This window comes from Cellulomonas cellasea (genome assembly GCF_030372105.1).
GTDB lineage: Bacteria > Actinomycetota > Actinomycetes > Actinomycetales > Cellulomonadaceae > Cellulomonas_A > Cellulomonas_A cellasea_A.
The window spans coordinates 1-42,642 of sequence record NZ_JAUDBQ010000023.1 but is presented as its reverse complement, the minus strand read 5'-3'; the positions used below and the strand labels follow the sequence as shown (position 1 = coordinate 42,642).

General features: G+C 70.1%; 37 protein-coding genes. 19 read left to right on the top strand and 18 right to left on the bottom strand.

The features are described 5' to 3' along the window. On the bottom strand, positions 1 to 1,114 hold a 1,114-nt coding region (locus QUV83_RS16910; protein WP_289566097.1), incomplete at its 3' end, for a sensor histidine kinase. A 171-nt stretch (positions 1,115 to 1,285) separates the two neighbouring features. On the opposite strand from QUV83_RS16910, the gene QUV83_RS16905 reads away from it, so the two are divergent. The 4 genes from QUV83_RS16905 to QUV83_RS16890 all read left to right on the top strand — a co-directional run bounded on the left by QUV83_RS16905 (position 1,286) and on the right by QUV83_RS16890 (position 8,700). After that, on the top strand, positions 1,286 to 1,555 hold the full coding sequence (locus QUV83_RS16905; protein ID WP_289566096.1) for a hypothetical protein: 270 nt from the start codon (positions 1,286 to 1,288) through the stop codon (positions 1,553 to 1,555). Between the two features lie 8 nt (positions 1,556 to 1,563). Further along, entirely contained in the window at positions 1,564 to 2,340 is a 777-nt protein-coding gene (locus QUV83_RS16900) for an ABC transporter ATP-binding protein (protein WP_289566095.1), read from the top strand. 1 nt (position 2,341) lies between these two features. Then, positions 2,342 to 4,903 carry an FtsX-like permease family protein gene (locus QUV83_RS16895; protein ID WP_289566094.1) on the top strand — a complete coding sequence of 854 codons (2,562 nt, stop codon included), beginning with the start codon at positions 2,342 to 2,344 and terminating at the stop codon, positions 4,901 to 4,903. A gap of 194 nt (positions 4,904 to 5,097) precedes the next feature. Next, positions 5,098 to 8,700, top strand: a complete 3,603-nt coding sequence (locus QUV83_RS16890; protein WP_289566093.1) for an endo-1,4-beta-xylanase — start codon at positions 5,098 to 5,100, stop codon at positions 8,698 to 8,700. Positions 8,701 to 8,813: 113 nt separating this feature from the next. Here QUV83_RS16890 and QUV83_RS16885 read toward each other — a convergent pair whose 3' ends face one another. The 4 genes from QUV83_RS16885 to QUV83_RS16870 form a co-directional block, all read right to left on the bottom strand. After that, positions 8,814 to 9,434, bottom strand: coding sequence for a dihydrofolate reductase family protein (locus tag QUV83_RS16885; RefSeq protein ID WP_289566092.1), 621 nt, complete (start codon positions 9,432 to 9,434; stop codon positions 8,814 to 8,816). 91 nt (positions 9,435 to 9,525) lie between these two features. Next, on the bottom strand, positions 9,526 to 10,344 hold the full coding sequence (locus tag QUV83_RS16880; protein ID WP_066583972.1) for a carbohydrate ABC transporter permease: 819 nt from the start codon (positions 10,342 to 10,344) through the stop codon (positions 9,526 to 9,528). 8 nt (positions 10,345 to 10,352) lie between these two features. Next, positions 10,353 to 11,303, bottom strand: coding sequence for a carbohydrate ABC transporter permease (locus tag QUV83_RS16875; protein WP_289566091.1), 951 nt, complete (start codon positions 11,301 to 11,303; stop codon positions 10,353 to 10,355). 53 nt (positions 11,304 to 11,356) lie between these two features. Further along, entirely contained in the window at positions 11,357 to 12,568 is a 1,212-nt protein-coding gene (locus QUV83_RS16870) for a sugar ABC transporter substrate-binding protein (RefSeq protein WP_289566090.1), read from the bottom strand. A 259-nt stretch (positions 12,569 to 12,827) separates the two neighbouring features. Between QUV83_RS16870 and QUV83_RS16865 the strand changes: the two genes are divergently transcribed. The 4 genes from QUV83_RS16865 to QUV83_RS16850 all read left to right on the top strand — a co-directional run bounded on the left by QUV83_RS16865 (position 12,828) and on the right by QUV83_RS16850 (position 18,701). Then, on the top strand, positions 12,828 to 13,892 hold the full coding sequence (locus QUV83_RS16865) for a LacI family DNA-binding transcriptional regulator (protein WP_289566089.1): 1,065 nt from the start codon (positions 12,828 to 12,830) through the stop codon (positions 13,890 to 13,892). Continuing rightward, a complete protein-coding gene (gene yicI, locus QUV83_RS16860; protein WP_289566088.1) occupies positions 13,889 to 16,210 on the top strand; it encodes an alpha-xylosidase in 2,322 nt (773 codons plus the stop codon). The genes QUV83_RS16865 and yicI overlap by 4 nt, the downstream gene beginning before the upstream one ends. A 137-nt stretch (positions 16,211 to 16,347) precedes the next feature. Next, complete coding sequence (locus QUV83_RS16855; RefSeq protein WP_289566087.1) at positions 16,348 to 17,082, top strand: NYN domain-containing protein; 735 nt, start codon at positions 16,348 to 16,350, stop codon at positions 17,080 to 17,082. A gap of 317 nt (positions 17,083 to 17,399) precedes the next feature. Next, positions 17,400 to 18,701, top strand: coding sequence for an alkaline phosphatase (locus QUV83_RS16850; protein WP_289566086.1), 1,302 nt, complete (start codon positions 17,400 to 17,402; stop codon positions 18,699 to 18,701). A gap of 32 nt (positions 18,702 to 18,733) precedes the next feature. Here QUV83_RS16850 and QUV83_RS16845 read toward each other — a convergent pair whose 3' ends face one another. Further along, positions 18,734 to 19,354: a GyrI-like domain-containing protein gene (locus QUV83_RS16845; protein ID WP_289566085.1), complete on the bottom strand. Its 621-nt coding sequence runs from the start codon at positions 19,352 to 19,354 to the stop codon at positions 18,734 to 18,736. A gap of 87 nt (positions 19,355 to 19,441) precedes the next feature. Here QUV83_RS16845 and QUV83_RS16840 point away from each other — a divergent pair, with 87 nt between their 5' ends. Then, positions 19,442 to 19,912 carry a nitroreductase family deazaflavin-dependent oxidoreductase gene (locus tag QUV83_RS16840; protein WP_289566084.1) on the top strand — a complete coding sequence of 157 codons (471 nt, stop codon included), beginning with the start codon at positions 19,442 to 19,444 and terminating at the stop codon, positions 19,910 to 19,912. A gap of 17 nt (positions 19,913 to 19,929) precedes the next feature. Here QUV83_RS16840 and QUV83_RS16835 read toward each other — a convergent pair whose 3' ends face one another. Next, positions 19,930 to 20,514, bottom strand: a complete 585-nt coding sequence (locus QUV83_RS16835) for a hypothetical protein (protein WP_289566083.1) — start codon at positions 20,512 to 20,514, stop codon at positions 19,930 to 19,932. A gap of 76 nt (positions 20,515 to 20,590) precedes the next feature. After that, on the bottom strand, positions 20,591 to 21,343 hold the full coding sequence (locus QUV83_RS16830; RefSeq protein WP_289566082.1) for a LysE family translocator: 753 nt from the start codon (positions 21,341 to 21,343) through the stop codon (positions 20,591 to 20,593). 142 nt (positions 21,344 to 21,485) lie between these two features. On the opposite strand from QUV83_RS16830, the gene QUV83_RS16825 reads away from it, so the two are divergent. Beyond that, the gene (locus QUV83_RS16825; protein ID WP_289566081.1) at positions 21,486 to 22,094 is read left to right on the top strand and encodes an acetyltransferase; all 609 of its coding nucleotides are present in this window, start codon (positions 21,486 to 21,488) and stop codon (positions 22,092 to 22,094) included. 2 nt (positions 22,095 to 22,096) lie between these two features. Here the strand turns inward: QUV83_RS16825 and QUV83_RS16820 are convergent, their stop codons facing one another. Further along, positions 22,097 to 22,900, bottom strand: coding sequence for an alpha/beta fold hydrolase (locus QUV83_RS16820; protein WP_289566080.1), 804 nt, complete (start codon positions 22,898 to 22,900; stop codon positions 22,097 to 22,099). A gap of 156 nt (positions 22,901 to 23,056) precedes the next feature. On the opposite strand from QUV83_RS16820, the gene QUV83_RS16815 reads away from it, so the two are divergent. From QUV83_RS16815 to QUV83_RS16805, 3 genes are read left to right on the top strand one after another with little or no spacing between them, the layout of a single operon-like run. Then, complete coding sequence (locus tag QUV83_RS16815) at positions 23,057 to 23,821, top strand: phosphatase PAP2 family protein (protein ID WP_289566079.1); 765 nt, start codon at positions 23,057 to 23,059, stop codon at positions 23,819 to 23,821. Further along, a complete protein-coding gene (locus QUV83_RS16810) occupies positions 23,818 to 24,552 on the top strand; it encodes a phosphatase PAP2 family protein (RefSeq protein WP_289566078.1) in 735 nt (244 codons plus the stop codon). The genes QUV83_RS16815 and QUV83_RS16810 overlap by 4 nt, the downstream gene beginning before the upstream one ends. Then, positions 24,549 to 25,457: a diacylglycerol/lipid kinase family protein gene (locus tag QUV83_RS16805; protein WP_289566077.1), complete on the top strand. Its 909-nt coding sequence runs from the start codon at positions 24,549 to 24,551 to the stop codon at positions 25,455 to 25,457. The genes QUV83_RS16810 and QUV83_RS16805 overlap by 4 nt, the downstream gene beginning before the upstream one ends. Before the next feature lie 53 nt (positions 25,458 to 25,510). On the opposite strand, the gene QUV83_RS16800 is transcribed toward QUV83_RS16805, so the two are convergent. The 3 genes from QUV83_RS16800 to QUV83_RS16790 all read right to left on the bottom strand — a co-directional run bounded on the left by QUV83_RS16800 (position 25,511) and on the right by QUV83_RS16790 (position 27,276). Beyond that, positions 25,511 to 26,020: a hypothetical protein gene (locus QUV83_RS16800; protein WP_289566076.1), complete on the bottom strand. Its 510-nt coding sequence runs from the start codon at positions 26,018 to 26,020 to the stop codon at positions 25,511 to 25,513. 66 nt (positions 26,021 to 26,086) lie between these two features. Beyond that, positions 26,087 to 26,665 carry a signal peptidase I gene (locus QUV83_RS16795; RefSeq protein ID WP_289566075.1) on the bottom strand — a complete coding sequence of 193 codons (579 nt, stop codon included), beginning with the start codon at positions 26,663 to 26,665 and terminating at the stop codon, positions 26,087 to 26,089. A 53-nt stretch (positions 26,666 to 26,718) separates the two neighbouring features. Beyond that, complete coding sequence (locus QUV83_RS16790; RefSeq protein WP_289566074.1) at positions 26,719 to 27,276, bottom strand: hypothetical protein; 558 nt, start codon at positions 27,274 to 27,276, stop codon at positions 26,719 to 26,721. 454 nt (positions 27,277 to 27,730) lie between these two features. Here QUV83_RS16790 and QUV83_RS16785 point away from each other — a divergent pair, with 454 nt between their 5' ends. The 4 genes from QUV83_RS16785 to QUV83_RS16770 all read left to right on the top strand — a co-directional run bounded on the left by QUV83_RS16785 (position 27,731) and on the right by QUV83_RS16770 (position 30,294). After that, positions 27,731 to 28,210: a hypothetical protein gene (locus QUV83_RS16785; protein ID WP_289566073.1), complete on the top strand. Its 480-nt coding sequence runs from the start codon at positions 27,731 to 27,733 to the stop codon at positions 28,208 to 28,210. Positions 28,211 to 28,525: 315 nt separating this feature from the next. Continuing rightward, a complete protein-coding gene (locus QUV83_RS16780; protein ID WP_289566072.1) occupies positions 28,526 to 29,209 on the top strand; it encodes an HAD-IA family hydrolase in 684 nt (227 codons plus the stop codon). Between the two features lie 185 nt (positions 29,210 to 29,394). Further along, positions 29,395 to 29,907: a GNAT family N-acetyltransferase gene (locus QUV83_RS16775; RefSeq protein ID WP_289566071.1), complete on the top strand. Its 513-nt coding sequence runs from the start codon at positions 29,395 to 29,397 to the stop codon at positions 29,905 to 29,907. A 78-nt stretch (positions 29,908 to 29,985) separates the two neighbouring features. Continuing rightward, positions 29,986 to 30,294 (top strand): DUF1778 domain-containing protein, encoded by a 309-nt coding sequence (locus QUV83_RS16770; RefSeq protein ID WP_289566070.1) that lies wholly within the window; start codon positions 29,986 to 29,988, stop codon positions 30,292 to 30,294. 75 nt (positions 30,295 to 30,369) lie between these two features. Here QUV83_RS16770 and QUV83_RS16765 read toward each other — a convergent pair whose 3' ends face one another. The 6 genes from QUV83_RS16765 to QUV83_RS16740 form a co-directional block, all read right to left on the bottom strand. Then, a complete protein-coding gene (locus QUV83_RS16765) occupies positions 30,370 to 32,370 on the bottom strand; it encodes a hypothetical protein (RefSeq protein WP_289566069.1) in 2,001 nt (666 codons plus the stop codon). 177 nt (positions 32,371 to 32,547) lie between these two features. Next, complete coding sequence (locus QUV83_RS16760) at positions 32,548 to 35,976, bottom strand: DEAD/DEAH box helicase family protein (protein WP_289566068.1); 3,429 nt, start codon at positions 35,974 to 35,976, stop codon at positions 32,548 to 32,550. Positions 35,977 to 36,067: 91 nt separating this feature from the next. Then, positions 36,068 to 37,000 (bottom strand): restriction endonuclease, encoded by a 933-nt coding sequence (locus tag QUV83_RS16755; RefSeq protein ID WP_289566067.1) that lies wholly within the window; start codon positions 36,998 to 37,000, stop codon positions 36,068 to 36,070. Positions 37,001 to 37,002: 2 nt separating this feature from the next. Next, positions 37,003 to 38,181, bottom strand: coding sequence for a restriction endonuclease subunit S (locus QUV83_RS16750; RefSeq protein ID WP_289566066.1), 1,179 nt, complete (start codon positions 38,179 to 38,181; stop codon positions 37,003 to 37,005). Continuing rightward, positions 38,181 to 39,662, bottom strand: coding sequence for a type I restriction-modification system subunit M (locus QUV83_RS16745; protein WP_289566065.1), 1,482 nt, complete (start codon positions 39,660 to 39,662; stop codon positions 38,181 to 38,183). The genes QUV83_RS16750 and QUV83_RS16745 overlap by 1 nt, the downstream gene beginning before the upstream one ends. A 454-nt stretch (positions 39,663 to 40,116) precedes the next feature. Continuing rightward, on the bottom strand, positions 40,117 to 40,797 hold the full coding sequence (locus tag QUV83_RS16740; protein WP_354003958.1) for a hypothetical protein: 681 nt from the start codon (positions 40,795 to 40,797) through the stop codon (positions 40,117 to 40,119). A gap of 280 nt (positions 40,798 to 41,077) precedes the next feature. On the opposite strand from QUV83_RS16740, the gene QUV83_RS16735 reads away from it, so the two are divergent. Both QUV83_RS16735 and QUV83_RS16730 read left to right on the top strand, forming a co-directional pair. Beyond that, on the top strand, positions 41,078 to 42,073 hold the full coding sequence (locus tag QUV83_RS16735; RefSeq protein WP_289566063.1) for a hypothetical protein: 996 nt from the start codon (positions 41,078 to 41,080) through the stop codon (positions 42,071 to 42,073). Continuing rightward, positions 42,070 to 42,492: a hypothetical protein gene (locus QUV83_RS16730; RefSeq protein ID WP_289566062.1), complete on the top strand. Its 423-nt coding sequence runs from the start codon at positions 42,070 to 42,072 to the stop codon at positions 42,490 to 42,492. The genes QUV83_RS16735 and QUV83_RS16730 overlap by 4 nt, the downstream gene beginning before the upstream one ends. Positions 42,493 to 42,642: the final 150 nt, after the last annotated feature.

Here is a 42,642-nt window from a genome sequence, read left to right as displayed (position 1 = left end):
CGTCCTGCACCGCGAGCTCCAACCTGTCGTCGATGCGCCGCACCGTCACCACGGAGCTCTGCGCCTGGCTGTGCCGCACCACGTTGGTCAGCGCCTCGGCGACCACGAAGTACGCGGTGGCCTCCACGGACGCGGCGCATCGCCCGATGTCCGCGGCGTCGAGCCGGCACGGCACCGGGCTGGTCGCGGCGAGCCCGGACAGCGCGTCGGACAACGACCGGTGCTCCAACACCGCCGGCAGGATGCTGCGCGCGACGGCTCGCAGCTCCACGAGCGCCTGCTCCGCGGCGTCCTGCGCGCGGGCGAGCAGCGGCCCCGCCTCGGCCGGGTCACGGGCGAGGGCGCGTTGCGCGGCGCCCAGCAGCAGGCTGACCGCGACGATGCGGTTCTGCGTCCCGTCGTGCAGCGACCGCTCGATGCGCCGCAACTCCGCCGCGTGGGCGTCGAGGGCGCCGGCCCGGGTGGCGGTGAGCTCCTGGACGCGCATCGCCAGGTCCGTCCCCCGGTCGGGGCTCAGCAGCCGGCGCCCGGGCCACGCCTGCAGGCGGGCCATCCACGGCGCCACCCCCACCGCGATGGCCACCCAGGCGAAGCCGGCGAGCGTGACGGCGACGGCGCCCGCCCAGCCCTCCACGATCCACGGGCCGAAGGACGGCGAGCGGTACTCCTCGGCGACTGACCGCCACCACAGCACGAACGTGGCGTCCCGCGCGGCGTTCAACGGCAGCGTCAACCCGAGCAGGCCCAGCAGCAGGCCCAGGGTCGAGGCGCACGCCAGCCAGCCCAGCTCGCGGCGCACGGCCGTGTCCGCGAGCGCGGCGCCCAGCCTGTCCGGCACAGGGTGCGGGCCGATGACCTCGCGCCCGCTGCGGGTGAGCCGTGCGCGCTCCCGGTCGCTGACGGCCCGTGCCGCGCGGAGCGCCCCCGGCAGCAGCCAGAACCCGACGCCGACCACGCAGGCGACGGCGCACACCACCACCCACAGCAGGGCGACCACGGCGAGCACGGCGGTCGCCAGGCCGCCCGCGAGCTGCTCGAACGCGTCGAGGGCGCGGCCCGCCACCGCGCCGCCCCGGCGGGCGGCGGTCGCGTCGCGCTGAGCCCGGGCCTCCACGTCGAGGACCCTAGGCGACCCGCGCGCGCCGCGGCAGGCCCCCGGGGAAGAAGTACAGCCTGCTGCACCTGGGGTCGGGCGCTGGCGGGATCGTCCCGGGGCGGCGAGGTTCCTAGCGTCGGTGGGGTCCGAAAGCCACGAGGTCCGAAAGCCACGACCAGGGAGCCCGCCATGTCCGACCCGTACCGCCTCGCCCACGACCACGCCCCCTCCGCTGACACGCCCCCTGCCGACGCCGGTCCCCAGCGCGCCACCTCCGACGAGGCCGCGCGTCGGGACGGCCAGCGCGCCGTGCTGTGGGCGCTGCTCGTGCTGAGCGCCGTGGCGAACTCCGTGACGTCGGCCATGCCCGTCCCGTTGGCGATCAGCCTGGCGCTGGGCGGCCTGACACTGGCGAGCATCATCGCCCTGGTGGTCTCGCATACCCGCGGACGCCGGTGATGCGCGGCATGAGGGACGCCTTCGCCTTCCCGGCGGCGGAGCCGTCAGCGCCTGTGGGTGGCCCGGCGTCGCCGGCGGTGGCGCTGGTGAACGTCAGCAAGGAGTACGAGGGCGGGGTGCGCGCGCTCGACGACGTGACGCTGACCGTCGAGCGGGGCTCGTTCCTCGCGGTGATGGGACCCTCCGGATCGGGCAAGAGCACGCTCATGCACTGCGCGGCAGGCCTGGACTCGCCAACCAGCGGTCGCGCATCCATCGCCGGCGTCGACCTCACGCGACTGGGCGAGGACGCCCGCACCGAGCTGCGCCGCAGCCATGTCGGGTTCGTCTTCCAGGCGTACAACCTGCTGCCGTCCCTGAGCGTGATGGACAACATCACGCTGCCGCTACGGCTGGCGGGCGCCCGGCCCGATCACGAGTGGCTCGGCGGCCTGGTGGAACGGGTCGGGCTCGCTGATCGGCTGACGCACCGCCCCGGCGAGCTCTCGGGCGGGCAGCAGCAGCGCGCCGCCATCGCGCGGGCCCTCGCCGCCCGGCCCGAGGTCGTCTTCGGCGACGAGCCCACCGGCGCCCTCGACCTGCGCACCGGCCATGAGGTGCTGGACCTGCTGCGGGACCTGGTGGACTCCCTGGGCCAGACGGTCGTCATGGTCACCCACGACCCGGCGGCCGCAGCCCGCGCCGACCGCGTCGTCGTGATGGCCGACGGCCGCGTCGTCGACTCCCTCGAGTCGCCCACCCCCGCCCGCCTCGCGACCACTCTGACCGCGCTGGAGGTGCGCTGACATGCTGCACCTGGCCGCGCGCATGGCCCGACACCGGGCCGCCGCACTCCTCGCCGTCGCGTGCGCCGTGCTCGGCGCCGCCGCATTCCTCACCGCCATCGGCGTGCTCGCCGAGTCCGGCCTGCGCTCCCATGTGGCGCCCCAACGCCTGGCCGGGGCCGATGTCGTGGTCACCGCACGCCAGTCCCTGCCGCAGCCCGGCGACCTGGCCGTCGCACTGCCCGAGCGGGCGCCCGTCCCGGCCAGCCTGGTCGCCGAACTGGCGGGCCTGCCCGGTGTCGTCGCGGCGGTGGGCGACGTGAGCTTCCCGGCGGCCGTGATCGGCGCCGACGGCGAGGTGGTCGAGGCGGGCGACGCGGCCTCGGCCGGTCACGGCTGGTCCTCCACAGCACTGCTCGGCAGCGCCGTGACGTCCGCCGGCCCCGCCGTCGGGCAGGTGGCGCTCGGCTCAGGCCTGGCGGCCGCCGCCGGAGCCCAGGTCGGCGACCGGGTGCAGGTGATCGCCGCCGGGACGCCCGGCACGTACGAGGTGGCCACCATCGTGCCCGGCGTGAGCGGGGTCTACTTCGACGACGCGACGGCCCTGCGCCTCGCCGATGGCGGCCAGGCAGCCGCTCCGACGGCCACCGTCGACCTGGTCGCCCTGCGCGTCGGGCCCGGCGCCGTGGACGAGGTCGCCGACACGGTCCGCGACCTCGTCCAGGACGCCGGCCTGATCGTCTCGACAGGTGACGCGCGCGGTGACGTCGAGAGCCCGCAGGCGACGGCCGGTCGCGGGCTGCTGCCGGCCATCGCGGGGTCCCTGAGCGGGGTGACGCTGCTGGTGGTCGGCTTCATCGTGGCGGGCGCGCTCGCGGTGTCGATCAGTGCCCAGCGCCGCGACCTCGCGCTGCTGCGGGCCGTGGGGGCGACGCCGCGCCAGGTGCGGTCGCTCGCGGCCTGGCAGGCGACTGTCGTGTCCGTGGCGGCGATGATCCCCGGCGTCGCGCTCGGGTACCTCCTCGCGGAGCGGCTCCGGCACGTCCTGGCCTCCTCGGGGATGCTCTCCCCCGACCTGCCCCTCACGTTCGGCCCCCTCCCCGGGGTGGCGGCGGCGGTGCTGCTCGTCCTCGTGGTGCAGCCCGCCGCGCGTGCGGCCGCCCGCCGGGTCTCGCGGCTGCCCGCCACGGAGGCGGTGGCCGAGTCCCGCACCGAGCCGCGCACGCCGTCGCGGGCGCGCGCGCTGACCGGCGGGGCGCTGATCGTCGGCTCCCTCGGCATCGCCGTGACACCGCTGCTGGCGCGCACCCCGGAAGGGGCCATCGGGGCCTCGCTCGCGGGCATCGTCGCGGCGATCGGCCTGGCGCTGGTGGGCCCCCTGCTGGTGGGCGGTGTCGGCAGATGGCTCGCGCGCCGGCTGCCCGCTCGGGCGTCGGCGTCCACGTGGCTCGCCGTGGCCCACACGCATGGCCACTCGCTCCGCGTCGGAGCCGCCGTCAGCACGCTTGCCCTGGTGGTCGTCTTCACGCTCACCTACGCGTTCACCCAGACCACTGTGCTCGCCGCGGCGGCCGGCGACCTCCGCGCCGCCACCACAGCCCAGGCCACGTTGAGCGCGCCTGCGCTGGGCGGGGTCTCCGATGAGGTGGCCGCCGCCGTGCGCGATGTGCCCGGGGTCGAGGCTGTCGCCCCGCTCAGCACCACCACCGTCGTGGCGCCCCTCACGATGTTCGGCGAGACGACGATGGAGAGCGCCCCCGCCGCGATCCTCACCCCCGCCTCCGCCGGTGTGCTCGACCTCGACCTCCGCGACGGGGACCTCGCCGACCTCACGGGCGACACCGTCGCCGTGGACGCCGGATCGGCCCGCGCCCACCCGGTCGGCAGCACCCTGGACCTCGTCCTGGGTGACGGGACGCCCGTGCGCGCGGAGGTCGTCGCCGTGCACGGACGCGGGCTCGCCTTCGGATCGATCATCCTCGCGGGCGACCTCGCCGCCGGGCACTCCGCCCATCTCGCGCAGAGCGTGCTGGTGCGCACCGATGGCACGGCCGCGGCGTCCGAGGCGCTCGCGGGCTTCGCCGCCGAGCGCCCGGGTGTGGTGCTCCTCGACGGCAGCGCAGACGCATCGGCAGGGGCGGGCGCTTCGGCGGAGGCCGGCGGCGCGGGCGGGCTCGGCGCCGTCCCACCCGAGCTGTGGATCAACCTCGTGGTGCTCGCCGTCCTGCTGGGCTACCTGCTGCTCGGCGTCGTCAACACGCTCTTCGCCGGCACGTTGGAACGCCGCCACGAGATCGCGGCGCTCCTGCTCGCGGGCGCCACAACGCGTCAGGTCCGGTCGATGACGCGTCGCGAGGCCGCGCTCGCGAGCGGTGTCGCCCTGGCGGCCGGAGGGCTGCTGTCCGTGGTCCCGTTGGCGATGCTGGGCATCGGGTTCCTCGACCGCCCGCTGCCTGCCGGGCCCTGGTGGCTGGCGCCCGGGGTGGCCGCGCTCGTGGTGGTGCTGGCGTTCGCCGCCGTCGAGCTGCCGACCCGGCGGACGCTGCGCACGCCCCCGGCGCGCATGCTCGCGGAGGCGCTGTAGACGGCGCGGCGGGGGCTGACGGGACCCCCGTCGCCTCGATAACGTTGTCGAAAATCCGCATCGTCCCTAAGGTGGCAACGCAATGACTCAAAGCACTCGCAAAGGGGCGAACAGTGCATCGAATCAGCAAATCCTCACGCGTTCTTGGACCACTACTCCTCGCAGCCGTCGTCGGGCTGGGTCCCGTGCCAGCGATGGCCGCTGACGCCGCCGCCGTGCCGGGTGGGGCCGTCAACCCGACCACCACCCAAGTCACGACGGCGCGCGGAACCGGGGCCGTCGTGGCCCTCACCTTCGACGACGGCCCGAACCCCGGCGAGACCGACGCGGTGCTGGACCTCCTCGCCGAGCACAGCATCCCGGCGGTCTTCTGCGTGATCGGGCAGAACATTCAGGGCACGCGCGGCGCGGAGCTGCTGCGGCGGATCGTGGCGGACGGCCACACGCTGTGCAACCACACGACGAGCTACGCCGACATGGGCTCGTGGACGCCGGAGCAGGTCGAGGCGGACCTCGTCGAAAACCTGGCGATCATCCGCGAGGCGCTCGGCGACCCGAATGCGCCCGTGCCGTACTTCCGGGCCCCGAATGGGAGCTGGGGACAGACGGCGGAGGTCGCCGCCCGGCTCGGCATGCAGCCGCTGGGCCTCGGCAACACCATCGCCGACTGGGAGACGCAGGACATCGCCACCCTGACGGCGAATCTCCGGGCCGCCATGCAGCCCGGCGCTGTGGCCCTCGTCCACGACGGCGGCGGTGACCGCACCGGCACGGTCGAGGCGGTGCGCACCGTCGTCGCCGAGAAGGTCGCCGCCGGGTGGACGTTCACCCTCCCCGCCGAGCGCGGGCCGGACGGCGGCGGCGGCGGCGGGACGACGCTCCTGTCGAACGACTTCGAGGACGCCCTGGCGCCGTGGTCCGCCCGAGGGAACGGCACGGCTCCCACGGTCACGCTCACCGACCAGGCCGCCCACAGCGGCACGCAGTCCGCACTGGTCGACGGTCGCGGCGACACCTGGCACGGCATCGGCGCCGATGTCTCGGACCTGTTCGACGCCGGAGTCACCTATCACGTCTCCGCCTGGGTCAAGCTGGCGGAGGGAGCCACGCCGGACCCCGCCAACCTGCGCGTCAGCGTGCAGCGCGACGTCGACGGATCGTCCAGCTACGACACCGTCGCCACGGCCACTGGCGTCACCGCCGGCGAGTGGGTGCAGGTCAGCGCTGACTACACGATGGCCGCGGCCGACTCGGCGCTGCTCTACTTCGAGTCCGCCTCCGGCACGTCCTCGTTCCTCGTCGACGACATCGTGGTCACCCGTGACTCGGCGCCGCCGGTGCAGACGGACATCCCGTCCCTGAAGGACGAGCTGCCGTGGCCGATCGGCGTCGCCATCGACGAGCGCGAGACCGCAGGCCAGGGCGCTGTGCTCGTCGAGAAGCACTTCGACCAGATCACCGCCGAGAACGCCATGAAGCCGGAGTCCATCCAGCCGACGGAGGGCGAGTTCACGTTCGCGGAGGCCGACCACCTGGTCGACGCCGCGATCGCCAACGGCCAGCGCGTCTACGGCCACACCCTGGTGTGGCACAGCCAGACCCCCGACTGGTTCTTCCTCGACGAGGCCGGCCAGCCGCTGACGAACAGCGCCGCCCACCAGGCGGTGCTGCGGGACCGCATGAAGACCCACATCGACACCGTCGCGGGCCACTACCGGGAGAAGTACGGCGAGTACGGGACGCCCGGCAACCCGATCGTCGCGTTCGACGTGGTCAACGAGGCCATCGCCGAGTCCGAGTCCGACGGGCTGCGGCGCAGCCGCTGGTACGAGGTGCTCGGCGAGCAGTACCTCGACCTCGCGTTCGAGTACGCCAGCGACGCGTTCAACCGCGGGGTCACCGACAACCCGCCGGTCACCCTGTTCCTCAACGACTACAACACCGAGCTGCCCGCCAAGCGGGCGGCGATGATCTCGGTGGCGCAGCGCCTGCTCGATCGCGGGGCGCCCGTCAACGGGCTCGGCCACCAGTTCCACGTGAGCCTCGTCCAGCCCGTCGCCCAGCTCCGCGCCAGCATCGACGCCTTCGCGGCGCTGGGCCTGGCGCAGGCGGTGACGGAGCTCGACGTGCAGATCGACGGCACTGTCACGCAGGAGAAGGTCGTCCAGCAGGGCTACTACTACGCCGACGTGTTCGACATGCTCCGCGACTACCCCGACCTGTTCGCGGTGACCGTGTGGGGCCCGTATGACAGCCGCAGCTGGCGCTCGGGCGCCCCGCTGCTCTTCGACGACCAGCTCCAGGCCAAGCCCGCCTACTGGGGCATCGTCGACCGCGGCGAGTTGCCCGCGCTCACCCGGCAGGCTGACGTGCACGCCGGTGACGTCCCCATCGACGGTGACGCGATCGACGCGCGCGAGTGGGACTTGCTCCCCCTCGTCGAGGTCGGCTCCGACGGCGTGGGGACCACCGGGTTCCAGCTCCGCTGGGCCGAGGACCACCTCACCGCGTACGTGCAGGTGGCCGACGCCACCGACGACGGCGCGGACGACACCGTGGACCTGTTCGTCGGCGACACCGCCGTGACCGTCGCCCGCGACGGCAGCGGCACAGCGGCCGACAACGCCGTGGTACGCAGCACGGCCACCGGGTACACCGCAGTGGTGCGCCTGCCCGCCTCCGGGCTCGCGGAGGACTCGACTGTCCCGTTCGACCTGCGGGTCAGCGACGGGTCCACGGGCGGCAAGCTGTCCTGGAACGACCTGTCCCACGGCCAGGAGGACGGCCTGCGCCGCGGGGTCGTCACGCTCGTCGAGCCGGTCGGCCTCATCGAGGCGCCGCATGCCGCCGTCGCCCCCGTCATCGACGGCGTGGTGGACGACGTGTGGACGTCCGCCGCGACCGTCCACACCGGCACGCTGGTGGAGGGCGAGCTCGGGGCCACCGCCGACGTGTCGCTGCTCTGGCGCGAGGGCACGCTCTACGCGCTGTTCCAGGTCGCTGACGACGAGCTCGACGCGGGCAGCACCAACGCCTGGGAGCAGGACTCCGTCGAGGTCTTCCTCGACCCGGCCAACGCGAAGGCGGGCGCCTTCCAGCCCGCCGACGGCCAGTACCGGATCAGCTACTCGAACGCCGTCTCGGTGAGCGGGGACCTGGACGTCATCGGCGACAACCTCACCAGCGCCACAGCCGCCACCGACACCGGATACCTGGTCGAGGCGGCGCTCCTGCTAGAGAACCCCGTCGAGGCAGGCGGGTTCGTCGGCGTCGACTTCCAGGTCAACGACGCCGCCGCAGGCGTCCGCACCGGCGTGGTGACCTGGACCGACCCGACGGGCCGGTCCTACCAGAACACCTCGCGGTGGGGTGTCGCCCAGCTCCTGGCGCCGGTGGTCGAGCCGGAGCCCGAGCCGGCGATCACCCTGGACCGTCCAGTGGTGCGGGCCGGGGAGAAGGTCACGGCACACGTCAGCGGCTTCGAGCCGGGCAGCACCGTCACCGTCACGCTGCAGTCCACGAAGGGCGGCAAGCACGCCCCGAAGCCCGTGCGGCTCGGCAAGGTGAGGGTCGGGGCCGACGGCTCCGCAGTCGCCACATTCGTCGTGCCGCGGAGCGTCGCTGCCGGCCCGTACTCGCTGACCGCCGCCTCCGGCGACCTGCACGCGCAGGAGCGGCTCATCGTGACGCCCGCACGCAAGGGTCACGACAACGGGCACGGGCACGGGCACGGGCACGGGCACGGAAACGGCAACGGGCATGGCAACGGGAAGGGGCATGGCAACGGGAAGGGCTGACCCAGCGCTGCTGACCTGACCCCTCACACCCGCGGCGCCGGCAGGATCATCTCCTGCCGGCGCCGTGCGGCTGTCCGGGGCGACCGCGCCCTGCGGGACGGGTTCGACCCGCGTCAGCCCTTGTCGGCGCCCGGCACCTTGTCGGTGACGTCGTCGTACGTCTGCTCCCCCGGCAGCTCGGAGGTCTCGTAGACGAGGCGCACGACGCCCGCCGGGTAGGCCTCCGAGTGCAGCAGCCGGAACGGGTAGATCGGCTGGCCCTCGTCGAACAGGCGCTCGCCGTGGCGGGCCGCCACGGGGTGCACGAACAGGCGCAGCTCGTCGAGCAGCCCCGCGGCGAGGAGTTGGCGCACCACCGAGATGGACCCGGGGATGAGGATCTTGTCGACGCCCTCCTCGGCGGACAGTGCGCGCACCGCCTCGATGAGGTCGCCTTGGATGGCCTCGGCGTTCCGCCACCCCAGGTCCTGGTCGCCTCGCGTGACGACGACCTTGCGGGTGTCGCCGAGCTCCGCCGCGAACGCCGCGTCCTCCCCGCCCGCGGCCTCCCGGCCCGGCCAGGCGCCCGCGAAGTCCTCGTAGGTGCCGCGGCCGATCAGCAGCACGTCGACGTTCTCGTAGTCCTCACCCACCCCGGCGCCCATGGCCTCGTCGAAGTAGGGGAAGTGCCACGCGGGGTCGATCTCGACGACGCCGTCGAGCGAGCTGAACAGGGTGGAGACGATCTTCGCCATCGGGCCCTCCGGTGTACGCGAGCCCGCACGGCACGGGCGCTCCCCACGATCAGACCGCATCGGGCCCGCGAAGTCATCGGGTGGCGGGCGGCTACTTGACCGCGCCGCCCAGCGCCCCGGCGGCGATGTACCGCTGCGCGAACACCAGCAGGATGATCGCCGGGATCGAGGAGATGACGGCGGTGGCCATGACCGGCCCCCAGCTCTGCACGTTCCCCTCGAGGTAGTCGTAGATGCCCAGCGTGATGGGCTTGACCGCGTCGCCGGTGGTCAGCGTCACCGCGAAGATGAAGTCGCTCCACGCGAAGAGGAAGCTGAACAGCCCGGCGGTGATGATCGAGTTCCGGCTGACCGGCACCACGATCGACCAGAAGGCCCGGAAGTGCCCGGCGCCGTCGACACGCGCCGCCTCGACGAGCGACGGCGGGATGGCCCGCATGAACGCGCTCATGATGAGGATGGCGAAGGGGATCGAGTGCGTCGCGTCGGCCAGCACGAGGCCGAAGATCGAGTTGAGCAGCCCCAGGTCGTTGAACAGCGTGTAGAGCGAGTTCGCGATGACGATGCCGGGGATCATCTGCGCGATGAGCAGCGCGAACACGAAGATCGCGATGCCCCGCAGCCGGAACCGGGCGAGCGCGTACGCGGCCGGGGTGGCGATCACCAGTGACACGACGACCACGCCCAGCGCGACGAGCAGGCTGGTGACGAGGTTGTCGGTCTGCTGGCTGAACGCCCGCTCATACCCGGCGAGCGTCGGCTGCGTCGGGAAGAACGAGCTGTTGGCCGCCGTCCCGCCGCCCTGGAATGACGTGTTGATCATCCAGTAGACGGGGAACAGCATGAACGCGAGGAGGATGAGCCCCACCACGGTGGACGGGAGCTGCCTGACGATGCTCGTCTGCTTCATGACCAGCCTTATTCGTCGACAGCGCGACGGTTGACGCGCAGGTAGATGAGGGCGAACACGAGGGACACGACGATCAGGATGTTGCTGACCGCGGCCCCCGTGCCGAAGGAGAACTCCTGGAACGACCGGTGATAGGAGTCGGTGGCCAACGTCTGCGTCGAGTTCGCGGGGCCGCCGCGGGTGAGCCCGAGGATGATGTCGAGGACCTTGAGCGTGTAGATCACGCCGAGGACGAGCACGACGTTGACGACGGGCCGCAGGCTCGGCCAGGTGATGTGCCGGAAGGCCTTGAGCCCGGTCGCCCCGTCGAGCGAGGCGGCCTCGTACTGCTCCTCGGGAATGTCCTGCAGCCCGCTGTAGAGCAGGGTGACGTTGAACGGGATCCCCAGCCACACGTTCACCAGCACCACTGACAGGAGCGCGATGTCCGGGTCCGCGAGCCACGGGATCGGGCTGGACGTGAGGTTCAGCGCCTGGAGCACCTGGTTCAGCACGCCGCTGTCCTGGTCCAGGATCCACTTCCACACCGACGTGGAGGCGATCACCGGCAGCAGCCACGGGAGCAGCAGCATGGAGCGCATCACATTGTTCAGCGGGAACTTCCGCTTGAAGAACAAGGCGAATGCCAAGCCGATGCCGAATTGGCCGATGATCGACCCGACGGTGAACAACACGGTGTTCGTCACCGTCATGCCGAAGATGTTGCTGCTGAACACCTCGACGTAATTATCGAACCCGACCCACGGCGCCTCACCGGTGAAGAATGTGCGCGTCGAGTAGTCCTGGAATGCCATCACGAAGTTCTTGCCGACGGGATAGCCGAAGAACACGATGACGTAGACGAGCGCGGGGGCGAGGAACAGCCACTGCGCCGTCGACTCCCTGCGGCGTGCGCGCTTCCTGGCGCCCTGTGGGCTCAGGTCGCCCGTTGCCGGGTCGACGGCGACAGTGGTGCTCATCTCAGATCCGATCCCCTTGAACAGATGGTGCGGATGGTGCGATCACGCGGGGCTCAGCCGGCGGCCTGCGCCCACGCCTCCTCGGGCGTCGACTTGTCCGTCAGCGCGAGCTGCACCGCGGTGTAGATCTGCGTGGCGGCGGCGGGCCAGTCCTCACCGAGGAGGGCCGTGCGGGACCGCGCGGTCTGCACCGTCTCGGCGAACGCCGCGACGAGCGGGTTCTCCGTGGCGGCCTGCTCGGCCATCGCGCTGTCCGAGGGGACCGCGCCGCGGCGGGTCGCCATCGTGAGCTGGTTCTCGCCCTTGACGACGCAGGCGACGAGCTTGCCCGCGGCGGCCATGCGGTCCTTGTCCCCGGTCTGCGGGATGGTGAACGTCTCGCCGCCGAGCGGGGCGACGACGTCATCCCCCGCGTTCGGGACGGGGATCGGCACGGAGTCGAAGTTCAGGCCCTCGGCCGCTGTGAGGCTCGGCATGTTCCAGGGGCCGTTGATCATCATCGCGGCCTTGCCGGCGATGAACTGGTCGTTCACGTCGTTCGGCGACCAGCCCACGACGCTGGCCGACGCGGATCCGTCGGCGACGAGGCTGTCGACGAACGCGAGCGCCCCCGCTGCCTCGTCACTGGTCAGGTCGTCCTCGTCGGCGCCGTTGCTCCACAGGAACGGCAGGAACTGCCAGGTCCCCTCGAAGCTGTTGGCCGCGCTGAACGCGATGCCGTAGCGGCCGTCGGCGGTCAGCGCCGCGGCGGCCGCACTGAGCTCGTCCCAGGTGGTGGGCGGCTCGATGCCCGCCTCGGCGAGCATGTCGGCGTTGTAGAACAGGCCGAGCGAGTTCACGATCGGCGCGATGCCGTAGAGGTCGCCCTCGTAGGTGCCGGCGGACAGGACGCCCTCCGGGAAGCCGGCGCCGGTGATCCCGTGGTCGGCCAGCGGCGACAGCGCGCCGGAGGCGGCGATCTGCTGGACGTCGGGGTTGTCGAGCATCAGCACGTCGGGAAGCGTCTTGGACGAGGCCTGCTGCAGCACCGTCGCGATGAGGCCGGAGCCCGCGACGTGGTTCGAGGTGACGGTGACGCCGATCTCGGCGGCGCACGCCTGGTAGATCTCGTCGTAGATGGGCGCGCTGTTCTCGGACATCGTGTCCGTGAGCGTCAGCGCGATGGCGCCGCCGTCCGACGACGATCCGCCGCCCGCGCAGGCGGTCAGCGCGAGCGCGGCCAGGCCTGCGGTCGCGCCCAGGGAGATCATTCGAGATCGGTTCATGACTCCAGCTCCTTTGCCAGTCATTCAAGTGTCGAGGTCAGGCCCGACGCACCGGTGAACGGCGCGAAGACCTACCGTCCCGGCAGTCCGCACTCGTCCTCCGCCGCATTGTGCCGCTCAGCGGTAAACCGGTTTGCGTCAGACGCGGGAGTCGCCGTGAGAGGCGAGAGTACGCACGGCTCGCGGCGACTGTCAAAGCGGTTTACCTCCTGTCTATGATGGGCTTCGACACCGACCAATGACGGATCGAGGAGGCGGCATGGCCACCATGCGCGAGGTTGCCCGGCACGCGGGCGTGTCCATCGCCACCGTGTCGTTCGTCGTCAACGGGACCAAGCCGGTCTCCGCCGCGACGCGCGCCCGTGTCCAGGCCTCGATGGACGAGCTCGGCTTCCGCCGGAACGTGCTCGCCCGGGCCCTGGCCAGCAACCGGACCCGCAACCTAGCCCTCGTCTTCCCCGCGCTCGAGCACCGTCTCGGCAACACCGCGCTGGGCGTCCTCACCAGCGCCGCCGTGGCCGCGAGCGCCCGCGGGTTCAACCTGGTCCTCTGGCCGGTGAGCAATGACCCCGCGCAGCTCGAGGAGTACGTGACCGGCGGCCTCGTCGACGCCGTGCTCCTCATGGAGGTCACCGCCGAGGACGCCCGCATCCCCCTGCTGCAGCGGCTCGACCTCCCGTTCGCGCTGATCGGGCGCACCGCGGAGCCGTCCGGCCTGGCGTACGTCGACATGGACTTCGCCGGGGCCGTCGAATCGGGCCTCGACCACCTCACCGCCCTGGGGCATGAGCACATCGCGCTGCTGCTCGGCGAGATCGCCTCCCCCCGCCTCGTCGGCTACGGGCCGATCGCGCGCACGGGCGAGGCCTTCGAGAGCGGGATGCTCCGCCGTGGGCTCACGCCGGTGGTCGTCTCGGCGCCGCAGACCCCGGCCGGTGGGCGCGCTGCCGCCGCCGACCTCCTGCGCGACCATCCCGAGATCACCGCGACGCTCGTCCTCAACGAGGACGCGCTGCCCACGTTCCTCGCCGGCCTCACCGCCCACGGGCGCTCGATCCCCCGCGACATGTCCGTGCTGGGCCTCGCGACCTCAGCGGACGCGGCGGCCATGTCCGATCCCCCCGTCAGCACCCTCGTCGCCCCGGGCTCCGAGCTCGGCCGGCTCAGCGTGGACTCGATGGTCGACCGCCTCGACGACCCGGCGACCCCGCTCGTCCAGGCGCTCATCCCCTGTGAGCTCCAGCTCGGCGACACCACATCCCCTCCCGCCGGCGCCACTCGGCCGCCTCGGGCCAGCTCGCAGTCGAAAGGCACCGTCCCATGAAGTTCACCGATGGTTTCTGGCATGCCCGCCCTGGCGTGGGGCTGCACTACGCCCGTGAGGTGGACCGGATCGTCGCCGGCGACGGCACGCTCACCGCGATCGCGCCCACCAAGACCATCACCACGCGCGGCGCCACGCTCAACCAGCCGGTCCTGACCACAGTCCTCTCAGCGCCGATGGACAACGTCATCACCGTGCGCGTGACCCACCACAAGGGCCGCCCCGACCCGCGTCGCTTCGACCTCGACGTGGCCGGCGACGCGCGCCCCACCGCCACCGTCGAGGACGGCCACGGCCAGCTCACGAGCGGCGCCCTCACCGCCCACCTGGACGTCGGGACCAGCTTCGAGCTCCGCTTCCAGGCCGGCGACGAGGTCGTCACCCGCAGCGCCGCCAAGTCGATGGCCTGGGCCTCGGTGGCCCCCGACGCCGCCATCGACCGCGGGCCGATCCAGCTCCGCACGAACCCGGCCACGGGCTACATGCTCGCCCAGCTCGACCTGGGCGTCGGCGAGGTCGTCTACGGGCTCGGCGAGCGCTTCGGCCCGTACGCGAAGAACGGCCAGGCCGTCGACATCTGGAACGAGGACGGCGGCACGTCGAGCGAGCAGGCGTACAAGAACATCCCGTTCTACCTGACCAACCGCGGCTACGGGGTGTTCGTCAACGACCCCGGGCACGTCTCCTTCGAGGTGGGCTCCGAGGCTGTGGAGCGGGTCCAGTTCTCCGTCGAGGGCGAGACGCTCGAGTACCACGTCATCTACGGGCCCGACCCGAAGACGATCCTGGAGCGGTACACCGCCCTGACCGGGCGCCCCGCCGAGGTTCCCGCGTGGAGCTACGGGCTGTGGCTCACCACGAGCTTCACCACTGACTACGACGAGGCGACCGTCAACAGCTTCATCGACGGCATGGCCGAGCGCGACATCCCGCTGAGCGTCTTCCACTTCGACTGCTTCTGGATGCGCGACTTCAACTGGTGCGACCTCGAGTGGGACCCGCGCGTCTTCCCCGACCCGGACGGCATGCTCGAGCGGATGCACGCGCGGGGCCTGCGGGTGTGCGTGTGGATCAACCCGTACATCGCCCAGCAGTCCCCCCTGTTCGACGAGGGCATGGCGGCGGGCTACCTGGTGAAGCGGGCCGACGGCAGCGTCTGGCAGTGGGACCGCTGGCAGGCGGGCATGGGGCTCATCGACTTCACCAGCCCCGAGGCCACGGCCTGGTTCAAGGACAAGCTGCGGGCGCTGGTGCGGCAGGGCGTCGACAGCTTCAAGACGGACTTCGGCGAGCGGATCCCCGTGGACGTCGTCTGGGCGGACGGCTCCGACCCGCTGCGCATGCACAACCTGTACGCCCACCTGTACAACCAGGCGGTCCACGAGGTGCTCGTCGAGGAGCGCGGCGAGGGCGAGGCCGTGCTCTTCGCCCGGTCGGCCAGCGCCGGCGGCCAGCAGTTCCCCGTGCACTGGGGCGGCGACTCCACGGCCTCCTACGCCTCGATGGCCGAGACGCTGCGCGGCGGGCTGTCCCTGGCCCTCAGCGGCTTCGGCTACTGGAGCCACGACATCGGCGGCTTCGAGGGCGTCCCGGACGCCGCCGTGTTCAAGCGATGGACGGCGTTCGGGCTGCTGTCGAGCCACAGCCGCATGCACGGCTCCGACTCCTACCGCGTGCCGTGGATGTTCGGCGAGGACGAGGCCGACGAGCAGAGCGCAGTCAGCGTCGCCCGACGGTTCGCCCGCCTGAAGAACCGGCTCATGCCCTACCTGCTCGGCGCCGGCCGCGAGGCCCACGCCACCGGCACACCGGTCATGCGGCCTATGCTCCTGGAGTTCCCCGGCGACCCGTCCGTCACCTACGTCGACCGGCAGTACATGCTCGGCGGGGACCTGCTCGTGGCGCCGGTGTTCAGCACCGAGGGCGACGTCGAGCTCTACCTGCCGGAGGGCCGCTGGGCGAGCCTGCTCACCGGCGAGCTCGTGGACGGCGGCGGGTGGCGCCGTGAGCGGCACCAGTTCGACTCGCTGCCCGTCTACCTGCGCCCCGGCGCGGTCATCCCCCTCGGCGCGCGGGAGGACCGGCCCGACACCGACCACCTGGTCGACCTCACGCTGCTGGCACACCCCGGCGAGGGCGACGACTGGTCGCGGACGGTGGAGGTCGCGCGGCCCGACGGGTCCACAGCGGCGTTCACGGTGCGCCGGGACGGGGCGGACCTCGTCGCCGAGTCCGCTTACGCCGCGGACGGCTGGTCGTTGCAGGGCGTCGACGGCCGCCGGGTCGCGGCCGAGGCGGGGACAGCGCGACTGGCCTGACCCTTTCTTGCGGCGGCTCTGCCCCCGTCCGGTTCCCACCGGGCGGGGGCAGAGCCTTGTGTGGGCGAGAAGTGACCCGGCTCCCCTGCGCTCACAGCCTCACCCATCGAGCTTCGGCGCCCGCTACATTGACGCGCATGCGGGTAGGTGTGTACATCGACGGCTACAACCTCTACTACGGAGCGAAGCACGTATGTACCGGCACCACGGGCTGGAAGTGGATCGACGTTCGCTCTCTTGTCACCAAGGTCGTCGCGGATCAGCGCGCGTGGCCCGGCGCGACGGTCGAGAAGATCGTGTACTGCACCGCGCGGATCGATGCGCGAATGAACCCCGATGGCCACGCTGAGCAGGACGTCTACCTCAAAGCGCTGCTCGCGGCCGGCAGCGTGGACCACGTTGAGTACGGCAAGTACGTCGTCGGGATCCGCCCGCGTCCCCTCGCAGTCAAGGGCGCGACTCTCAAGGATCCGCCCGTGATTGTGACCTCACAATGGCCAGTCATGGTCCAGTCGTCTCTGGGCGTACCGCAGCGCGAGTCAGTCTTCATGGTGTCCACACTCCATCAGGAGGAGAAGGGGACGGATGTGAACGTCGCCTCCCACCTGCTCGTCGACGTCCTTCAGGATGCGGTGGACGCCGCTGTGGTCGTGTCCAACGATTCAGACCTCAAGTTCCCCGTCCACTTCGCGCGGGCCCGTGTGCCCGTCGGTCACATCAACCCGCACGGTGGCCGGTTCGCTGGCGATCTTGCCGGCCGGCCGGAAGACGGCGCCGGACGGCACTGGTGGCGCAAGCTCAGCGCTGACGACTATGCGGCACATCAGTTGCCGGCCACGATCGGGCACTACACCCGACCTCCGAAGTGGTGAACGCGCCCAGCACCCATGCCCAAACTTGGGCAGAGATCCTGTAACCTGTTGGGCATAACGCACCCGGCCCCTCGTGGGCCGGGTCTTTCTTTTCCTGAGGCCCATGGGCGGCCACGCACGTCACGGCGATGTCGCCACACTGACTGCGCCGCTCGCGCAGACGACGATGCGCCACGGAGTCCGACTCGGCGAAGCTGAGCCCTGTCACCGCTCGGGATGCGCGTTCCGACGACGGGCGTACGGTCGAGAACGCGGGGCCCACACGGCCCTGGCGAGGTCGAGGTGAACAACGACGTTCAACCTAGGGGGCAGCAACGATGCGACTCTTCGACTCACGACACGCACTGATAGGCGGCGCGGGAACGGCGGCCCTCATCGTGGGGCTGCTGGCCGGCGGCGCACAGGGGGACCGCGGAGGCGGCGACCACGGCAGCGGCGGGCAGACCGCTAAGAACGTCATCCTCATCGTCGGCGACGGCATGAGCATCGCCGCGCGGGACGCCATCCGCCTGGCCACCGTCGGCCAGGACGGGCAACTCGCGATGGACGCGCTCCGCTACGCCGGCTGGACGTACACCGACTCAGCGGACACCGAGGACGCCGTCACAGACTCGGCCGCGTCGGCCACCGCGTTCTCGACCGGCGTGCGCACCTACAACGGCGCCATCGGGGTCGACCTGGACGGCAACCCCGTCACGACCCTGCTCGAGGACGCGAAGGCGCTGGGCAAGGCGACCGGGCTCGTCACGACCGCGCAGGTCACCGACGCCACACCCGGCTCGTTCGGCGCGCATGTGCCCAACCGGAGCGACCAGAGCGAGATCGCCCGGCAGTACATCGACGACTCCCGCCCCGACGTCATCCTCGGCGGCGGCGAGGACTGGTGGCTGCCTGTCGGCGACGTGGGCGCCTACCCGGACAACCCCGCGGACACCCCGCCCGAGGTCAGCAAGAGCACCATCGGGAACCTCATCACGCGCGCCCAGGAGACCGGGTACACGTACGTCAGCACCCCCGAGGAGCTCGCCGCCACCAAGGCGAAGCGCCTGCTCGGGTTGTTCGCCAACGAGGAGATGTTCCAGCAGGCCCCCGAGGGCGAGGGCGATGTCTACGACCCGGTGGTGCCGCTGCGGGACATGACGCAGAAGGCGCTCGACGTGCTCTCCCGCGACCGGCAGGGCTTCTTCCTGCTCGTCGAGGAGGAGGGCATCGACGAGATGGAGCACAACAACAACGCGGGCCTGACGATCAAAGCCGGCCAGGCCCTCGACGAGACGGTCGCGCTGATCACCGAGTTCGCGGCCAAGAACCGCAACACGCTCATCGTCGTCGTCGGCGACCACGAGACCGGCGGCCTCGCCATCGAGAACGTCGACCCCGACGACGAGTCCACCGACACCGGCAGCACCAGCCCCGACGTTCTGCAGTCCAGCGAGGACGGGCCGTTCCCCATCGCCGGGTCCAACCTGCAGTTCACCATCGACTGGACGACCGGTTCCCACACCGGCGCCGCGACCCCGCTGACAGCACAAGGCCCGTCGGCGGAGTTGCTGGCCCGGGCGCAGCACTCGACCAACGTGCACGACGTGATCCTCAAGGCCATGCGCGGCGGGCGGTAGCAGCCGCTCCGGAGGGCCGCGCGGCTGGCGACTCAGCCGCGCGGCCGCACCGGCTGCCGCAGCACCGTCCGCAACTTCGCGGGCTCGGTCTTGCGCGCGTCGGACAGGTAGACCTCGTGATGGCGGCCGTTGAAGTCGAGCCCATGCGTCGGCATGTACTCCTGATGCAACCGCTCGAGCGTCGGCGCCTCGTCGTCATAGGACCCGACGTGCAGGATCTGCACGCCGCGACCCTCGTCGTACCGCTCGAACCTCACCAGGTCCAGCGCCGGCAGCCCCTTCTTCTTCCGGGCTGTCGCCAGCGCCTCGTCGACCATCTCGACGGTGATCCAGTCCGGCTGGTGGATCATCATCGTCCAGTCCCACGCCGCCTTGTCGCGGGCGCGGAAGGCCGCGGGATCGTCGGCCGACCACAGCCCCTCCAGCGGGCCGACGGTGTGCACCGTCTCCACCTGCGCCTTGGCGACCGCGCGCACGGCGTAGGACGCGGTGTACAGCGCCTCGATCGCGTCCCGGTAGGCCTCGGAGGTGTTCGGGTCGCCGTGCCCGTCGAGCATCAAGAACGCCATCTCCGGGACGTCCACCACCTGGAAGTCGCCGGGCTTCGGCGCGTAGAGCCCGGGGAGCGCCTTCTTGACGTCGTACGACTGCATGGAGACTCCTGACCGTGGGGCCACGCTGAGATCGGGACAAACCCGGATACCGTGCTGCCCTGAGCATCTGACGCCGAGGAGACCGAGATGCCGCAACGCCCCGACGGTACCGAGGGCACCGAGCCCTTGCCCACGTTCAGCACCGGACGCGGGCGCCGCGCGATGGACTCGGTGGTCGGGCTCCTCATCCGCCGAAGGCTCTTCCCGCGCTCCTACATGCTCACCACCACCGGTCGCCGCACCGGCCAACCGCTCACCCATCCGGTCACCCCTGTGGAACGCGGCGGCCGCCGGTGGCTCGTGTCCCCGTACGGTCAGGTGTCGTGGGTGCACAACGCCCGGGCGTCCGGCCGCGTCACGCTGCAGCGCGGGGGCCGCACCGAGGACTGCGCCGTCCGCGAGCTCGGCCCCGAGGAGGCGGCGCCCGTGCTCAAGGAGTACCTCGCGATCACCGGGCCGCCGCGCCGGTACTTCCGGGCCGACAAGAGCGACCCCGTCGAGGCCTTCGCGGCGGAGGCCGCTGAGCATCCGGTGTTCGAGATCGTGCCGATCGGGTAGCAGCGGGCGCCTAGAGATCAGAGCCGCGAGGAGAGTGCTGCGGCCCTGCCCATCTTCCGATTCGCGAAAGGCCGCCGCCCAAACTCACTCACGAACTGGAGAAGCAAAGCCGCCTCCACGTCCTCGGGGTCGGCGTCCAGCGTCGGCAACCACGCGACAAGCAGGTCGTCGGCGTCGCGGAGCTGCCAAATGTAGCGGCCACCCCAGTGCCCGACGGGTCGCCCGGCGCCGTGACGTCGGTACTCACCGAGCCGCTTCCGCAATCCGCGCCTCCCGGTCGACCCTCCGCCGGCTTTGCCGATGTAGAGCACTGCCGCTCCGGGCACCCACGCCTCCGACAGGAGCGTCAGATCCACCGCTGGGTCCTTGCCTTTGAACCAGCCCGCGACACTCCGCTCAGTGAACTCAGCCTGGTGCGCGGATTCCCGGACCACGACGTACACGCCGGGAACCTGCGGCACCACCGCCCCGGGCAGAGCGTCGAAGGGCACGAACCCGGTGAACCCCACGCCCCGGAGGCCCTGAACCGTCCACTCGCCCACCTCAACCACGTGCGTCAGCGCCTTCGTCGGCGGTTCGAGTTCGCGAGGCGCAGGCTGCATCTGCCGACGCTCCCAGAAGCGGCGAGGGCGCGGGCGAATCGCGCGGGTGAATCCCGATCTGCATCGGTGCGCCCAGTCACGCCAGTAGTCGAGTGGAGACCAGCAGGAGCGCCATGACGATGAGCGTCACCCCGCATGCCCGTCGCGCACGGAACTGCGCACGAGGGCTGGCCAAGAGGCTGCGCGAGGCCCATCCGGTCAGCATCGCCACCAGGCAGAGGACGGTCGTCCCGAGCAGGTTGAACAGCACTCCGAAGAACGCGACTTGCTGCCACGTCGGGCCCGCCTCGGTGCGGACGAACTGCGGGATGAACGACAGGTAGAACACGATCACCTTGACGTTGAGCAGGTTGACCAGCGCTCCGCGGAGCGTGACGCGGGCGAGTGTCGGTGGCGTATCGATCACCGTCGTCGTCGCGGCCGGGGCGTCCGCGCGCCGCACCTGGTGACCGCCGGTCAGACCATCAACCGCTGCCTGGTCGGGGTCACCAGTCGGGCCCGCGTCTCGGATCATGGCGACCCCGGACCACACGAGATAGGCCGCGCCGGCGAGCGTGAGGGCATGCATCAAGGCGGGTGACGCGGCCACCAACGCCGAGAGGCCCGCTGCTGCGAGGAGCACGTGGCAGAGCGATCCGAGGGCGATGCCCAGGGCAGCGCACACGCCGGCCCGCGTCCGCCAGCGCACAACGACGCCGACGACGTAGGTCATGTCGAGCCCAGGAGTGAGGTTCAACACGAGGCTGGCCACGACGAAGGCCCCAACGAGGGGTGGCTCCGGGACGAACATGCCCGGGCCCATCTCAGCGCGCGCCCTGCGGGAGGGCATCCCTGGGGGTCGACACCCGGCGAGACTACCGCCCTCTTGTCCTGATTTATCCGATGCCCTCCGGGCTGCCGACGCGCATTCACGACCGGAATTCGCGGCCTCGATCGAACATCGTGTCGTCGCTGTGGATGAGAGATCCGGTGTGACTAGCGACGTGCGCATCCTCAGGTCCGACGCCCCCGAGCGGGCGGGCCTCGAGCGCGACGGCTGGGTGGTGGCGGCTCGCTCGTGGGGCGCCGAGCTCATTGCGGCGGACTGCGACCGGGCGCGGTTGCGCGCTCTCGTGGCCCGGGCGGAGCCCACCGGGCAGGTCCGCGCGCTGACCGCCGACGACGTGGCGATCATCCTGGCCCTCGACGCGGCCACGGCGAATGACTACCCGGGTCGCGAGGCGACAGCGCATGCGCCGCTCACCGCGTCACGGGCGACGGTCAGCCCGTCCCGCCGCGCCTACGGGATCGTCGATCCGGATGGCTCGCTCGCCGCGATGACCTTCGTCGACATCGAGCCCGAGCACGCCGAGGTGGACTTCACCGTCGTGGCGGCGAGGCGCCGCGGGCTCGGACTGGCGACGGCGGTGAAGGCGGCGTCCGTGCTCGACCTCCTCGACAGCGGCGTCACGGCCTTCCGCACCGGTGGCTCGTCGGAGAACTCCGCCATCCTCGCGGCGAATCGGGCCGTGGGCTTCGAAGTGGACGAGGAGTGGCTGACCCTCGCCCCGCCTGCTGCCCTACCCACGGCGGGCGCCTAGGCTCAGCCCAGGAACACCCGCAGCGCCTCGATCACGATGTCGGGCCGCTCGGAGTGCACCCAGTGGCCGGCGTCCTTGACGGTGAGCAGGCGGGCACGGGGGAACAGCGCGCGCATCGCAGGCACGCGCTCCGGCGTGACGTAGTCCGACCGCTCGCCCGCGATCCAGAGCACCGGGTGGTCGAAGGGGGCGCCGTCCCACACGGGGAAGCCGGAGATGGCCGGCAGCTCACGCCGGAGCATCGAGAGGTTCGCCCGCCACGCCCACGCCCCCGTGTCGTCTCTGCGCAGGTTCTGCAGCAGGAAGCCCCGGACCGTCGGGTTGGGGATGGGGCCGGTGAGCGCGGCGTCTGCGTCAGCCCGCGTGCCGAGGGTGGCGAGATCGAGCCCGGCGAGCGCGTCGAGCAGATGCGCGAACTCGCCCGTGCCGGCCGTCGCCACCGGTGAGACGTCGACCACCACGAGTCGATCGACCAGGTCCGGGTGCCGCAGCGCGAGCTGCATGGCCGTCTTGCCGCCCATCGAGTGCCCGACGACGTGCACGGGCTCGCCGCCGCTGCGCTCCCGGATGAGGGCCGCGACGGCGTCGGCCATGACCGTGTAGTCGAGCCGCTCGGTCCAGTCCGACAGGCCGTGGTCCGGCAGGTCCACGAGGAGGGAGCGGAAGTCGGGGCTGAGCGCCTTGGCGATGCCGGAGAAGTTCTTCCCCTGACCGAAGAGGCCGTGGAGGAAGACGATGCCGGGACCGGTGCCGGGGACCTCGGTCGTGTGCAGCGAGGGAAGCGATCGAAGCTGGACAGGCGCCATGGGCCCAGCCTAGGCAGGCTGCGGCCCCTCCCCTCTCCCCCGGCCATCGCTGAGGACTCCGCCGTCATCGCGGCCAACCGCGCAGTGGGTGGCCTGCTCGCGGGCGCCCTTCCGCTCAACGAGCCGCGCCTGCGCTCTTGTGGGAACGTTTCGCCGATGAGCCGCACCCCTCTGCGCTCCGGGCGCCACGACCCCTTGTCCACGCGTGCCGCGACGACAGCGCCCGGCCGCGCCGGCAGGCTGCTGCGTGCCGCCGCCGCGGCTGCCGCGACGGCGTCGGCTGTGCTCGCCCTGGGCCTGCTGGTCCGCGACCAGTGGGATCCGCTGGTGGGGTTCGACCAGCGCGCCGTGGCAGCGGCCACCTCGTTCGCCGCGGCCCGCCCGGCTCTGGTCGACGCGTTGCTCGCCTGGCAGTGGGCGTTCGAGGGGCGCCGCCTCATCTTCCCGGTCGCCGCCGCGTGCCTGCTCGTCTGGTGGCGGACGGGGATGAGGACGCGGACCTGGTGGGCGCTGGGGACGATGCTCGCGGCGTGGGGGTTCGCGAACGTCGCGAAGGAGGTGGCGCGCCTGGCCCGACCGGTGCTGGACGACCCGATCGCCCACGTCCCCGGCTACTCGTTCCCGTCGGGCCACGCCTCGACCACGGCCGCCTGGACGACGGCGCTCGTCGTGCTCATCTGGCCGCTCCTGCGCAGCCGCTGGCAGAAGGCGGGGGCAGTCGTCGGCGCCGCGTCGCTCACGGTGGCCACGGCGCTGGACCGGGTGATGCTCGGCGCCCACTACCCGTCCGACGTGTTCGCCGGCGCCGTCCTCGGCGTCGGACTCGTCCTGGCGTCCTACCTCGGGTACCGGGGCTGGTCTCCGCCGCATGACACCGCACTAACGAATCCGACCGACCGATCGACGGAGGCAGCTCGATGAGGCTGGACCTGGACAGGTACGCGGACGACCCCTCCATACCGACGGCTCGTCAGGTGTGGCATGACCTCGGGGTCCGGGTCGGCGTGCCCGCTGTCGTGCTGTGGCTGGCGGTGGTCGGGCTCGGACTGCTGGTCACCGGCCCGCTGGCCGCGCTCGGCGAGCGCGAGCTGGCGGTCAACGAGTGGTTCGTGGCGCAGCGCACCGACCTGCTCGACTCGCTCACGCACATCTGGAGCCCGATCGGCACCACGGAGACCGTCATCGGGATCTGCCTCGTGGTGGTCGGCGCCGTGTGGTGGCGCACCCGGCAGTGGTGGTACGCCGTCGTGCCCGCAATCGCCGTCGCCACGCAGGCCGCGGTGTTCCTGGTGGTGGCGCTCGTGGTCGGCAGGGAGCGGCCTGAGGTGGAGCAACTCGACGTGGCGCCGCCGACGTCGAGCTTCCCGAGCGGGCACTCCGGCGCCTCGACGGCGCTGTACGTCACGCTCGCGATGATGGCGCAGCGGGTGGAACGCACCTGGGTGCGTGTCAGCGTGACGGTGATCCTGCTCGTGCTGCCGATGCTCGTCGTCTACTCCCGTCTCTACCGCGGGATGCACCACGTGAGCGACGTCATCGTCGGCGTGCTCAACGGCCTGGTGTGCGCGGTGCTGGCCTGGAACTACCTGCGCAGGTCGCAGCACCCGGCAGGCGACGCCACCGCTGTGCGCGCCGTCGAGCGTGCCCGATGACCCGGGTCGCCGTCGTCGCGAATCCCGCCAAGCTCGACGACCCGGACGCGGCTCGGCGCGTCGTCGACCGCGTGCTGGCGGACCATGGGCTCGAGCCCGCGCTGTGGCTGGAGACGACCGAGGAGGACCCGGGCTGCGGACAGACCCGCGAGGCGCTCAAGCAGGGCGCCGACCTGGTGTGCGCGCTCGGCGGCGACGGCACCGTGCGCGCCGTCGGCGACGTGCTGGCAGGCGGCGACGTCCCGCTCGGGCTGCTGCCGGCGGGCACCGGCAACCTGCTCGCCCGCGCGCTGGACCTCCCCCTCACCAGCCTCGAGGACGCGCTCGGCATCGCGTTGGACGGCCGGACCCACCGGCTCGACGTCGGAGGGCTGCGCGTCGACGGGTCGGATGAGGAGTTGGTGTTCCTCGTCATGGCGGGCATGGGGCTGGACGCCGAGGCGATGGCCCACGCGGACGAGCGGCTCAAGGGCGCCGTCGGGTGGCCCGCCTACCTCGTGTCAGGCGCGCGGGCTGCGGTGCGCGGCGGCTTCACCGCCAACGTGCAGACCAAGGGCGGCCAGCCGATGACACGCAAGGTCCGTGCCGTCGTCATCGGGAACAGCGGGCGCCTGCAGGGCGGAGTCGAGCTCCTGCCGGAGGCCAGCCTCGACGACGGGCTGCTCGACGTCGCGGTCGTCGCCCCGCGGGGACTCACCGGCTGGATCCGCACGATCGCGACGGTCTTCTCCTCCGGTCGGAGCCACACGCACCTGGAACGGCGCCAGACCACGGACGTCCGGGTGACCGCACGCCATCCCACCGCGGTGCAGCTCGACGGCGACGCCCTCGGTGAGCACCGAGTGCTCACCTGCCGGGTCCGGCCGGGCGCACTCCCGGTGCGCCTGCCCGCCGAACCGGACTGAGCCTCGATCGGGCCGGTGCGCCGGCGCCCCGGGCCTTCCGCGGGGCGACTGCGTCAACCGTTCAGGTTGAAGGTGCCGCCGAACGACAGCCCGTCATTCCACTGCGCCGTCGTGAACGTGAGGTAGGGCGCGGACCAGCTGTAGTCCGCCACGTAGTCCATCGTCACCGAACCGGCCGACCAGTCCCACTCGCGGGTGAAGCCGGCCTTCGACATGTCGACAGTGACCCGAGCCTGCTGCTCACCGTCCAGGACGAGTCCGCTGATCTCCACGGCGAACCTCATGCCCTGCGGCCACTCGCCCAGGTTGTGCACCTGCTCGACGGCGCAGGCCCCGAGCACCTCGCCGGTGCTGACGCTCAGCACCTCGCAGCTGTCGCCGGTGGCGCCAGAGCCGCCAGAGCCGCCGGACCAGCTCCCCGCACTCACCTGCGCGGCGAAGGAGGCCTGGTCGGCCCATGCGGCGGTCGTTCGGCTCACGGCGGACCCGACGACGAGAACGAGCGCCACGAGCATCCCGACCGCCGCCGCGAGGAGTCGCGGGCGCGTCACGGCCCAGGTCATGTGCTGCCTCCTTCCGTCATCGAGTCATCGTCACGTCGTCGCGTGGACGACGAGCCAGCGCCGCTGTCAGTGCCGGCCCGCGGGCGAAGGACGAGGAGCGTCGTCCATCTCCTGTGCTCCGCTCGGAGCATCGGCGCGGTGCGGCTGGGGCTCCGGGCGCGGCAGCAGGCTCAGTGCGAGCAGCGCCGCGAGCGCGATGCCCAGCGGGACGGCGGTGCTCGGCGCCGTGAGCCTCGTGAGGGCGTCGCCGACGCCCGCAAGCTGCCAGCGCGGGGCGAGGACGGTGTCGTCGGTGACGACGTACTCCCCGCCGTCGGGGCTGTCGTTGGCGTCGCCCTGCATGTAGACGTGCCACGACCCGTCGGGCTGCTGCGCGAGGTCGATCACGCGGTGGGAGACGAGCACGTCTGTCACCGGGTTCGGCAGGGAGAGCACGTCCCCGACCTCGACCTCCTCGATCGGCACGGGCGTCGCGACGAGCAGGTCACCCGTCTTGATGCCCGGCTCCATGGAGCCAGAGATGACGACGAGCGGCTTGATGAGCCCCATCGCGGTCGCCCCCCACACTCCTACGCAGACGACCCCGAGGACCGCGAGGGTCCACACGAGGACGTCGGCGGCGATCTTGAACACGCGCACGAACATCACCCCCACGTGGTGGCGCCGCCGGGGAGGCGGCGCCACCTGGTGCGGACCGGTCAGGACTGGCCGGTGAACTGGACGGTGAGCTCACCCGTCTTGCCCTGGTAGTCGGCGGGCCAGTCGGCGGGCGTGGTGATCCGCAGGGTCGCCGTGGTGGTGGCGCCTGCTGCGAGCTCGCTCGCCGGGGCCGCGCTGATCTGGGCGGTGGCGGGCTTGGCGCCCGCGAAGACGCTGGTGGGGTCACCGCTGTCGGTCGTCACGGTGCCGGATCCGAGCGTCAGGGGCGTGTTGCCGTCGTTCTTCAGGTGCAGCGTGACCGTCTCGTCGGCGCCCTGGTTGAGTCCGGCGAGCTCCTGCTCCGGGATCGCCACCGCGATGCCGGAACCGTTGGTGTCGGCGTCGTACCAGGTGGAGCCGTCGATGCTGCCCTGCAGCTCGACTTCCGCTGCGCTCGCGCTGCCCGCGAACCACGCGTCGTCGGTCCACGCCGCACTGGTGACGGCGGCGCCGACGCCGAGCACAGCGACGCCGGCGAGGCCGAAGCGGACGAGGGCTCCGCGGCGGCGCCGCTTGTCGCGGTCCTGCTCGGATGCGGCGACGTTGGTCGAGGTCATGTCCTACTCCTTCCTTCGGTGAACGCCCGTCGGTGGATGGCATGTGCCGGATGGATGCGACCTGCCATCCGCTCTCGTCGTCGGGGGGGCTGGCTCGCTCGGGGCATACCCGGGGCCTCGCGGCGGAGGAGGCCAGTGCGACCGGGGCGGCGGGGCCGCGTCCCGACGGCCGTCATGGACACTCGTTCAACTTGCCGAACAATTGTGCAACTCGGCGAGGGAGCTCGCCAAGGGCCGTCGAAAGTGAGATCCATCACCGTCGATGGGCAGCGTGCGCCGGAACCGTTCGAGCCGGCCGGGCTCACTGAGCTGGACTAGACCGCCGAGGGTGCCGTCGCTGTCGGACGCGGTCGTGCAGATCAGCACGCCTGCGGCTGGTTCGCGCCCGAGCCATGCGGATGAATGCCCCGGGACGGCCACCTCTGGAGGCCCGGCCCTCTGCCATCGTGGCCGCATGCCACATCTGGGCCGCCAACTCGTCGCTCTCGCGGCCGTCCTCCTGGTGACCGCCGGATGCCAGGCGGGCGACGCGCCAGATGACTCGCGAGACACGCGCAGCACCAGCGCGTCACCGGCGTGCAACCACACCCGCGACCCGAGCGGGGGCGACGTCAGCCTCGGCGCCGGCTTCGACTACACGGAATCGCACCACACCTTCGACACGGCCGCGCCGATCACCCTGTGCATGCGGATCTCGGGCGGCGCCGTCCGGATCACCGGCACCACGCCGCAGATCACCGTCGAACCGGAGACCCTCGACGGACCGGGGACGCAGTTCACCTTCTCCGTGACTGTGGCGCCCGGAGCGACGGGAAAGCTCGCCGTCGAGCTCCTCAACGACCGCGGCGAGGTCGGCGCGAGCTTCTCGGGGCCGAGCATCGTGACCGACGCCACCGGCTGGGCGTTCGAGCCCTGGGGCGACGCGGCGTCCTGACGGGGTGCGGCTACGGCATCATCCAGCCCGGGACGTGAACAGCGCGCCCGGTTCGAGGCAGGGCGACGACTGTCACTCGCAGCCGATCCCGTCGCCGTTTATCCGTAGTGCCGGGCAAGGTGTCCGCCACGTCCGCGCACGGGAAGCCGTCCTGCGGTCAGAGCCGGCCAGGGCGCTCGGGACGGTGCGGCAGCAGCGCTGACTGGCTGCGCCCGCCCCGGGCGACCACGTCGGAGCGCGATGGTCGCTCCCCCATGGACCGAGCGTTCGATGCGCACCCTCGCTCCCCTGCGTCTGCGCCCTACCATGCCGCTCATGCGACTCGAGATCGAGGCTGTGCTCTTCGACATCGACGGGACCCTGGTCGACTCCACCCCTGTGGTGGAGCGGACGTGGAGGACTTGGGCGTCCCGCCGTGACGTGAACGTGGCGGAGCTCCTCAGCGTCAGCCACGGACGACGGACCGAAGACACTGTCTCGTTGTTCCTGCCCGCCGCCGACCAGGCAGCCGCCGTGGCCGAACTGGAGCAGCTGGAGCTGGCAGACCTGGACGACGTCATCGCGTTGCCCGGCAGCGGCGCTCTCCTGCCGCAGCTGCCCTCAGATCGGTGGGCCGCCGTCACCTCGGGCTCCCAGCAACTGATGCGCGCTCGCCTCGCCGCTGCCGGGCTGCCGGTGCCTGACGTGCTCATCGCCGCCGAGGACGTCAGCGCGGGAAAGCCCGACCCGGAGGGCTACCTGAAGGCGGCCGCCGCCCTGGGCGTGGAGGTCCAACGATGTCTCGTCATCGAGGACGCGCCAGCGGGGATCCGCGCCGGACGCGCGGCCGGGGCGTGGACGCTCGCCGTTGCCACATCGCACCAGGTCGCCGATCTTGAGTCAGCTGACGCCGTCGTCGACGACTTGACCGCTGTCTCCATCAAACCGGGGGACAGTGGACTCGTCGTCACGATCGACCACAGCCGTCTCCGAGACCTGCGGCGGGGACACAGCGCTTGAAGGACATGTCCCCGCTGTAGCGCGAGGATGCTCGGACAACACAGACGTCAGCATTCGTCGCAGACGCCCGTTGCGCCCGCCATCAAGCGCGAGGGCAGATGGGCGAACGTGGACCGTGCGTCCCCACTTCCCTCTAGGGTGATCTCGGCAGCGACGCCTCATCTGGACGGAGCGGCACTCGGCAGATGCTCATCTCTCGACCGTTCGACCCGGTAGCCCTCAAGCTCCACCCCTTCAGCTGCGGCGAGGCCCAACTCGATGAGTGGCTGGCCAAGTACGCCGGACAGAGCGAACGCAAGGACAACGTCCGGACCACCCTGCTTCTCGACGAGCAGCAAGGTCGTATCGCCGGCTACTACTCGATGCGCACGTTCGAGCTGGCCGCGGCCGATGCGACCTCCGGGACAGGACGCAGCCGCCGCTACCTGGTTCCTGCGATGCTGATCGCGCGGCTAGCTGTGGACAGCGCCTACCAAGGCCGAGGCACGGGCCGACTGCTCCTCTTCGACGCACTGCGGAAGCTCGTAGCAGCGGCAGACGACATCGGGTTCGAGATGGTGGTCGTCCACGCCCTGCACGAGGACGCCGCGTGCTTCTACCTCAAGCACGGCTTCCAGCGATTCCTCGACCAGGAACTCAGCTTGTTCGTCACGACGAAGGACCTCCGCGCGACCTTCAGGGCGACCCGCCCCGATTGATCTGTACACACCAGGTGCGTACAGTGGAGGCTTGCGATGGCACACTGTCCGACTGCCACGCCACCCGAAGGAGTAGAGATGGCCTCCGCAACCGTGCGGTCCGAACGCCTCAACATGCGAGTGTCACCCGAAGCCCTGGCGACGATCCGCGAGGCCGCAGCAGCACAGCAGCAGGATGTGTCCGCCTTCGTCCTCGGTGCCGCGATGGAGCACGCTCGCGACGTCCTGCTCCGCGACCGTGTCATCCACTTGACCCCGCGCGAACTGGACCAGGTCGACACCGCACTCGACGCCGAGCCCCGCGTGATCCCCGAGCTCGCAGCGCTCATCGACGCAGTCCGGCGTGACACGCCGGCGCATAACGTCAAGAAGCTGGCTTCACACTGACCAACGCCGCTAGCGCCAGCAGGACGAGGGGCGATCCTGGGGAACAGGGTCGCCCCTCGTCATGTCGCGGCCAGGTCAGCGATTGAGTTTTGCCGTAGCCCGCGTCGTCAGGTGAGGGCCGATGTACCCAACAACGACCACGCCCGTCTCAGTGGTGTCGTCGTGGATGTAGACACGGGGATCCAGATTCGGGATCCGCCCGATGCGCAGGTGCTGCTGCATCTCCAGCACGCCGTCACGGTGCACAGACTTGGGCACTGGCAGGTCGCGCTCCTTCGCGCGTTCGCCGGTCATCGCGTTACTCGTCTCCGAGGTCGCGAACCAGCCCTGGTTGTAGCGCGGGTACCCGCTCGGTTGCGCCTCCAGGTACGTCTTGAATCCACCATCGTGGGCACCCTCGCGCTTTGCGCGCACATACCCGGCCAGCGCGGTCAGGCCACGCCAGGTGTTCGCCAGACAGCGCCCGTCCACGTCGATGTCGTGCAGGTCCGCGGCAGTGTCGTGGTCCGCGGTGATGACGATGCCGAGCGCCTCCCATGTCTCGAACCCGTCGACGAGTTCCTGCCACGACCCGGGCGCCTCGGCACTCGGGCAGTCCAGCGGCGCCTCAGCAACGTCAGCCGGGTCGCCGCCAGCAGTCATGACCGCCACCTGGCGCGAGAGCTGGCGGAGGGTCTCGTCGAGGCTGCTGACTTGCCCCTGGGTGTCGACAGCCTCCTGGCGGGCGGCCCACTCGGCGTCCTGGTGCTCGGCAACCTTGGCCTCCAGGTCAGCCACCTGCTCCTCCAGAGTCTCGATGCGAGCAGCACCGGCGGCCGCGGCGTCCTGGTCCTGGTCGGTGGCGGTGGCGGCATCCAGCAGCGCCGTCAGGGAATCCTCGGTCAGATCCGGCAACATGAGGGTCTCCTGCACACGGCGCAGGGTGTCCAGCAGCGCGTCTCGCTCGGCGGCCGCCGCGGCGCGCTCACCGCGAAGGCCTTCGAGCTCCGCCGGGTCGACCGCAGCCGGGGCTGACTCGCCGGTAACTGGCGCGGTGCTGGCAGGCGGGACGGCGATGGCCGGTGGCTCGACAGCTTGGGCAGCCCGCTGCGCGGCAAACAGGCTGCGAGACTGCTCAACCCGGCGGCGGGTGGCGTCCGCGCGCTCAGCGACACGTCGCAGACCGTCGGCGGCCTCGCGAGAGTCCAGACGCTCGAACGTGCGGCGCCACGCCACAACTTCGGTCGGTTCGGGCTGCTCGTCGAGCAGCTGGCGGGCGAACATGGAGAACAGCCGACGAAGCCGGTGCTCACTGGTGTCGATCAGCGCGCTCATGCCCATCGTGCGGTGCAGCCGTAATGTCGCGGGGGAAGTCAGGTCGATCCCAGGGCGAAAGGTCCGCACGGTCCACTCGGCGACGCCGAGCGTTCCGCCGACCTGTTCTCTTAGCCACGCCGCGGACTCGTGGTCCAGGAACGCCACGTGCGCCAGGCCGCGGGCACCCTTCGTCCACTCCTCCACCTTGCGGGCGAAGTCGACTGCTAGGCCAGGGTCCTGGTGCCCGGCCGCTGCGACGAACACCGCGCCGCGCCGGTCGGAGACCAGCAGGTCGAGCAGCGCGAACCGTTCCTCGGTGGTGCGCACATGCCACAGCTCGGGTGAGACGATGCGATCACCGTCGGTGAAGTTGCCGGGGCTGTCGAGGAGGTAGGTGGCGAGGTTCGGGGTATCGACCCACTGCCCGCTCTCGTTGGTGCCTTGCAGGCTCATCCAACCGCCACTGCGCCCGCCCACGAACATGACCGTCGTGGTGTACCTGCGCCCGACCGGCCCCTCTGCCATCGTGAACCGGAACGCGTCTTGCCCGCCCTTGTTATGGCGACGAACCGTGAGCGTCTTGCCGGCGACCAGATGTACCCCGTCGCTCGACAGGTCGACGTCCAGGCGTCGGTCCTTGCCGCGCAGCCACGCGCCAAGCTGGTCGACGGCGCGGTCGACCCAGCCCGGTCCGACCCCAGTACGTAGCCAAGTGCGGTACGCGCCATGGTCGAGGTTGGATCTCGGGCGGGCCGGCGGTGCAGGGGCGAACGTCGTCATAGACCAGTCTTACCGTGCGCGACCCGCCCCCGAGGGAGGTTCGGTGACCTCGGATGGCCAGCCGCCGCACACCGATGTGCTCATCGCTGCGGGGGTGATCAAGCCTCGCGCTGTGATGCAGACCTCGTCGGCGGTGCTGCGCACCGCGCAGCAGGGTCGAACGGACCGCTTACAACCCTACGAAGCAGCAGAGACCTCGGCGGTGGCGTTGAGGTGGCGGATCCTGTCGACGATCAAGTCGACCTGCGCGCCATCGAAGACGTCGTCGGGGCCCCCAGGTGCGTCGTCGGTGAATGGCGGCGACCACAGCACGTCGGGCTTCATGACGCCGTTGTACGCGAGGTCCGCGACGACTAGGTGGATGAAATCGATCTGCTCCGCCGTATAGCTCGTCCCCGCGAGGAACTCCCCAAACACCTCTTCGACGGCTGATCGCTCGAGGCCCACCAGCGACCGAATGAAGACCCCAAGCCCACCCTCGACGGCCTTGGCCTCGGCTATCTCAACCTCGCTGCCAGCACCGGACTCGGCGAGCATGCGTTCGAGCTCATTGAGATCGATCGGGGTGAGCTGGCGGCCGCGGCGCACCTTCTGCAGCGCGGTGTGGTCCTCGTGAGCGCGGAGGTAGGCGCGAGCCTTCTCCCGGAACCGTTCGGGGTCGACGCCGACGTGCGGCCGGCCGAGGTCGATGATCTCGAACTGCCCGAGGGTGTCCTCGAAGTTGGTGTAGATGATCGGCTGCTTCGTGCGCGCGAGCAGGCGAACCAGGGAACGCACCCGCCGGCGTGCGAGCTCCAGCATGGGGACGGTGACGTCGACCCACCACTCGTCGCCGGCGAGGTCCTCGAGCAGGACGGCCTGGGCCTTGATCTGCGGGATGTTGGTCTGTTCCAGCAGCCCGGACGCGATCCCCTGGACCTGGCACCGCAGTCGGTCGGTGGCGAGGGTCGGGTCAAGCGCGCCGAGCTGGAGCTTGAGCATGGTCAGGTCGAACCGCTTGGCCTTCTCGTCCTCATCGACGACGGTTGTGGGCAGCCCGGCCAAGTGCTCAACGACGTCGCGGGCGGCCTGCTCCTCGAGGCCCGCCCACGCCTCGCGCGCGGTAAACCGCTCGACCCAGGGTCGGTGAGGGCGGACGACGAAGTTGTCCAGCGTCATGCCGGCGACCTTCTCGTGCAGCGCGCCCTTGAGGTCCTCCCGTAGCGCGGGCAGCGCCGTCGTGCCGTCGTCGCCATCATCAGCGGTGGTGTCGCCGGTCAGCTTCTCGACTCCGAGGAGCAGCTCGACCTGCGCAATGAAGATCTGCTGAGACACAGACTGCTGGACCGAGCCCTCGTGCCCGGCCGGGTTCTGCCCGAAGTACTCGAGGTTCTGGCAGAAATCGAAGACGTAGAACTCCTTCTTGTCCTGCCCGGGTCCGAACAGGTCGGGGCGCAGACGGGTGCCGCGGCCGATCATCTGCCAGAATTTCGACGACGAGCGGACGATCTTGAAGAAGACGAGGTTGGCGACGTCGGGCACGTCGATGCCTGTGTCGAGCATGTCGACGCTGATTGCGATGTGCGGGGCCTTCTCGGTCGTGGAGAAGTTGTCGATCAGCGACTGCGCGTAGGTCGTTGAGTAGGTGATGACGCGCCCCCACTCCCCCTTGTACTGCGGGTAGGCGTGGTCGAATCGCTCAGCGATGAACCGGGCGTGGGCGTCGTTCTTGGCGAAGACGATCGTCTTGGCGATCCGGTCACCACCAGCGACCCGCAGGCCGTGGGTCATGAGGGTGTGCAGCACCTTGTCGACAGTGTCGGTGTTGAACAGCCACGTGTTCACCGCATCGGGGTCGACCTCGTCCGGAGGGCCGTCCTCACCCCACTCCAGGGCGTCCCACTCGTCCTTCTCCGCCTCGGAGAGCTCGGCGTACCGAATGCCCTCGCGCTGGAACTTCAGTGGCACCGAGATGGGCGTGGGCGGCACGAGGTACTGGTCGGCGACGGCCTGCTCCAGGGAGTAGGCGTCGGTGGGCACGCCGTTCTCGAGGTGGAACAGCTCGTAGGTGTTGCGGTCGATCTCGTCCTTGGGTGTGGCGGTGAGCCCCACGAGCAGCGCGTCGAACCAGTGGAAGAGCGCCCGGTACTTCTGGTAGATCGACCGGTGCGCCTCGTCGACGATGACCAGGTCGAAGAATCCGGGCCCGAACTTACGGGTACCCTCCGAGCGGGCGTCGATGAGGTTCATCATCGTCGGGTAGGTCGAGACGAAGACGCGACCGTCACCGTGCCGGTCGGTCACCAGGTTGACAGGTGACGAGTCGGGCAGGTGCTCCTTGAACGCGTTCGCCGCCTGGTTCACCAGGGCCACCCGGTCAGCGAGGAACAGCACCCGTCGCACCCAGCCGGCCTTCATGAGCTGGTCGACGAGTGCGACGACGGTGCGGGTCTTGCCCGAACCCGTGGCCATGACCAGCAGCACCTCGCGCTGGTTGTCCGTCTCGAAGGCCTTGTCGATCGCTCGGATCGCGCGCTGCTGGTAGTACCGCCCGGCGACGTTCTCGTCGATCGGCGCCGTCAGGAGACTCGCGCGGTCGCCGCGCTGACCGATGAGGTACTCCAACTCGTCCTGCGTACGGAACCCCGCGACCTTCCTCGGCGGGTAACCTGCCCCGGCGTGGTCGTCCCACATCCAGTGCTCGTGCCCGTTGGTGTAGTAGACGACTGGGCGACGCGCGTACTTGGCTTCGAGCGCGTCGGCGTAGAGCTTGGCCTGCTGCTGCCCCACCTGCGGGTTGCGGCGCGTGCGCTTGGCCTCCACGACTGCCAGGGGCCGGCCATCGCCGCCCCAGAGCACGTAGTCGACGAACCCGACGCCCTGAGCGTTGGGCATGCCGGCGACCTCGTGCTCGATCGTGTAGCTGGGGCTGCCGTCGGCGGCGTCGCGCACCCAGCCTGCCTCTTCGAGCAGGGTGTCGATGAACAGGTCACGGGTCGTGGCCTCGTCGTAGTCGTGGGTGTCCGGGACAGCCTCGTTCGCGGCCTTGGCGGCGGCGACCTGCGCCCGGAGCGACGCGAGCTGCGTCTCCAGTGAGTCCGTCTTCTCGGCAGCTGCCGCGAGCTGCGCGTCCTTGTTCTCCAGGTCGGCGGCGAGGGACTGGAGCTGCGCCTGGGTCTTGGCCTTCGTCGCCCCTGGGTCGGGCACCGCGGCGACGTCGAACTGAAGGCTCGCCGGGATGCTCCCCGGGTGCTTGGTGTACGTGCGGGCGTACCAGTACATGACGTGGAAGAGCTGCTGCAGCGTGACCACCGCGTCCTGCGCCGAAGCTGCGCGCACGGAGTGGACGGCGGCATTGCCCTTCTTGCGGACGACCTCCATCTTCGCCTGGACGTCGTTGCCGACGAGCTGCCGCAGGGTCGGCTCGTGGATCATCCCCGACAGGTCCGCCCTATATGGCTGCTTGAGCGAAGCGTCGTACTGGAACACCCAGGTAAGAGCGGCCTCCAGGGCACGCCGCGAGTAGAAGCAGGACGTGCGAGGGTCCACCTTGGCGAACTGCTCCGCGCGCGCGGCCTCGGCAAACACCGCAGGGAACTCGTCCCGCAAGAAGCCGAAGTTGGTCACGTGCTCCCCTGGGTGCGGCTCGGACATCGGTCGCCCGCAGCATTGCAGAAGCAGGACGCGTAATGCCGGAGCTATGGGGTGGAAGTGCGGACTACTCGAAGAAGTCCTCGTCGACCTCGACAACCTCGACAGTCCGCCGGACCTGTGTCCCGACCCGGTACCGGATCATCAGCTTGGCAAGCTCCTGACCGTCGACGAGCACGACGCTCTTGCTGCTCCGGTCTGCAGCATCCTCAGCATCTTTCGTGAACCGGCTCGTCGTGAAGAAGACACCGAAGCTCGCCTTCTGGGTGTCCAGGGAGCCGAGGAAGGTTCGCACGGTGTCACTATCGACAGACGCGTCGCGGAAGCGCTTGGCCTGGATGTAGATCCGGTCCAGGCCGAGCGCGTCGCGGTTGATGACGCCGTCGATCCCCCCGTCCCCGGACCGGGTGCTGCGCAGCCTGGCCCCCTCCGTGCCGTACCCCATGGCGGTCAGCATCCGCCGGACGGTGCGCTCGAAGAACTGCCAGTCACCATCGCGGAGCCGCTGTAGCAAGTCGACAGCGACGCTCTGCTCGGTGGCTGACTCGGCTGCGTCGAGCAGCTCGTCCGGGTCGCTCGACACGTCGGCCGCAGCAACGGGTGCGTCGTTGTCGATGGCGACAGACGCACGACGCTTGACCTCGTACTCGTCCCACGCATGGAGCGCCTGGAGGTCGCTCTGCGTGAAGCCCCGCGGGTGGCTCGCGAGGAACTCCCGGCCGGTATCGGTGATGCGGAAGACGCCGCGGCGCGCCGTCTCCAGAAGTCGGGCACGTGTCAGAGCCGACTTCGCCCAGCCGACCCGGTTCTCCGCTGCGAAGTTGCCCGATGTCTCGTACTGGACGGCACGCAGCTCATCGGACACCCCGGCGAGGTCGAGTGCCGCCGAGTAAAGATCCCGTCGAGCCCAGTCCTTGCCGTCCGAGGCAACTTGAAGCACCGGGTGCATGAACTGCCACCACTGCGGGATACCCAGCGCCGTCGCGTTCAGTTCGGACACGGCTACAGCTCTCCTCGGAAGGCGCGGGACTGGAGCGAGGCGAAGAGCTCGTCGTCGGCTGCGCGAGCGCGCTCGATCAAGACGCGCTGGGCTCTGATTTCCATGATTCGGCGGCTGAACTGACGCTGGAGTTGAATGGGCGGCAAGCAGATCGTCAGCGTCCGGAGCCGCGCCTTCGAGATGTTTGGCATGCTCGCTGCCGACCCGCTAGAAAGGTCGCGCACCGCAGGCCGGACGCGCTCATTCATCATCATAGCCTGAAAATACCGAGAATCGACGCGTTCCTGATCGAGGTGGAGCCGGAAGATGAGATCCGGCAAGAGTAGGCGCGGGCGAACATCGTCCACAACCGCGACGGCACCCACCAACTCTCGCGTGTTCTTTCGCGTCATCAAAACGTCGCCGGCACGGACTTCGTTCGGCGACATCCTCCCGACTTGACCCGAGTAGGCCTTATTTTCTCCGGGCCGGAACATACCGTAACTGACCGCTCCAAGCTTGAGCACGCCCCACTCATCTGGCTCCGCTGGACGGGCTTCGCAGTTGGGGCTCGTACCGTTGTCGATCTTTCCGACAACCTCACCGAGCGCGGCGCGTTCCCAACTATCTCCGGTCGGGTCTCCGAACATGGCATGGAAGGTCGACTGGATTAGGGCGTCGAGGTGGGCGAGGACCTGGCGGCGCTTGGTGCGGATCACGTCCGCCTGGTCAAGGATCGCCGCGACCCGCCGCTGCTCCTCGACCGGCGGCAGCGGAATCTGAATCTGCTCCGTTGTTTTCTTGGACAGCTCTTTGAAGGTAGCACCATTACCCAAGGACTGAAGATGCTCGGTCTTCGACTTGAGCCAGTAGTATAAGAACTTCGCGTGAACCCGCGGACCAAGTACCAGGCTCTTGAAACCTTGGTTTGTCGCCATCGGTACCGTGTTGATCGCGACGTGGCCAATTGGTGCACGAGAGCTCAGGAGGACCGATCCCGCCGGGAGAACCGTTGTCGCACAACTACGCGCTCCGGCCTCGGTAATCTGCCGCGGCGTCTGAGAGATGTAGGGACCGTCGAGCCTACTGAGATCCGCAGGTGTTGCCCACGCGATGTCGCCGCCCCAATAGTCGGCGACACCCGTCTTCGGCGTGGCTCCCGAGACGATCTCAGCAATCTCACCTAGGGGCACTACTGGCATCACCGCAGCATCGCCTCCAGCTCAGTGACATCCTTGGCTATCTCCTCGTTGAGCACCTTGATCTCGGCCAGGATGTCGCCCGGGCTCCGGTGCTCGACTTCCTCGTAGACGGTCTCCTTGTACCGGTTCAGCGACAGGTCGTAACCCTGGGCCGCGATCTCGACCTTAGGGACCAAGAAACTCTGCTCGGTGCGAGCACGATCACGCTCGGTCGTCGCGCGCTTGGGCCACCGGGCGAGCACGTCTGGCAGATCACTTGCCTCGACTGGGTTGCGCTTGTCGTCCAGGGAGAACCCGTCGGCGCGCACGTCGTAGAACCACACGTCGTCGGTGCCACCGGAGTCGGTGCGCGTAAAGATGAGGATCGCCGTCGAGACCCCCGCATACGGGCGGAACACGCCCGAGGGCAACTTGATCACGGCATCAAGTTTCTGGTCCTCGACCAACGTCTTGCGCAGCGCCCTGTGCGCCGTCGATGAGCCGAACAGGACCCCGTCGGGCACGATCACCGCCGCCTGGCCGCCCGGCTGCAGCAGCCGCAGGAACAGGGCGAGAAACAACAGCTCGGTCTTCTTGGTCTTGACGACCTTGAGCAGGTCCTTGCTCACGGCCTCGTAGTCGAGCGACCCGGCGAACGGCGGGTTTGCGAGAATCAGGGAGTACTTGCCCTCGTCGCCGCCGGCCGCCTCCGAGAGCGAGTCGCGGTAGCGGATGTCCGGCTTCTCGACGCCGTGCATGAGCATGTTCATGCTCCCGATGCGCAGCATGGTGCGGTCGAAATCGTACCCGTGGAACATCGACGAGTGGTACCGGCTGCGCTGCGCGCCGTCGGTCAGCACCGCCGGGTGGTGCTCGCGCACGTACTCGCTCGCGGCCATGAGGAAGCCTGCCGTGCCGCACGCAGGGTCGCAGATCTCGTCCTGCGGCGAGGGCGCCATGAGCTGCACCATCAACTCGATGATGTGCCGCGGGGTACGGAACTGGCCGTTCTGCCCCGATGCTGCCAGCTTGCCGAGCATGTACTCGTACAGGTCGCCGTTGGTGTCGCGGCGGTTCATCGGCACGTCGTTGAGCAGGTCGACGACCTTGACCAGCAGACCCGGCGCCGGGATGGTCAGGCGCGCGCCCTCCATGTGCCCGGCGTACGTCGAGCCGTCGGCCCCCAGCGTGCGCAGGAACGGGAAGACGTGCTTGTCCACCAGGTCGAACGCCGTCTGCGGCGCCTGGTTCTTGAAGTACGACCAGCGCAGGTGCGCGTACGGCACACCGGTCGGGGCGTCGCCATCGGGAAAGAACCGCTGCGCGACCGGGGTGCCGAGGCGGTTGGCCTTGTTCTCCTCGGCGGTCTGCAGGTCGTCGAGTCGGCGGATGAACAGCAGGTAGGTGATCTGCTCGATCACCTCCAGCGGGTTGGAGATCCCGCCGGACCAGAAGGCGTCCCAGACACGGTCGACCTTGCTCTTCAACTCGCCTGTGATCACGGCCTCGAGCCTACCGACGCGCCAGGCAGCCCTCGGACAGGCATTGGTCGGGGGCCCTGTGCCCTTCCACACCTAGGCCATCTGCCTGCGCGGACGGCCCGACATGACGAAAACCCCCGCTCGAGACCCTTACGGGCCCCTCACGGGGGTTCTGTCACTACAAGGCCCTGATCCGAGTCAGGGCCAGTGGCGGGGTGGTGACACAACTGTCTCACCTGCACGGCAGCTGGTCGTTTCGGATTCGAGTCACACCAATTCGGCCCGAGTGCTCACACCGCGGCGCTCTCACCAGCACAAACGCCGGATGCCGCCGATCCTGTCCATGACAGGCCCGTAGCGTCCTGACCTGCAACTGAGCCTGCCCGCGCGTGAGGAGGCGGAGCCTGCCGGCCGGGTCCAGCTCCGCATCTGCAGCGTGGGGTGGTTGCACGACGTCGTGTCGGACGAGGCGATGTCAGCCTCCGCCGTCGCGGATGAGCATGAAGATCCGCTCTTCGACCTCCGCCGGGGCAAGACCGTGCGGAGCGCCCCAGCTGTCAAGGATCTCGAGGTATCTCGCGTAGTCGTCGGTCCTTCCCGGGCGCAGGGTCACCTGGGCGTACGTGGACAGCCACGAGATGACCAGCGCATCGAGGACGGGCGCTGCGTTCGGCGAGCCCGCTTCCCCTCTTGCGGTGACGAAGTACAGCCACTTCGTGAAGAAGGCTGGTCCCAGTCCAGCGATCCTGCCGGGCTTGTTGTTCAGGAACCGGTATCCCTCTACAGCCCCGGCGGCTCTTGCCACCTCGACCGACTCTGTCAGTCGAGAGCGAACGTTCGGCGCCACCGTGTGGCCCTTGGGCTTCTTCTCCGCCGTCAGGACCCGGGCGGTGCGATAGGGGCCGTAGCCAGTGGTCCCGTGCCCCCAGATCATCGCGACGGTGAAGGCTCCCGTGACGTCGTCCGGTACGAGCTGCTCGACGCGGCGCGCCACGTCACGCCGATCCAGCGTCGGGGGCAACGCACTCAGTAGCGGACCGTTCACGTCGAGGTGGCCCGTCCATGCTGACCACTGGGCGGCGGAGTGCAGGAAACCCTCTTGACTTGCGTGCGCTGCGGAGAGCCGGATCTGAAGACCATGCGGCGCGGATTGCATGGCTCGACGGTCGCAGATCCGTCACAGCAGCGGTCGTGATCGATGGGTGAATCACTCCGGGCTCAGGCTCCACCATGCGTTGGACGTCGTCGAGCCGAAGGTGTCTCGGCGAAGAGGTTGGTGGCGCGGTCTGAAGTAGGCGAAGGGCTGTCCCTACCGACGGTTTCGCCCGACTAGCGGACTGCCAGTCCGAATGTCACCCCTACAACTCCGCGCTCCGAGCCCCTGACCTGGGATGATCGCGGCCACCGCAGGATGAGCGGAGGAGGTCGCGCCTGAGATGTTCGTCCAGATCGCAACGAAAGCCATCCCCACGATCGGCAAGGCTGGGTGCAAGGTCCTCGTACCGGTTGGCGCAGCGGCGTTGGCGGCCGTCGGCGTCGGTGCCAAGGGCGTCGTCGACGCCGTGAGAGGCAAGTCCATCCGCACGGCCGCAGGCCACAGCTTCGACGATGCGATTGCGCGGTGCGACGCCGCGCAGGGCCAGGCAGAGGAAATGGCACGGGCATACGGGGCCTATCAGATCCAGGTCCACGCGGAGACGGTCAGCCGGCTCGCCGACTGGCTCGAACGAAACGAACATCTCGTCAAGCGTCTCAACTTCAAGAAGGTCGATGGGGTGCGGATTCGGGTTCCGAACATCCCGAAGTTCGTCTCCGCGGCCGGGAACGTCACCGCCGGCGTCACCGGACTGGTCAGCGCCGTCGGCGCGGGCGTGTCGGCGCAGGCAGCGGCTGTATGGGGCGTCTCCGCCTTCGCGACAGCGGGAACCGGGACAGCGATCTCGTCGCTGAGCGGAGCAGCCGCACAGAGCGCAACCTTGGCGTGGCTCGGCGGCGGTTCGATCGCAGCCGGCGGCGGAGGTGTCGCAGCTGGGAGCGCTGTCTTGGGCCTGGTGACCGTCGTGCCCGCACTTCTCGTCGGCGGCTTCACAATGGGCGTGGTGGGTGGGAAGCAGAAGACCAAGGCCCGTGGCTTCGCCGCATCTGTGGAGCTCGAGATCAAGCGCATCGAGCTCGTAGTCGATCAGCTGCATGCCGTCGAGCGACGGATCAAAGAGCTCCGCGAGACCCTGGAACGCCTCGCCGAACGCGCAACGCGCGCCCTCGACGAGCTTGAGTCGCTGGACTTCGACCCGAGCCTCCATGCGCGAGAGTTCTTGCGTGCCCTCCAACTCGTCACCGCGGTCAAGGAAGTGCTGGGCACCCCGGTCCTGGACCCCCGCTCCGGCGAGCTGACCGAAGCATCCGTCGAGATCCTGAGGAAGTACGCATGAGCACACCGCAGCAAGTCGCCAACCTCATTCCGAAGCCGAGCCCCGCGATGGCCGTCGACGCGTTCCGACTCGTCATGACCTCCGCCAACGAGTGGGTCACGGTCATTCGCCAGGAGAGGACGAAGCGGCAGGAGATCGGCGCGTGGGAGAAGACGCAGCTCGGGATCATCCAGGTCCAGCGCGACTTCCTCCTCACTGCGCTCGATAAGACCTTCGACGAGCGCCGCGAGAACTTCCGGCGACTCTTCGACAACCTCGACACCGCCCTGGCCTCCGACCGGGAAGACGCAGCCGCCCAGGTATCGGACATCCTCGGCTCGATCACCGAGCTCGCTAAGACGAGCCCGTTCAAAGACCTGAAGAGCCCGTCGATCGTCGTGCAGGAGTTCCTGCAGGGCGGACGGGTAATCGAGCTCTAGCTGTTCCTGCACGGCCGTCGCCGACGCTGGCTCCTGCTGGCGACCCGGACAGCCTGACCCCTCAGGCCGCTTCCGAACTCCACCTCCACCGACAGCCCGCGGCCCCAGGCCAGCGGGCCACCGGTGCATCCCGCGCGGGCCGGTAACCCG

Coding starts and splice junctions, on each gene's coding strand:
- QUV83_RS16750 (WP_289566066.1), bottom strand. CDS start 38,181: ATGCCAGTAGTGCCCCTAGGTGAGATTGCTGAGATCGTCTCGGGAGCC.
- yicI (WP_289566088.1), top strand. CDS start 13,889: ATGAAGTTCACCGATGGTTTCTGGCATGCCCGCCCTGGCGTGGGGCTG.
- QUV83_RS16800 (WP_289566076.1), bottom strand. CDS start 26,020: ATGACCTGGGCCGTGACGCGCCCGCGACTCCTCGCGGCGGCGGTCGGG.
- QUV83_RS16790 (WP_289566074.1), bottom strand. CDS start 27,276: ATGACCTCGACCAACGTCGCCGCATCCGAGCAGGACCGCGACAAGCGG.
- QUV83_RS16875 (WP_289566091.1), bottom strand. CDS start 11,303: ATGAGCACCACTGTCGCCGTCGACCCGGCAACGGGCGACCTGAGCCCA.
- QUV83_RS16735 (WP_289566063.1), top strand. CDS start 41,078: ATGTTCGTCCAGATCGCAACGAAAGCCATCCCCACGATCGGCAAGGCT.
- QUV83_RS16785 (WP_289566073.1), top strand. CDS start 27,731: ATGCCACATCTGGGCCGCCAACTCGTCGCTCTCGCGGCCGTCCTCCTG.
- QUV83_RS16885 (WP_289566092.1), bottom strand. CDS start 9,434: ATGGCGAAGATCGTCTCCACCCTGTTCAGCTCGCTCGACGGCGTCGTC.
- QUV83_RS16815 (WP_289566079.1), top strand. CDS start 23,057: ATGAGCCGCACCCCTCTGCGCTCCGGGCGCCACGACCCCTTGTCCACG.
- QUV83_RS16895 (WP_289566094.1), top strand. CDS start 2,342: ATGCTGCACCTGGCCGCGCGCATGGCCCGACACCGGGCCGCCGCACTC.
- QUV83_RS16890 (WP_289566093.1), top strand. CDS start 5,098: ATGGCCGCTGACGCCGCCGCCGTGCCGGGTGGGGCCGTCAACCCGACC.
- QUV83_RS16740 (WP_354003958.1), bottom strand. CDS start 40,797: ATGCAATCCGCGCCGCATGGTCTTCAGATCCGGCTCTCCGCAGCGCAC.
- QUV83_RS16905 (WP_289566096.1), top strand. CDS start 1,286: ATGTCCGACCCGTACCGCCTCGCCCACGACCACGCCCCCTCCGCTGAC.
- QUV83_RS16850 (WP_289566086.1), top strand. CDS start 17,400: ATGCGACTCTTCGACTCACGACACGCACTGATAGGCGGCGCGGGAACG.
- QUV83_RS16770 (WP_289566070.1), top strand. CDS start 29,986: ATGGCCTCCGCAACCGTGCGGTCCGAACGCCTCAACATGCGAGTGTCA.
- QUV83_RS16835 (WP_289566083.1), bottom strand. CDS start 20,514: ATGCAGCCTGCGCCTCGCGAACTCGAACCGCCGACGAAGGCGCTGACG.
- QUV83_RS16845 (WP_289566085.1), bottom strand. CDS start 19,354: ATGCAGTCGTACGACGTCAAGAAGGCGCTCCCCGGGCTCTACGCGCCG.
- QUV83_RS16865 (WP_289566089.1), top strand. CDS start 12,828: ATGGCCACCATGCGCGAGGTTGCCCGGCACGCGGGCGTGTCCATCGCC.
- QUV83_RS16780 (WP_289566072.1), top strand. CDS start 28,526: ATGCGACTCGAGATCGAGGCTGTGCTCTTCGACATCGACGGGACCCTG.
- QUV83_RS16775 (WP_289566071.1), top strand. CDS start 29,395: ATGCTCATCTCTCGACCGTTCGACCCGGTAGCCCTCAAGCTCCACCCC.
- QUV83_RS16730 (WP_289566062.1), top strand. CDS start 42,070: ATGAGCACACCGCAGCAAGTCGCCAACCTCATTCCGAAGCCGAGCCCC.
- QUV83_RS16880 (WP_066583972.1), bottom strand. CDS start 10,344: ATGAAGCAGACGAGCATCGTCAGGCAGCTCCCGTCCACCGTGGTGGGG.
- QUV83_RS16840 (WP_289566084.1), top strand. CDS start 19,442: ATGCCGCAACGCCCCGACGGTACCGAGGGCACCGAGCCCTTGCCCACG.
- QUV83_RS16810 (WP_289566078.1), top strand. CDS start 23,818: ATGAGGCTGGACCTGGACAGGTACGCGGACGACCCCTCCATACCGACG.
- QUV83_RS16795 (WP_289566075.1), bottom strand. CDS start 26,665: ATGTTCGTGCGCGTGTTCAAGATCGCCGCCGACGTCCTCGTGTGGACC.
- QUV83_RS16805 (WP_289566077.1), top strand. CDS start 24,549: ATGACCCGGGTCGCCGTCGTCGCGAATCCCGCCAAGCTCGACGACCCG.
- QUV83_RS16870 (WP_289566090.1), bottom strand. CDS start 12,568: ATGAACCGATCTCGAATGATCTCCCTGGGCGCGACCGCAGGCCTGGCC.
- QUV83_RS16855 (WP_289566087.1), top strand. CDS start 16,348: ATGCGGGTAGGTGTGTACATCGACGGCTACAACCTCTACTACGGAGCG.
- QUV83_RS16765 (WP_289566069.1), bottom strand. CDS start 32,370: ATGACGACGTTCGCCCCTGCACCGCCGGCCCGCCCGAGATCCAACCTC.
- QUV83_RS16900 (WP_289566095.1), top strand. CDS start 1,564: ATGAGGGACGCCTTCGCCTTCCCGGCGGCGGAGCCGTCAGCGCCTGTG.
- QUV83_RS16830 (WP_289566082.1), bottom strand. CDS start 21,343: ATGCCCTCCCGCAGGGCGCGCGCTGAGATGGGCCCGGGCATGTTCGTC.
- QUV83_RS16820 (WP_289566080.1), bottom strand. CDS start 22,900: ATGGCGCCTGTCCAGCTTCGATCGCTTCCCTCGCTGCACACGACCGAG.